At 61.4% G+C, this 56,370-nt stretch carries 57 protein-coding genes (1 of these 57 only partly in view); 21 read left to right on the forward strand and 36 right to left on the reverse strand.

Features of this window, described 5'->3' with window-relative positions; translation table 11 throughout:
* Positions 1-186: 186 nt before the first annotated feature.
* The 6 genes from HQL44_15785 to HQL44_15810 form a co-directional block, all read right to left on the reverse strand.
* Positions 187-375: a DUF2892 domain-containing protein gene (locus HQL44_15785; protein ID MBF0270044.1), complete on the reverse strand. Its 189-nt coding sequence runs from the start codon at positions 373-375 to the stop codon at positions 187-189.
* A 93-nt stretch (positions 376-468) separates the two neighbouring features.
* A complete protein-coding gene (locus HQL44_15790; GenBank protein ID MBF0270045.1) occupies positions 469-1,134 on the reverse strand; it encodes a Crp/Fnr family transcriptional regulator in 666 nt (221 codons plus the stop codon).
* Positions 1,131-2,237 carry an SEL1-like repeat protein gene (locus HQL44_15795; protein ID MBF0270046.1) on the reverse strand — a complete coding sequence of 369 codons (1,107 nt, stop codon included), beginning with the start codon at positions 2,235-2,237 and terminating at the stop codon, positions 1,131-1,133. The genes HQL44_15790 and HQL44_15795 overlap by 4 nt, the downstream gene beginning before the upstream one ends.
* Positions 2,234-2,821: an NUDIX hydrolase gene (locus tag HQL44_15800; protein MBF0270047.1), complete on the reverse strand. Its 588-nt coding sequence runs from the start codon at positions 2,819-2,821 to the stop codon at positions 2,234-2,236. The genes HQL44_15795 and HQL44_15800 overlap by 4 nt, the downstream gene beginning before the upstream one ends.
* Positions 2,822-2,839: 18 nt before the next feature.
* Positions 2,840-3,064, reverse strand: coding sequence for a hypothetical protein (locus HQL44_15805; GenBank protein MBF0270048.1), 225 nt, complete (start codon positions 3,062-3,064; stop codon positions 2,840-2,842).
* A 5-nt stretch (positions 3,065-3,069) separates the two neighbouring features.
* Positions 3,070-3,279, reverse strand: a complete 210-nt coding sequence (locus tag HQL44_15810) for a hypothetical protein (protein MBF0270049.1) — start codon at positions 3,277-3,279, stop codon at positions 3,070-3,072.
* Positions 3,280-3,393: 114 nt separating this feature from the next.
* On the opposite strand from HQL44_15810, the gene HQL44_15815 reads away from it, so the two are divergent.
* Positions 3,394-4,089 carry a pirin family protein gene (locus HQL44_15815; protein ID MBF0270050.1) on the forward strand — a complete coding sequence of 232 codons (696 nt, stop codon included), beginning with the start codon at positions 3,394-3,396 and terminating at the stop codon, positions 4,087-4,089.
* A gap of 6 nt (positions 4,090-4,095) precedes the next feature.
* On the opposite strand, the gene HQL44_15820 is transcribed toward HQL44_15815, so the two are convergent.
* The 3 genes from HQL44_15820 to HQL44_15830 are packed head-to-tail and all read right to left on the reverse strand — an operon-like array spanning position 4,096 to position 5,764.
* Positions 4,096-4,560 carry a hypothetical protein gene (locus HQL44_15820; GenBank protein MBF0270051.1) on the reverse strand — a complete coding sequence of 155 codons (465 nt, stop codon included), beginning with the start codon at positions 4,558-4,560 and terminating at the stop codon, positions 4,096-4,098.
* The gene (cobA, locus tag HQL44_15825) at positions 4,557-5,312 is read right to left on the reverse strand and encodes a uroporphyrinogen-III C-methyltransferase (protein MBF0270052.1); all 756 of its coding nucleotides are present in this window, start codon (positions 5,310-5,312) and stop codon (positions 4,557-4,559) included. Before cobA ends, HQL44_15820 begins: the two co-directional genes overlap by 4 nt.
* Positions 5,309-5,764, reverse strand: coding sequence for a CreA family protein (locus HQL44_15830; protein MBF0270053.1), 456 nt, complete (start codon positions 5,762-5,764; stop codon positions 5,309-5,311). Before HQL44_15830 ends, cobA begins: the two co-directional genes overlap by 4 nt.
* A gap of 60 nt (positions 5,765-5,824) precedes the next feature.
* Between HQL44_15830 and HQL44_15835 the strand changes: the two genes are divergently transcribed.
* Positions 5,825-6,850 (forward strand): cobalt-precorrin-5B (C(1))-methyltransferase, encoded by a 1,026-nt coding sequence (locus HQL44_15835; protein ID MBF0270054.1) that lies wholly within the window; start codon positions 5,825-5,827, stop codon positions 6,848-6,850.
* Entirely contained in the window at positions 6,840-7,601 is a 762-nt protein-coding gene (locus HQL44_15840; GenBank protein ID MBF0270055.1) for a cobalt-precorrin-6A reductase, read from the forward strand. The genes HQL44_15835 and HQL44_15840 overlap by 11 nt, the downstream gene beginning before the upstream one ends.
* Here HQL44_15840 and HQL44_15845 read toward each other — a convergent pair.
* The 7 genes from HQL44_15845 to HQL44_15875 form a co-directional block, all read right to left on the reverse strand.
* Positions 7,589-8,086: a hypothetical protein gene (locus HQL44_15845; protein MBF0270056.1), complete on the reverse strand. Its 498-nt coding sequence runs from the start codon at positions 8,084-8,086 to the stop codon at positions 7,589-7,591. The genes HQL44_15840 and HQL44_15845 overlap by 13 nt on opposite strands.
* Positions 8,087-8,207: 121 nt before the next feature.
* Complete coding sequence (gene cobM / locus HQL44_15850; GenBank protein MBF0270057.1) at positions 8,208-8,975, reverse strand: precorrin-4 C(11)-methyltransferase; 768 nt, start codon at positions 8,973-8,975, stop codon at positions 8,208-8,210.
* Positions 8,972-10,786, reverse strand: coding sequence for a precorrin-3B C(17)-methyltransferase (cobJ, locus tag HQL44_15855; GenBank protein MBF0270058.1), 1,815 nt, complete (start codon positions 10,784-10,786; stop codon positions 8,972-8,974). Before cobJ ends, cobM begins: the two co-directional genes overlap by 4 nt.
* Complete coding sequence (cobI, locus tag HQL44_15860) at positions 10,783-11,466, reverse strand: precorrin-2 C(20)-methyltransferase (GenBank protein MBF0270059.1); 684 nt, start codon at positions 11,464-11,466, stop codon at positions 10,783-10,785. The genes cobJ and cobI overlap by 4 nt, the downstream gene beginning before the upstream one ends.
* Positions 11,459-12,649, reverse strand: a complete 1,191-nt coding sequence (cbiE, locus tag HQL44_15865) for a precorrin-6y C5,15-methyltransferase (decarboxylating) subunit CbiE (protein ID MBF0270060.1) — start codon at positions 12,647-12,649, stop codon at positions 11,459-11,461. The genes cobI and cbiE overlap by 8 nt, the downstream gene beginning before the upstream one ends.
* The gene (locus HQL44_15870) at positions 12,646-13,272 is read right to left on the reverse strand and encodes a precorrin-8X methylmutase (protein ID MBF0270061.1); all 627 of its coding nucleotides are present in this window, start codon (positions 13,270-13,272) and stop codon (positions 12,646-12,648) included. Before HQL44_15870 ends, cbiE begins: the two co-directional genes overlap by 4 nt.
* Entirely contained in the window at positions 13,269-14,297 is a 1,029-nt protein-coding gene (locus HQL44_15875; GenBank protein MBF0270062.1) for a sirohydrochlorin chelatase, read from the reverse strand. Before HQL44_15875 ends, HQL44_15870 begins: the two co-directional genes overlap by 4 nt.
* 29 nt (positions 14,298-14,326) lie before the next feature.
* Here HQL44_15875 and cobD point away from each other — a divergent pair, with 29 nt between their 5' ends.
* Positions 14,327-15,361, forward strand: coding sequence for a cobalamin biosynthesis protein CobD (gene cobD, locus HQL44_15880; protein ID MBF0270063.1), 1,035 nt, complete (start codon positions 14,327-14,329; stop codon positions 15,359-15,361).
* Here cobD and HQL44_15885 read toward each other — a convergent pair.
* Together HQL44_15885 and cobO are read right to left on the reverse strand one after the other, a co-directional pair.
* A complete protein-coding gene (locus HQL44_15885) occupies positions 15,318-16,775 on the reverse strand; it encodes a cobyric acid synthase (GenBank protein ID MBF0270064.1) in 1,458 nt (485 codons plus the stop codon). The genes cobD and HQL44_15885 overlap by 44 nt on opposite strands.
* A gap of 29 nt (positions 16,776-16,804) precedes the next feature.
* Complete coding sequence (gene cobO / locus HQL44_15890) at positions 16,805-17,416, reverse strand: cob(I)yrinic acid a,c-diamide adenosyltransferase (GenBank protein MBF0270065.1); 612 nt, start codon at positions 17,414-17,416, stop codon at positions 16,805-16,807.
* Between the two features lie 89 nt (positions 17,417-17,505).
* On the opposite strand from cobO, the gene HQL44_15895 reads away from it, so the two are divergent.
* Entirely contained in the window at positions 17,506-18,165 is a 660-nt protein-coding gene (locus tag HQL44_15895) for a hypothetical protein (GenBank protein MBF0270066.1), read from the forward strand.
* On the opposite strand, the gene HQL44_15900 is transcribed toward HQL44_15895, so the two are convergent.
* From HQL44_15900 to cobS, 7 genes are read right to left on the reverse strand one after another with little or no spacing between them, the layout of a single operon-like run.
* Positions 18,131-18,418, reverse strand: coding sequence for a HigA family addiction module antidote protein (locus HQL44_15900; GenBank protein ID MBF0270067.1), 288 nt, complete (start codon positions 18,416-18,418; stop codon positions 18,131-18,133). The genes HQL44_15895 and HQL44_15900 overlap by 35 nt on opposite strands.
* Positions 18,419-18,423: 5 nt before the next feature.
* On the reverse strand, positions 18,424-18,711 hold the full coding sequence (locus tag HQL44_15905; protein ID MBF0270068.1) for a type II toxin-antitoxin system RelE/ParE family toxin: 288 nt from the start codon (positions 18,709-18,711) through the stop codon (positions 18,424-18,426).
* A 35-nt stretch (positions 18,712-18,746) separates the two neighbouring features.
* On the reverse strand, positions 18,747-22,457 hold the full coding sequence (gene cobN, locus HQL44_15910; protein ID MBF0270069.1) for a cobaltochelatase subunit CobN: 3,711 nt from the start codon (positions 22,455-22,457) through the stop codon (positions 18,747-18,749).
* 3 nt (positions 22,458-22,460) lie between these two features.
* Positions 22,461-23,465: a cobalamin biosynthesis protein CobW gene (gene cobW, locus HQL44_15915; GenBank protein ID MBF0270070.1), complete on the reverse strand. Its 1,005-nt coding sequence runs from the start codon at positions 23,463-23,465 to the stop codon at positions 22,461-22,463.
* Positions 23,462-23,956 (reverse strand): bifunctional adenosylcobinamide kinase/adenosylcobinamide-phosphate guanylyltransferase, encoded by a 495-nt coding sequence (gene cobU / locus HQL44_15920; GenBank protein ID MBF0270071.1) that lies wholly within the window; start codon positions 23,954-23,956, stop codon positions 23,462-23,464. The genes cobW and cobU overlap by 4 nt, the downstream gene beginning before the upstream one ends.
* Entirely contained in the window at positions 23,953-24,528 is a 576-nt protein-coding gene (locus HQL44_15925; GenBank protein ID MBF0270072.1) for a histidine phosphatase family protein, read from the reverse strand. The genes cobU and HQL44_15925 overlap by 4 nt, the downstream gene beginning before the upstream one ends.
* Complete coding sequence (gene cobS / locus HQL44_15930; protein MBF0270073.1) at positions 24,525-25,277, reverse strand: adenosylcobinamide-GDP ribazoletransferase; 753 nt, start codon at positions 25,275-25,277, stop codon at positions 24,525-24,527. The genes HQL44_15925 and cobS overlap by 4 nt, the downstream gene beginning before the upstream one ends.
* A 75-nt stretch (positions 25,278-25,352) precedes the next feature.
* Between cobS and cobT the strand changes: the two genes are divergently transcribed.
* Together cobT and HQL44_15940 are read left to right on the forward strand one after the other, a co-directional pair.
* On the forward strand, positions 25,353-26,375 hold the full coding sequence (cobT, locus tag HQL44_15935) for a nicotinate-nucleotide--dimethylbenzimidazole phosphoribosyltransferase (GenBank protein ID MBF0270074.1): 1,023 nt from the start codon (positions 25,353-25,355) through the stop codon (positions 26,373-26,375).
* A 159-nt stretch (positions 26,376-26,534) separates the two neighbouring features.
* Complete coding sequence (locus HQL44_15940; GenBank protein MBF0270075.1) at positions 26,535-28,739, forward strand: HAMP domain-containing protein; 2,205 nt, start codon at positions 26,535-26,537, stop codon at positions 28,737-28,739.
* A gap of 11 nt (positions 28,740-28,750) precedes the next feature.
* Here the strand turns inward: HQL44_15940 and HQL44_15945 are convergent, their stop codons facing one another.
* From HQL44_15945 to HQL44_15960, 4 genes are read right to left on the reverse strand one after another with little or no spacing between them, the layout of a single operon-like run.
* Complete coding sequence (locus HQL44_15945) at positions 28,751-29,551, reverse strand: ABC transporter permease (protein ID MBF0270076.1); 801 nt, start codon at positions 29,549-29,551, stop codon at positions 28,751-28,753.
* Positions 29,548-30,294, reverse strand: coding sequence for an ABC transporter ATP-binding protein (locus HQL44_15950; protein ID MBF0270077.1), 747 nt, complete (start codon positions 30,292-30,294; stop codon positions 29,548-29,550). Before HQL44_15950 ends, HQL44_15945 begins: the two co-directional genes overlap by 4 nt.
* Positions 30,295-31,572, reverse strand: a complete 1,278-nt coding sequence (locus HQL44_15955; protein MBF0270078.1) for a hypothetical protein — start codon at positions 31,570-31,572, stop codon at positions 30,295-30,297.
* 3 nt (positions 31,573-31,575) lie between these two features.
* Complete coding sequence (locus HQL44_15960; protein MBF0270079.1) at positions 31,576-32,910, reverse strand: hypothetical protein; 1,335 nt, start codon at positions 32,908-32,910, stop codon at positions 31,576-31,578.
* Positions 32,911-33,031: 121 nt separating this feature from the next.
* On the opposite strand from HQL44_15960, the gene HQL44_15965 reads away from it, so the two are divergent.
* Both HQL44_15965 and HQL44_15970 read left to right on the forward strand, forming a co-directional pair.
* Positions 33,032-33,769 carry a serine/threonine protein phosphatase gene (locus HQL44_15965; protein ID MBF0270080.1) on the forward strand — a complete coding sequence of 246 codons (738 nt, stop codon included), beginning with the start codon at positions 33,032-33,034 and terminating at the stop codon, positions 33,767-33,769.
* 13 nt (positions 33,770-33,782) lie between these two features.
* A complete protein-coding gene (locus tag HQL44_15970) occupies positions 33,783-34,724 on the forward strand; it encodes an SDR family oxidoreductase (GenBank protein MBF0270081.1) in 942 nt (313 codons plus the stop codon).
* Positions 34,725-34,733: 9 nt separating this feature from the next.
* Here HQL44_15970 and asnB read toward each other — a convergent pair whose 3' ends face one another.
* Genes asnB through HQL44_15990 form a run of 4 tightly spaced genes read right to left on the reverse strand, consistent with a single transcriptional unit; the run spans position 34,734 to position 39,307 of the window.
* On the reverse strand, positions 34,734-36,467 hold the full coding sequence (gene asnB / locus HQL44_15975; protein MBF0270082.1) for an asparagine synthase (glutamine-hydrolyzing): 1,734 nt from the start codon (positions 36,465-36,467) through the stop codon (positions 34,734-34,736).
* Between the two features lie 13 nt (positions 36,468-36,480).
* On the reverse strand, positions 36,481-37,338 hold the full coding sequence (locus HQL44_15980) for a DMT family transporter (protein ID MBF0270083.1): 858 nt from the start codon (positions 37,336-37,338) through the stop codon (positions 36,481-36,483).
* A gap of 13 nt (positions 37,339-37,351) precedes the next feature.
* A complete protein-coding gene (phbB, locus tag HQL44_15985) occupies positions 37,352-38,077 on the reverse strand; it encodes an acetoacetyl-CoA reductase (protein ID MBF0270084.1) in 726 nt (241 codons plus the stop codon).
* A gap of 54 nt (positions 38,078-38,131) precedes the next feature.
* Complete coding sequence (locus HQL44_15990; GenBank protein MBF0270085.1) at positions 38,132-39,307, reverse strand: acetyl-CoA C-acetyltransferase; 1,176 nt, start codon at positions 39,305-39,307, stop codon at positions 38,132-38,134.
* Between the two features lie 152 nt (positions 39,308-39,459).
* On the opposite strand from HQL44_15990, the gene HQL44_15995 reads away from it, so the two are divergent.
* Positions 39,460-41,517 (forward strand): bifunctional aldolase/short-chain dehydrogenase, encoded by a 2,058-nt coding sequence (locus tag HQL44_15995; protein MBF0270086.1) that lies wholly within the window; start codon positions 39,460-39,462, stop codon positions 41,515-41,517.
* Positions 41,518-41,738: 221 nt separating this feature from the next.
* A complete protein-coding gene (locus tag HQL44_16000) occupies positions 41,739-43,361 on the forward strand; it encodes a sensor domain-containing phosphodiesterase (protein MBF0270087.1) in 1,623 nt (540 codons plus the stop codon).
* Here the strand turns inward: HQL44_16000 and HQL44_16005 are convergent.
* Positions 43,342-43,710, reverse strand: a complete 369-nt coding sequence (locus tag HQL44_16005; protein MBF0270088.1) for a hypothetical protein — start codon at positions 43,708-43,710, stop codon at positions 43,342-43,344. The two genes, HQL44_16000 and HQL44_16005, sit on opposite strands and share 20 nt — an antisense overlap.
* A gap of 229 nt (positions 43,711-43,939) precedes the next feature.
* Between HQL44_16005 and HQL44_16010 the strand changes: the two genes are divergently transcribed.
* The 9 genes from HQL44_16010 to HQL44_16050 all read left to right on the forward strand — a co-directional run bounded on the left by HQL44_16010 (position 43,940) and on the right by HQL44_16050 (position 53,849).
* On the forward strand, positions 43,940-44,473 hold the full coding sequence (locus HQL44_16010) for a response regulator (GenBank protein MBF0270089.1): 534 nt from the start codon (positions 43,940-43,942) through the stop codon (positions 44,471-44,473).
* Positions 44,470-44,952, forward strand: coding sequence for an Hpt domain-containing protein (locus tag HQL44_16015; GenBank protein ID MBF0270090.1), 483 nt, complete (start codon positions 44,470-44,472; stop codon positions 44,950-44,952). The genes HQL44_16010 and HQL44_16015 overlap by 4 nt, the downstream gene beginning before the upstream one ends.
* 248 nt (positions 44,953-45,200) lie before the next feature.
* Positions 45,201-47,303, forward strand: a complete 2,103-nt coding sequence (locus tag HQL44_16020) for a regulatory protein NosR (GenBank protein MBF0270091.1) — start codon at positions 45,201-45,203, stop codon at positions 47,301-47,303.
* Between the two features lie 95 nt (positions 47,304-47,398).
* Entirely contained in the window at positions 47,399-49,312 is a 1,914-nt protein-coding gene (nosZ, locus tag HQL44_16025; protein ID MBF0270092.1) for a TAT-dependent nitrous-oxide reductase, read from the forward strand.
* A gap of 3 nt (positions 49,313-49,315) precedes the next feature.
* Positions 49,316-50,599, forward strand: a complete 1,284-nt coding sequence (locus tag HQL44_16030; GenBank protein MBF0270093.1) for a nitrous oxide reductase family maturation protein NosD — start codon at positions 49,316-49,318, stop codon at positions 50,597-50,599.
* The gene (locus tag HQL44_16035; protein MBF0270094.1) at positions 50,596-51,504 is read left to right on the forward strand and encodes an ABC transporter ATP-binding protein; all 909 of its coding nucleotides are present in this window, start codon (positions 50,596-50,598) and stop codon (positions 51,502-51,504) included. Before HQL44_16030 ends, HQL44_16035 begins: the two co-directional genes overlap by 4 nt.
* A complete protein-coding gene (locus HQL44_16040; GenBank protein ID MBF0270095.1) occupies positions 51,501-52,325 on the forward strand; it encodes an ABC transporter permease in 825 nt (274 codons plus the stop codon). The genes HQL44_16035 and HQL44_16040 overlap by 4 nt, the downstream gene beginning before the upstream one ends.
* A 20-nt stretch (positions 52,326-52,345) precedes the next feature.
* On the forward strand, positions 52,346-52,876 hold the full coding sequence (locus HQL44_16045; GenBank protein ID MBF0270096.1) for a nitrous oxide reductase accessory protein NosL: 531 nt from the start codon (positions 52,346-52,348) through the stop codon (positions 52,874-52,876).
* Positions 52,869-53,849, forward strand: coding sequence for an FAD:protein FMN transferase (locus HQL44_16050; protein MBF0270097.1), 981 nt, complete (start codon positions 52,869-52,871; stop codon positions 53,847-53,849). Before HQL44_16045 ends, HQL44_16050 begins: the two co-directional genes overlap by 8 nt.
* A gap of 328 nt (positions 53,850-54,177) precedes the next feature.
* Here HQL44_16050 and HQL44_16055 read toward each other — a convergent pair whose 3' ends face one another.
* Positions 54,178-54,882, reverse strand: a complete 705-nt coding sequence (locus HQL44_16055; GenBank protein MBF0270098.1) for a hypothetical protein — start codon at positions 54,880-54,882, stop codon at positions 54,178-54,180.
* A 52-nt stretch (positions 54,883-54,934) separates the two neighbouring features.
* Positions 54,935-55,303 (reverse strand): PRC-barrel domain-containing protein, encoded by a 369-nt coding sequence (locus HQL44_16060; GenBank protein ID MBF0270099.1) that lies wholly within the window; start codon positions 55,301-55,303, stop codon positions 54,935-54,937.
* 398 nt (positions 55,304-55,701) lie between these two features.
* On the opposite strand from HQL44_16060, the gene HQL44_16065 reads away from it, so the two are divergent.
* Positions 55,702-56,370, forward strand: partial view of an autotransporter domain-containing protein gene (locus tag HQL44_16065; GenBank protein ID MBF0270100.1) — the beginning only. It continues 1,650 nt past the right edge of the window; the window shows 669 of its 2,319 coding nt (coding positions 1-669); it begins with the start codon at positions 55,702-55,704; its stop codon lies beyond the right edge, outside the window.

Below are 56,370 nucleotides of genomic sequence, written 5' to 3' on the forward strand. Positions count from 1 at the left end.
ACCATCAACCGGGGAATCAAGCCGCATTTACTTCGTTTCCTGTGGGACAGCAGTGGGTCAGAGTCGATTTTCCCACTGGGGACAAGGCTGAAGAACTAGATCTGGGTGGCATTCCCGAAGAGGAGCTGGGGACTCAGGCAGAACGCGCAGCCACTTTGAAGTGACTGCGCTTTCTTGCCGCCAAGATTAGGCCGACTTGCAGGTCTTGATGCCGAAGGGCAGGTAGGCCGGGCACCAGCCGATGGCGCCGGTGGCCAGCGGAACAACGCCGATCCAACCCCAAACCGGCAGCAGACCGGCCAGGGTGGCGCCGATCAGGGCCAGACCAACCACGATGCGCAGGATGCGGTCGATGCCGCCAACATTCTTTGACATGTCTCGTTCTCCAAGAAAAGCGAAAGGCTTGATGGGACAAACCTAGCCCCTGGGCATGGCCTGGGTCTGTAACAAGGTCACAGAGGGGATGATTTACTTTCCCGCCATGCTTTCCAGCGCGCTGGCCTTGATCAGGGAGATCTGCCCGCGGCCCAGCTTGACCCAACCCCGGCGCTCGAATTCCTTCAACTGGCGGCTGATCACTTCGCGCGCCGTGCCCAGTTCGAAGGCCAGGTCTTGATGCGTCGCCTCCAACTCGCCCTTGCCGTGGGCGCGCCCGATCAGGCAGGCGGCCAAACGCTGCTCGATGCGTCCGAAGGCGACTTCCTCGATCAGCATCAGAAGCGTGGAAATGCGCGTGGCGTAGGCTCTGAACACGAAGTCGCGGAAGGCGGCCGATTGGGCCAGCAATTCCTTAAAGCCGCTCATCGGCAGCGCCCTGGCGGTGATGATCGTTTCGGCGATGCCCTCGGCGTCGTAATCGGTCTGGCTCATCAGGCAGGCGGTGGTGACCACGCAAGTCTCCCCGGCCTCGACCCGATACAGCACAATCTCGCGCCCGTTCTCGCCCACCTTTTGCACGCGCACCTGTCCCGACAACACGATCAGATAGGACTGGCAGGGGCTGCCCTCGCCAAACAGCCTTGTCCCGGCGGGGGCGGTGACCGGTTGGGCCAGCGCCACCAGCCGTTTGCGCGTCGTCTCGTCCAGCCCGTTCAGGGCGGGGATGGAGCGGGTCCAGTCGGCGCTTTCATTCATGGCGGCACCGGCGAGCACTGTTTATGGCCCCTGGCCTTCAGCTTGGCGCAAAGCGCCTCGGCCTCGTCGGGCGTCGCCAAAGGTCCCATCAGGGCGGTGAAGCCCGCTTCGCCATAGACGATCGACACTTCAAGATTGGCCAACAGTTCGGCCATGTCGAAACGCAACCGGCTGGCCTCTTTGGAAATCTCGCCCTGATTGGGGCCGCTGGCGACCTGCACCTTATAGCTGGCGCGGTTCATCTTGCGAGTCGGCGGCAAGGGCGAGACCTGCTTGGACGGCGCTTCTGTTTTCTCGGACTTTGTCGAACGGGCTGGCTTGGGCGGTTCAGGCGTCGGTTCGGTTGACTGCGGCGCGGATGTTTGCGGCGGTTCGGATGTTTGTGGCTCGTTGGGCGGGGCAGGCAAATTTCGCCCTCCCGTTTCCGGCTTGGCCACGAAACGCTGGGCGCTGGCCAGGGCCAGTTTCGACTTCTTGCCCAGTTTCTTGGTAAGCGCGTTGCGTTCGTCCTCGGCATCCTTCAAGCCAGATTTGACGGCGATGGCGTACCACATCAACGCGCCCTCGGGATCGGCTTTCAATTGCGGCCCGCCCGCCGACAGAAGATGTCCCAGATTGTACTGCGCCTCGGCGTTGCCCTGGCGCGCGGCGCGCTCCAGCCACATGACGGCGCTTTTCATGTCGCGATGCGTGCCTTTGCCGCTGGCTAGGGCGATGCCCAGATTGTTCTGCGCCGCCGCCACGCCCAACTCGGCCGCCCGCCGGTACCAGACCAGGGCCTGGGCCGGGTCGGGCTTGCCAGCAAACCCCTTGGCCGCCATGTCGCCCAATGCCATGGTGGCTTCGGCATGGCCGTTATGGGCGGCTCGGGTCAGCCATTTTCTGGCCTCGCCGGGATCTTGGGGAACGCCGCGCCCGATCAGATACAGGCCGCCGACCAGATATTGCGCTGTCGGGTCCTGATCCTCGGCCAGAGGCAGCAGCACATAGAAGGCCTGTTCGTACGATCCTTGCTCGATCAAGGTTCGGCCCGCCCCAACATCCGCCCTGGCCGACAGCGGAAGGACCAGCAGAAGAACAAGCAGGCAAAGGCGCTTCATCATGAAGCCCCCTTGGGCGCAGAGGGCGAACTGGGCGCCGGTTCCCGGCCCAGACGATGGCGCCATTCCTCGGGCACGCCCATCAGCGAGGCCAGGGGTTCGTCTTGCATCTGCCGCCAATGTTCAAGCGACCAGCGGGCATTGGGGAAAGCCAGATCGTCCCAGGGGATGTCGTCCCAAGCGAACAAGCGCACATCCAGGCTTTCCGGCCCCGGTTCGAACCCCGGATGTTTCAGATGCGCCCGATAAATCAGATGCACCTGGCCGATGGCGGGAATGCTGTAAAGGGCGAGCAGGCCGTCCAGTTCCACTTCGGCCCTGGCTTCCTCCCACACTTCCCGGATGGCGCCTTCCTCGGTGCTTTCATTCATTTCCAGAAAGCCGGAGGGCGGCGTCCAAAATCCCTTGCGCGGCTCGATGGCGCGCTGGCACAGCAAAAACCGCCCATCCCAAACGCAGATGGCGCCCACCACGATCCTGGGATTTTCATAGGCGACATAGCCGCAATCGGGGCAGGTCAGCCGGGGGCGGTCATCGCCGTCCGGCACCTGAAACACGCTCGGTCCCTTTCTTCCTTCCCCCGTCATGGGGACAGTTTGGCGGGATTAGACCAGAATGTCGAGATAGTGGCCGCGCGGCACATCCATGTTGTTGGGCTTTTCACCCTCCAACCCCAGATTGCGAAAGCGGAATTCGGTGGGCGGAGCCTGGGTTTTGGCGCCGACTTTGCGCCTGGCCCCCGTGCTTTCGACAGTCAGAGAGGTGCGCGAGCCTAATTGGCTGGCGCCTGAACTGGCTTGGCTAGAGGTGCGTTCGACGGAATTGGCCAAAAGTCTTAAACCGAAAGGTTAACCTGGGTTCCCTTAGGCCCGCTGCTGCTCAGGGCCGGTTGCTGGTTGAGCGCCTTGACCTGAGCCGTGCCCTGGTCGATCAGGCTGACCACCAGCTGCTCGGCCTGCTTTTGCATCTTAAGGCCCATCAGGGTGATGTGGTCTTGGCCGTTGGCCGACGCCATCGACGCCGCTGCTGTAACAAGATCGCTCATGGCTTCTGCCTTTGCAATTTTCGCCGATCAGTCTACCACCCTCCGCCAATTTCCTCAAGAATGCTGATGAAGCCGGGCTTGCAGCGCGTCCTTCCGCCGCCTAAATATCGTCTTATGATCGAACTTCGCCCCTTTTCCGGCCTGGGCCGCTTTCAAAACGACTGGCTGAACGCCCATTATCACTTCAGCTTCGCCGACTATGCCGATCCGGCAAGGGTGAATTGGGGCAAGCTGCGGGTGTGGAATGACGATGAAATCAAGGCCGGGACCGGCTTTCCGCCCCACGGGCACCGCGACATGGAGATCGTGACCTATATCCGCCAAGGCGTGCTGACCCATGAAGATGGGCTGGGCAATCGCGGCAATACACGGGCGGGCGATGTGCAGGTGATGAGTGCGGGCAGCGGCATCACGCATAGCGAGTTCAATCTGGAAGGCGAAGACGCGCTGATCTTCCAGATTTGGATCATGACGGCGCAAAAAAGCGCCCAACCGCGCTGGGAAAACCGCCAATTCCCTGGATTTGAGCGATCCGGTCGCTGGGTGGCGCTGGCTTCGGGACGCAAGGGCGAGGTTGACGCGCTTCGCATCAACCAGGACGCATCGGTGCTGGGCGCTCATCTTGAAGCGGGCCAGCGCTTGGATTACGGGTTCAAGGACCGTTTTGGCTATCTGGTTCCCGCCAAGGGACAGGTGCGGGTCAATGGCGTTTTGGTGAATGGCCGCGACGGCCTGGCCATCGCCGATGAGGAGCGCGTTTCCTTCGAAGCCCTGGAAGCCAGCGAACTGGTGCTGGCGGAGACGGCCTAAACCCTTCTACCCGCAGATTCTGTAATCCATCAGCACTTCCGGTTTGTACTTTCCGGCCATTTTCGTAAAGGCGCCGAAGCCCTTCTTGTCGATGTCTAGAAGCTGCTGCTTGGTCTGGGCGCAATCGATGTTGGACAGATAGTAATCGCGATAGCGAATGATGATGCGTCCGTTCCAGTTCTCGAGATAGGTTTTGTGCTGGGTGGGAAATTCGCGTTCGAACACCTTGGCTCTGGCGTCCGTCATCTTCTTGAACTGGGCGGCGTTCTTCTCGTCGATGCGCTTCCATATCTCCAACGTGCCGGCGCTGTAGGGCGGCTCGTCGCAGCGCCAGGCGAATTCGCGCAGGCGAATGGCGTGACGGATTTGCCATTCCGACGTCTGCTCCGCCCTGGTCATGCAGTTCTTGGGCTTGGCAAAAGCCGGAGAGGCTTGCAGCAACAGCAGGATCAGGATCAGAAGAAACCTCATGCCGTCAGCCTTTCGCGCAAGGCGACGTTGGGGCCGATCACCAGAAGGGCGGGCGTTGGCGGCTTGGTCTGTTTGACGGCTTCTTGCACGTCGCCCAGGCAGGAGGTCAGCACCTGCTGGCCGGGCAGGGTGGCGTGGCTGACGATGGCCGCCGGGGTCTGGGGATCAAGCCCGGCCTTCAACAGCCGCTCGGTCAGTTCGGGCAGGGTTTCGATGGCCATGTAGAAAACCAGCATGTCGGCCGAGCGGCCAAGCCCTTCCACGTCCAGCTTGGGGTCGAGCCTGCCATCCGGTCCGTGGCCGGTCGCCATCGCCACTGAAGAGATCTGTTTGCTGGTCAGCGGAATGCCCGCCATCGCCAGTCCGCCGATGCCTGCCGTCACGCCGGGCACGATGCGAAAAGCGATGCCCGCTTCGGCCAGAGCCAAGGCTTCCTCGGCTCCCCTTGCGAAGACGAAGGGATCACCGCCCTTCAGGCGCACCACACGCTTGCCCGCCTTGGCATGTTCGATCATCAGGGCCGAGATCGTCTCTTGCAGCGGCGAGGTTCGCCCTGCCCGTTTGCCCATGGCGAAACGCTGGGCGCTGGCGGGGATCATGTCCAGCACGCCCGATCCCACCAGCGCGTCGTGAATGACCACATCGGCCTGCGACAGGGCATGGTGGGCCAGCAGGGTCAACAGTCCCGGATCGCCGGGACCGGCGCCGACCAGCCACACCGTGCCGGGGGCGATGTCGGGAAAGCGGGTCATTTGCCCCACGGCATGATGGGAACGCTGGAAATGGCGTTCTTGGGCGAGCCCTCGATCACCCGGTCGGAATAGACCAGATAGACCAGCACGTTGCGCTTCTTGTCCAGAAAGCGCACCACCTGCATGGTCTTGAACAGCAAGGACGTGTCTTGCTTGAAGACGGTTTCGCCGTTCTTGAATTCCTTGACGATGCTGATCGGCCCCACCTGGCGGCAGGCGATCGAGGCGTCCGAAGGATCTTCGGCCAGTCCCAACCCACCCGAAATGCCGCCTTGCTTGGCGCGGCTGAGGTGGCAGGTCACCCCCTCGACCTTGGGATCGTCGAAGGCCTCGATGACGATCTTGGAGTTGGGTCCCAGGAATTTGAAGACGGTGCTGACTTCGCCGATTTCCTCGGCTTGGGCGGGAAGGGATAAAAGCAGCAGACCGGCAAGCAGGGGCAGGGTTTTCATGTTCATCTCAGTGTTTGCGGTTGCGGGCGACAGCATTCAATATAGGCACAAATGAGCCAAATGCGAAAAGGATGGACGACAGGGGCATGCGCGGCGGCGGCGGCCAAGGCGGCGGCGGCCTTTCTTCAAACGGGCCAATGGCCCGATTCGGTTGAAATTCGCCTGCCCAAGGGCGTTCAAACCCAATTTCCCGTGGCGGTGAAAGATGCTGGGGCGGGATGGGCCATGGCGGGCGTGGTCAAGGATGCGGGCGACGATCCCGACGTGACCCACGGCGCCCTGATCCTGGCCCGAGTGGAGCAGGGGCTGCCCGGTTGCGGACTTATCTTCAAGGCGGGCCAAGGGGTGGGGGTGGCGACCTTGCCGGGCCTGCCCATCGCCATCGGAGAGCCTGCCGTCACGCCCGGCCCGCGCGCCCAGATCGCTGCGAATCTGGCCGAATTCGGCCAAGATTTCATCGTCACCCTGTCCATTCCAGGCGGTGAGGCGTTGGCGAAACAGACCATGAATGCGCGCCTGGGCGTTGTGGGCGGTCTGTCGATCCTGGGCACCAGCGGCGTGGTGACGCCCTATTCGAACGCCGCCTGGATCGGCGCCGTTCACCGCGCCATCGATGTGGCCCGGGCGAACGGTCTGGATCATGTCGTCGGGGCGACGGGGGATGCGTCGGAGCGGGCGGCTGGACAACTTCATGGACTGAGCGAACGGGCTTTGATCGATATCGGCGGCTTCGCTGGCGCTTTCTTGAAATATCTAAGACGCAACCCCGTGCGGCGCGTCACGCTGGCGGGCGGATTCGGCAAGATGTCGAAGCTGGCGGCGGGAAGTCTTGACCTGCATTCCAAGAAAAGTTCGGTCGATGTCGCCTTTCTGGCCGGACTGGCGGGCGATTCTTGCGTGGCGGCGCGTCTGGCCAAGGCTCATAGCGCGTCGCAGGCGTTGGACCTGGCGGGCGATTTCCCCTTGGCGCAAAGGGTGGCGGAACGCGGCCTTCTTGCGGCGCGCGTCACGCTTTCAAGAAGCGATGTCCGGCTAGACGTGCTGGTGGTGGATCGCTCGGGAAAGGTGATCGGCCATGCCAGCTAAATTATTGATCCTGGGCGGCACGGCGGAGGCGGCGGCGCTGGCTGGTGCAATCGATCGCAAATTTGGCCAAAGCGTCGATCTGATCACCTCGCTGGCTGGGCGGATGATCACGCTGCCCAATCTGCCCGGTCGTTTGCGCGTGGGCGGTTTTGGCGGCGTTGACGGATTGGCTGCCTATCTGGCGAATGAATCAATAGGTGCCGTCATCGATGCCACACATCCGTTCGCCAAGAACATCTCGGCCCATGCCGTGGCCGCTTGCCGCGAAGCAAAGGTTCCGCTTCTGGCACTCGAGCGCCCCGCTTGGCCCAGAAAGGCGGGCGACAACTGGATCATCGCGCCCGATATGCAGGCTGCGGCAAGCCAGGTTGCGGCCCTTGGCAAGCGGGTCTTTCTGACCATCGGGCGGATGGAACTGGACGCATTCAGGGATATTCGCGGCGTTTGGTTTCTGGTGCGCCTGATCGAGCGGCCCCGCCTGCCTTTGCCCGGACACTGGCATATGGTGCTGGGACGCCCGCCCTTTGACGTCGATGGCGAAACGCGGCTCATGCAGGAACACGGGATCGATCTTGTCGTGTCGAAAGCCAGCGGCGGCGAAGCCACATATGGAAAGATCGCGGCGGCTGGGGCCTTGAACATTCCCGTTCTGATGATCGAACGACCCAGGCAGGAGGAAACCGCCAGCGCCGCCTCGCTTGACGAGGCGCTGGCCAGGATCGCCGATACGCTGTTTTCTCAGACCACCTGAACCTGGGCGCGCATCTTGTCGTGCCCGGCGCCGCAATAGGTCGAGCAGAAAATGAAATAGCGGCCCGGTTTGCGGAAGGTGAAGCTGCGCGTCGTCACTTCGCCCGCCGTCAGGGTGATGGGTCCGTATTCGCTGGGCTTGATCCAGACGCCATGCGGAATGTCGCCCGCCATGATCTGGAAACGGTAGGCGACGCCCCGCTTCAATTCCAGCGATCCCGGCGTGAAGGTAAAGCGCTTGAGCAAAAGCAGAATGTCGGTGGATGCGCCAGCCTTGGGCTGGACGGTGCCGTCCTCCAGGCTGTTCTGTTCGACGAACTTTTTGACCCTGGCCTCGAATTCAATGACCGGCGGCGTGCCTTCGACGCTGACCGGCTCGGGCAGCGGATTGTCGTTGTCGTCGGCGCTCAACAAGCCGCTGGCGCCCAGCATGCCAGCCCCCAGCGAGGCCAAGAAAGTCCGCCGGTTAAAGTTAATAGAGTTCATGTGTGACCCTTCCATCTCCCAATGCCGCTATTTAGCGGCCAGCCCTTGTTATTCAGGGCATTCTTCCCATGACCTATAATAAGTATAACCCACAGTCTGAACGCAAGATGAATGATCCGGCTTAGTGGCTGGGTATGCCTTTGCGAAATTCCGTGCTGAAATCGGCGGCGTATAGGCGGCTTTCGGTAAAGTCGTGGTTGCCCAGCACGCGCCCAACCAGCACCAGCGCGGTTTTGGCGATGCCCGCCTCTTTCATCTTGGCGCGGATGTCGGCTAGCGTGCCACGCACGATGGCTTGATCGGGCCAACTGGCGCGGTAAACCACCGCCACCGGGCAATCGGCGCCATAAAGCGGGGTCAGCGTTTCCACGACATGCGCCAGGTTGGCGGCCGACAGGTGCAAGGCCAGGGTGGCCCCGCTTTTGCCGAGAGTCGCCAAATCCTCGCCTTCGGGCATCGACGATGACTTGACCGCCGTGCGGGTGAGGATCACGGTCTGCGACACGTCGGGCAGCGTCAGTTCCATGTTCAGGGCGGCGGCGGCGGCGGCGAAGCTGGGCACGCCGGGCGTTACGTCATAAGGAATGCCCAGCGTATCCAGGCGGCGCATCTGTTCGGCGATGGCGCCGTAAAGCGACGGATCGCCCGAATGCACGCGCGCCACATCCTGCCCCTTGGCGTGGGCGGCTTGCATCTCGGCGATGGTCTCGTCCAGGTTCAGTTTGGCGCTGTCAATGACGCGGGCGTCCTTGGGGGCCTCGGCGACGACTTCGGCAGGCACCAGCGATCCGGCATACAAAACGACCTGACACTTGCGGATCAGATTCAAGCCGCGCACGGTGATCAGGTCGGGCGCGCCGGGGCCTGCGCCGATGAAATGAATGGTCATGCGCTGGCGTCCTTGCGATGCTTTCCGGCATAGCCCCTGGGCGTATAGACGCGCCTTTGGCCGCCATGCAAGACGATGCGGGTTTCAGAATTGCCGATCAGCACGATCGACAGCATGTCGGCCTTGTCGGGGCCTAACTCAGAAAGCGGGAAAATATCCAGCCGTTCGTCGTCGCGCCCCAGATTGCGCGCTACCATCACCGGCGTCGAGGCCGGTCGCTCCTTGAGCAGAATGTCCCTGGCCTCGACGATCTGTTCGCGCCGCTTCTTGGAAACGGGATTGTAAAGCGCCAGCGCGAAATCGCCCTCGGCTGCGGCCTTCAAGCGCTTGCGGATCGTCTCCATCGGCGTCAGCAGGTCGGACAGCGAGATCACGCAGAAATCATGGTTGAGCGGCGCGCCCGCCCTGGCCGCCGCCATCAGAAGGGCGCTTAAGCCCGGCACCACCTCGACGCCGATGCGTTGCCAGTCTTTGCGGGCTGCACCTTCCCGTTCGAGAAGCTCGAACGCCAAGGTCGCCAGGGCATAGATGCCCGCATCGCCGGAACAAACCAGGGAAACGATGCGACCCTCGGCGGCCAGCTCGATGGCTTGGCGCACGCGGTCTTCCTCGGCGCCCATCGTGCCGTCATGCCTGCGCTGGTGCGGCGCGATCAAGTCTTGGATCAGGTCGAGATACAGGCCATAGCCGACCAGATCGGAAGACAGCGCCAGGGCGCGGCAGGCGTTGGGCGTGCGAAATTCGGCCGCTCCGGGACCGATGCCGACCACGAAGAGATGGCCTTGGGCCTTGCCAACTTGATTCGGCTGGATCGGGTGCGGCGAGCGGGCGACGGCGGCGGTGGCTTGGCTTGTTTTAGACTTGGGCACGATCAACTCCGATAAGGTTCCTGCGGCGGCCAGGGCGGCCCCTTCGGCCACGCCGTGACAGCCGGTTTCACGAAAAACCACGTCTGATGGATTTTCAAGGCGCGACGTTAGGGCGTCCAATTCCTGGGGCGAAAAAAAGCGCGCCGGAACGTTCAGGCTGCGGGCCAGCTCATGAACCGCGCGCTCGTCAGCTTTCAAATCCAGGCTGGCGACGCAGGCCACGGCATGTTCCGACAATCTTGCATCCGCCAACACTTGTTTGGCGTGCGACAGCAATGTCTCGGGGGCCAGATTTCGCTCGCAGCCCACGCCCAGGGCCAGAATGGGCGGGTGCAGAATCAGGTCGCGGCCCGGCTCGGCGACATGACGTTCGGTGACGCGCACGCATAAGTCGCCCTCGGGCGCGAATAGGTCACGATCAAGCCAGTCGGCCAACGATGCTGGGTCGTCAAGACGCACGGCTTGGCCCGCCAGCAGGGCAGCCGCGATGGCTTTGGCGGCTTCGGGGTTGGCCAGCTTCCAGCCGGGCGGCGGATCGTCGAGCGCCATGGCTAGGCGCGTATCGCTTGATGTGGTGATGGCGGCGTGAAGCTCTAGAATATCGGCGATCTTCAGGGCCAGCTTATTGGCGCCCGCATGGCCGCCCAGCAGCGGCACGACGGAGGTCGCCGACACTGCGATCAGCGGCGGCTCGGCCCGCTTGTTCGAAAGAAACGGGGCAACGGCGCGAATCAAGATGCCGGACGCGCAGAATCCGACGATGGCGGCACCCGATTGGAACAACTGCGCCAGATGAGTCATGGCGTCAGAAAAGGCGACGTCGCAAACCGCAACGCGCTTGGCCAAGCCATGCAGCTCAGATTCGGGCAACAGGGCTTTCAGGCGGCCTGCTTGGGCAGCGCCCCGTTCGTCAAGAACGGCAAGAACGATCCGCTGTCTCATGAGCGAACCAGGACCATGGCGAAATAGACGCCGCCCTTGGCGATGGCCTGATCCAGCGTCAGACATTGTTCTTGCGCTTGGCTGGCTCGCTCGACATAGCAGGCCTTGTCCAATCGGTTCAGGCGCAACAGCACGCGGCGAATTTTATCAAGATGGCGTCCTACCTTGAACAGGCAGGCGGTTTGCGTGCCGGAGATCAGGCGTTCCAGCTCTTCCTCGCTGCGGCTGGCGGGAATCAGCAAGACGGCTTCGTCTTGCACGGCCAGCGGCATCAGGGCGGCGGCGGCGGACGCCATGGGTGATGAGATGCCGGGAACCACCTGCACCTCGAAGCGGTCGCCCAGTCGGTCCATCAAGTAAATGAAACTGCCGAACAGCAAAGGATCGCCCTCGCACAGCACGGCGACGTCGCGCCCTTCCTCGAGGTGCTTGGCGATCTCGACGGCGCCCGCGTCATAGGCGGCATTGGCGGAATCGCGATCCAGGCTCATTTCCATGCGAAGTGGTATTTCGACGCGCCCAGTTGGGATCAGGTCGCCCACAATCGAGCGCGCCAATCCTTCGCCTTGCATCGGCGCAGGATAGGCGATGACGAGCGTTTCCTTCAAAAGGCGCGCCGCCTTCAGCGTGATCAGTTCGGGATCGCCCGGACCTACTCCGATTCCGATCAGTCTAGCCACGCTTCACCCCGCAATATTGCGTCACAGGTATGGCGGGTTTCCAAACCTTGAAGGCGCCGACGGATTCCAGATAGTCGATGGACAGGCGAACGAGATCGCCGCCTTGCTGGGCGTGCCAGGCAAAAAGATGGGCTTCGCCTTCCAGCGTCGCCGCATTGGCAACCAGCCGCCCGCCGGGCTTCAGCGCGTCCCAGGCGCTTTGCAGAACGCCGGGAACGGAAACGCCGCCGCCGACGAAGACGGCATCCGGGGCTTCCTTTCGCCCCTTCAGAATGTCGGGCGCAGAACCGGTTGCGATTTCAAGCTGCGCAACACCCAAGGACAGCGCGTTGCGCCCGATGCGCCCGGCGCGCTCGGTGTTCTTCTCGAAGGCGACGGCGGCGCCAGATGGAGCGGCGCGCAGAAATTCGATGGCGATCGATCCGGCCCCGGCGCCGATATCCCACAGCAACTGTCCGGGCAGGGGGGCGAGTTGGGCCAGCGTGGCGGCGCGAATGTGCCGCTTGGTGATCTGGCCGTCATGTTCGAACATGTCGTCGGGCAGGCCGGGCGCTCGCGACGCCAGTCGCGCCCCGGGGCCAGCCACGCACTCGATGGCGATCACGTCAAGGCCAAGGCCCGGCTTGATCCCTTCGACGATTCTTTCCTTGGGGCCGCCCAGATAAGACAGCACGGCGATCCGGCTGTCTTGGAATCCGCAGCGGCGCAAAAGATCGCCGATTTTCAGGGGCGTGAATTCGTCATTGCCCAGGGCCAGAATTTTTTGGCCGGGAGCCAGATGCAGGACCAGATTTTCCAGGGGCCTGCCGTGAACGGTCAGGCAAAGCGTATCTTGCAAGGGCCAGCCCAGGCGGGCGGCGGCCAGGGAAAAGGCGCTGGGCGTCGGCACCACGAACAAACGCTCAGGCCCGAAACGCTTGGCAAGGGTGGCGCCCAATCCGAACCACATAGGATCGCCGCTGGCCAGCACCACCAAATCATGTTCGGCATGCGCTTCAATGGCCGCCACCGTTTCTTCCAGCGTCGTCCATTCGATGCGCTTGGCAGGCCCCTCGGGAATCATGCTCAGATGGCGCCAGCCGCCCACGATGGTCTTGGCGTTTTCGATCAAGGCGCGCGCGGCGGGCTTCAAGCCCACCAATCCGGCCTCGCCGATGCCGACGACGGCGATGCGATCACTCATGCTCCCCCCTCGGGTCCCGATAGCGCATTCAAGGCCGCCGCCGCCATGGGGCTGCCGCCGCGCCGCCCCTTAAGCGTTGCGAAAGGCACGCCCAGATGATGGCGGATCAGCGCGTCTTTCGATTCGGCGGCTCCGATGAAACCCACCGGAAAACCCAGGATCAGGGCGGGGCGAAAACCCAGGCCTACCAGTTCCAGCAGGCGAAACAAGGCGGTGGGCGCATTGCCGATGACGCAGATGGCGCCATTCAGGCGTGGTTTCCAGAAATCGACCGCCGCCGCCGAGCGGGTGGTCTTCATCTGGCCAGCCAGTTCCTTCACGCCATCTTCATACAGGGTGCAGATCACGTCGTTGCCGGAAAGCCTGTTCTTGATGATGCCCGACATCACCATGGCGCAATCGGCGAAAATCGGAGCGCCCTGCGAAAGCGCTGATTTTCCGGCCTGCGCCGCATCGGGCGAAAAGGCGAAATCGGGTGCGATGTCCGGCGAGGCGGTGGCGTGCACGATGCGCAGCAAAATGGGCTGGATGTCTTCGGGAACGCCGCTCAAATCCGTCTCGGCGCGAATCGCCTTGAAGGATTGCCGGTAGATTTCGGCCCCGTCCTTCACATAGTCCATCAGCGCTTGCCGTGATGCGGGTTGAAATGCCCGTGCCCATGGTCGTGCCCATGGTCGTGCCCGTGATGCGGTTCGTGGGCGTGCCCTTTGTGATGGTGGCCATGCTCATGATCGTGGTCGTCATGATCGTGATCGTGGTGACGATGTTCCTCGTCGGTGCCGATGCCGCGCACATGGTGGTGGTGCCCTGCCTGCTGCACGCCCTTGTCCTTTTCGTAGCCGATGATCTGCTCGCGGTATTTGCACAGTTGGCAGTTCATGGCGCCGATGCCCTTGTCGGTTTCGCGGATGCGTTCGATGAAGGCGTCGACGACCAGCGGGTGGTCGTCCAGGTAATGCGCTTTGATGAATTCGATCTGCGGGAACAAGGCCGCCACTTCCGCCGTCTGTTCGTAGATGCGCTTGACCAACACGCCGGTGAACAGGAAATAGGGAAATACCAGATAGCGGCGGAAACCCAGCTTGACGACGCGGTTCAAACAATCATCCACCCTGGGATGGGCGACGCCCGAAAAGGCCACCTCGGTCCAGCCGAATCCCATGCCCTCGCCCAGCATGCGGGCCACCTTGGCGACGTTGGAATTGGCGTCCGAATCGTTGGTGCCGCGCCCGACCACGACCAGACAGGTCTCGTCGCGCGGCACATCGTGATGGGCGTGCTGCTCGGCGGTGTGGATGCGTTCCTGGGCGGCTTTCAGCAAAAGAGGCGTAATCGCCAGTTCGCGACCCATGACGATGGGGGTTTCGGGATGATCCGCCGCGAAGCTGTTAACTTCCCAGGGCAGGTCGTTCTTGACGTGGCCGGCGGCGAACAGCATGCCGGGAATGGCCAGGATGCGCTCGCACCCCTTTTCCAACAGCGATTCAAGGCCTTCGCGGATGATCGGTCGGGCGAACTCTAGATAGCTGCCCGCCACCTCATATTCGGGCAGGCGCGGCGCCAGCTTGGTCACCAGACGCTCGATTTCGTCGATGGCTTCCGGATCGCGGCTGCCATGGCCGCAAATCATGATACCGGTTCTTGCCATATCCGAAGTCCTTTCGCTATTTTACACAAATGTTTTCACTGATCGCTTCCGGTCCCCATGCGGTGGACCCTTTGCTACTCATCCTGGCCGCGCTGGCGTTGGACGCCCTGTTGGGCGACAGCCCGCTTGTCTTTCGCATTCTGCCCCATCCGGTCAAGATTGTCGGCAGTCTTGCCGGGTTTCTCGAGAAAAAACTGAACCGGCCGCGCCGCCATGCCATGGACCGGGCGTTCAGGGGCTTCGTTTTGCTGATGCTGATGGCGGGTCTGGCCCTGGCGGCGGGAATCGGGGTGGAGAAGGTCAAGCAGAGTTTTGCCTATGGCTGGGTGCTGGAACTGGCCCTGGCCTGGATGCTGATCGCCCAGCGGTCCTTGTTCGAGCATGTGCTGGCGGTTGGCCGCGCCTTGAAGGCCAAGGGGTTGGCGGGCGGGCGCGAAGCTGTGTCGCACATCGTGGGCCGCGACGTCAAGCAGCTGGACGAGCATGGGGTGGCGCGCGCCGCCGTGGAATCCTGCGCCGAGAATTTCGGCGACGGGGTGGTGGCGCCGGTTTTCTGGTATGTGCTGCTGGGCGTGCCGGGTCTGTTGCTGTACAAGACTGTCAATACGCTGGACAGCATGATCGGCCACAAGACAGAACGTTACCGCGCCTTCGGCGTCACCTCGGCCAGGCTGGACGATCTGATGAATCTGATCCCAGCCAGGCTTTCCGGGCTGTTGTTCGTGCTGGCCGCCTTTTTCGTGCCCACGGCCAATCCATTCAAATCCTTTTGGGTGATGGTCCGCGACGCCAGGAAACACCGCTCGCCCAACGCCGGCTGGCCGGAAGGGGCGATGGCGGGGGCTTTGGGCTTGTCCTTGTCGGGACCTCGCCACTATCCGGAAGGTCCCAGCAACGAACCTTGGATCGGCAGGGAATTGCGCGCGCGGGCCACCCAGCAAGACATCCGCCGCTCGCTGTACATGTTGGCGGTCGGCTGTTTCCTGAATGCCGTGCTGGTGGGCGGCTTGTGGCTTTTGCTCAAGGGCGGGCAACTGAGCCTGACCTTTCCTTGGCCATTGTAAGCAGCAGGTCCAGATCGAGATGGGCCGCCAGATGGAGGGCCAGCTTGTCGAGCGTGCTTTCGATCAGGACGGAATGATCGAGCGACGAGGACAGATTCAGGAAACGGCGTCTGAAGCCGTTGGCCTGGAACAAGCCATGCAGATAGCAGCCCATGACCAGCCCATCTTTCGAGACCGCGCCGTCGGGACCGTGGGGCAGGTCCAGCATGGGCCTGTCGCCGTCGGGACCATGGCTGCGTCCCATATGGATTTCATAACCGCTGACGATTTCATCATTGATCCGCGCCGTGCCCGTCACTTCGCGGGTGATCTTGTCTGGCGTCATTTCGGTGTCGATCTCAAGCAGGCCAAGGCCTGGCGTTTCGCCCGGCTCGCCCTCAAGCCCCAAGGGGTCGCAAACCTTGCGGCCCAGCATCTGATAGCCGCCGCACAGGCCCAGCACGGGTTTTTGGCGGCGCAAATGCGCCTTGATGTCGATATCCCAGCCCTGGTCGAACAGGAATGCCAGATCGGCCCTGGTGGCCTTCGAGCCGCCCAGCAAAATCCAGTCGGCGCTGGCCGGGATCGGTCCTCCTGGTTCGACGAAAATCAGCGAAACCTCCGGCTCGGCCAGCAGGGGATCGAAATCGTCGAAATTGGATAAGCGGGGCAGTTTGGGCACCGCGATCACGATCTTGCCTTTTTGGTCTTTGCCGCCCAATTGATCCAGCCCCATGGCGTCCTCGGCGGGCAGGAATTTGGCCTGGGCAAACCAGGGGATCAGGCCCAGGGCTGGCCAGCCCGTCCGCTTGGCGATCTCGGCCATGCCGCTTTCGAACAATCTGGCGTCGCCCCTGAACTTGTTGATCATGAAGCCTTTGACCAGAGCGCGCTCGGCATCGGACAGCAAGGCGTGCGTGCCCACGATCTGGGCGATCACGCCGCCCCGGTCGATATCGCCCGCCAGCAGCACCGGCACATTGGCGGCCAGGGCGAATCCCATATTGGCGATGTCGGCTTGGCGCAGATTGATTTCGGCGGCACTGCCCGCCCCTTCCACCAGCACAAGGTCGGCCTGACGGCTCAACAGGTCGAAACTGTCCAGCACGCGGGGCAGCAGCTTGGGTTTCAGATCTTGATAATCCAAGGCCCCCGCATTGCCGATCACTTGCCCTTGCACCACCACCTGAGCGCCCACCTCGGTCTGCGGCTTCAGCAGCACGGGGTTCATGTGTTTCGAAGGCGCTACCCCCGCCGCCCTGGCTTGCAGGGCCTGCGCCCTGCCGATCTCGCCGCCATCGGAGGTGACGGCGGCGTTGTTCGACATGTTCTGCGGCTTGAAGGGCCGCACCCTAAGACCCCGATTGGCGAAAGCCCGGCACAACCCCGCCACCAGCAGCGACTTGCCGGTATCCGATCCGGTGCCTTGAATCATCAGGGCGGGGGTGGCGTTGGCCCGGCTCATCAGAATTCGATGCCCGCCTGGGCCGCAACGCCTTGTTTGAACGGGTGCTTGACCAGCGTCATCTCGGTGACCAGATCGGCCATCTCGATCAGTTCGGGGGGTGCTCCGCGCCCCGTGATCACCACATGTTGCATGGGCGGGCGTTCGGCCAGGGCAGCCAGCACCTCCGCTACCGGCAAGGTGGCGTCGCGCAGCAGGATATTCAATTCGTCTAAAATAATCATACCGTAGTTTGAACTGGTTAGGTGCCGTTTGGCAACCGCCCAGGCGCTGGTCGCGGCTAACATATCCTTCTCGCGGTCCTGGGTTTCCCAGGTGAAACCCTCGCCCAGAGCCTGGATTTCAAGCTGGGGGGCGAAGCCCTTCAGGATGCGCCGCTCGGCCGTCTCGCGCTTGCCCTTGACGAATTGAATGATCGACACCCGCATGCCGTGGCCCAACGCCCGGATCGCCATGCCCAAGGCCGCCGTGGTCTTGCCCTTGCCGGGTCCGGTATGAACGATGATCAGGCCTTTTTGCTCGGTCTTCTTTTCCATCATCTTGTCGCGGGCCGCCTTCTTGCGGGCCATACGCTCGTGATGGGAAAGGGGGGCTGCGTCGGGTTCGGTCATGCGAGGCTCCTGAGGCGGGGGAGCAGTTTACAGCCAAGCTCCTGACCTGTCGCCCCCAAGCGCCCTTTCTTTCGGTCGAAACCGGACTTATGCTGCCCGCATGGGTGGTTGCGCATGCAGGGGAGATGATGGGCAGGGATCAGGTTAGGGAAATTGCAAGGGTCTGTTACAGCGCTTCAGATGAAATTGTTGGAATCATTGAATTTCTTGAAGCCGGAAATACAGTTGAGGTTTCCGAGGCCCTAATGGGGGGATCCGCTCATGTAGCCAAAGTTATTCGAAAAGCAATGATGTCACGTCTCGTCATGTCTCTTATGCGGATGCACGACAAAGATGGCAGAGATCGTGAGGGATTGAGAAAGGCTTTTGATCTATTGGGCAACGAAGGGACATTCCAAGCTTTGGCAGTAATTGGGGATAAAGCGCGCCTACAAAAAGCTATTGAAAGGTGGAACTTACTTTCAACAGACCCGAGGGTCGAGGCAATCCGTAATACAAGGGATTTTGAAATAGCCCACCACATCCCCTTAAAAAAAAGCAGCCCCCGTCCTCGAATGATGGATTTATTTTGTATCGCAGAGCAGACGTTGACGATGGTTGAAGATTTGGCGGCAGGAGTTGGCATCAATAGTGTCTCGTTCGAGACGTGTAGGGGAGTTTGGGCGTCCAAAGTTGAGGATTACTGGAGCAGTTTGATAAGGTCGCAACCCAGCTTCACGCCACCTTCGAAGGATGCACCCGCTTCTTGATGTCCGCCCCCTTGTCGCGCTCGACGACGGCGATGTCGTACTGGGCCTGTAAATCCAGCCAGAAATGCGGGGCTTGGCTGAAATAGCGGCCCAGGCGCACGGCGGTGTCGGCGCTGATTGAGCGCCGAGCGTTCAAGATGTCAGTGATACGCCCCGACGGCACACCCAAGGCCAGCGCCAGCCGATTGGCCGATAGGTCGCGGGCGGTCAGTTCGCGTTTCAAAAGACGTCCGGGATGAGCGATCGGCGGCATGGTCGTTATCCTTTGTGATAGTCGACGATTTCAACTTCATGGGCATCACCGTCCTTGAATTCGAAGCAGATGCGCCACGGTCCATTGACGGTCATCGCCCATTGGCTTTTGCGATCCCCCTTCAACTTATGAAGACCAACGCTTGCCAACGGGCTTAAGTCCTTCAGCGACTTGGCTACATTCAGGGCCAACAACAAATCGATGGCGGCTTCCTGGTCCAGGCCACGGAATTTGGATGAATGGCCTTCATCCCACAATTTGCGGCTGGGCTGGTTGCGCCATGATCGTATCATGGCAATAACATACTACGCCAAACGGTGAAGCGCAACTAGCCCCGATCCAACATCTCCCCTACATCATTGGCGAAGGGGTGCCACAGTTCGCGGTCGATGGCTTCTTGGAAGCGGGCCTGCATTTCCGAAAGCGCCGCCGGATTATGTTCGGCGATGAAATCGCGCACGGCGTCATCTCGGATATAGGCGTCGAACAGCGCGTCGAAATGATGGTCGCTCACACACCGCGCGGTGGCGGCGAAGGCGAACAGGTAGTCGACCGTCGCCGCCATTTCGAAAGCACCCTTATAGCCGTGGCGCATGACGCCCTTGATCCATTTTGGATTGACCGCGCGACCGCGCACCACGCGGGCGAGTTCCTCTTGCAGCGTGCGGATGCGGGGCGTTTCCGGGCGCGAATGGTCGGGATGATAGATGGCGGGCTGGACGCCGCTTAGGTTGCGCACCGTCGCCGCCAAGCCGCCTTCGAATTGGTAGTAATCGTCCGAATCCAACAGATCATGTTCGCGATTGTCTTGGTTCTGGATCACGGCCTCGACCTTGGAAAGCCGGTTTTCGAACAAGTCGCGGGCGGCCTCGCCCTCGGCCCCGCCGCCATAGGCATAGCCGCCCCAGGCCAGATAGGCGTTGGCCAGATCGCCATCGCCCTGCCAGCCTTTCTCGTCGATCAGGGCTTGCAGGCCTGCCCCATAGGCCCCTGGCTTCGATCCGAAGACGCGGCTGGCGGCCCGGCGCATCGAGCTTTCCTGATCCCATCCATTGCCCTGCAATATCGCGGCTTCGGATTTCGTGCTCGCCGCCAGCGGGTTCATCGTTTCGGGTTCGTCAAGAGCCGCCACGGCGCGCACCGCGCTGTCGACCAGATCGATCAGGCCGGGGAAAGCGTCGCGAAAGAAACCCGAGACGCGCAAGGTAACGTCGATGCGTGGCCGGTCCAAAACCGACAGCGGCAGAATCTCGAACCCCGAAACGCGGCCCGATCCGGCATCCCAACAAGGCCGCACCCCCATCAGCGCCAGGGCCTGGGCCACATCGTCGCCGCCGGTGCGCATGCAACTGGTTCCCCAGGCCGACAGCGCCATCGCCTTGGGCCAGTCGCCATGATCTTGCAGATGGCGCTCGATCAGCAGGCTTGCCGATTTCCAGCCCAGATGCCATGCGGCGGGTGTGGGCAAGGAGCGCGTATCGACCGAGTGGAAATTGCGCCCGGTGGGCAAAACGTCGGGCCGCCCGCGCGTAGGAGCGCCCGATGGGCCGGGGGGTACGAAGCCCCCCCGCAGGCCATGCAGCAGGTTCTTGATCTCTTGGCGTCCGCAGACGTCCAGCGCCGGTCCCAGCGCCGTTTCGATTTCGCAAAGAACAGTCTGCGTATGTGTCCAGGCGGCATCGCAAACAAGTTCGCCGCCAATCAACTGGCGGGCCAAAGCCTCCAACCGCTCTACCGCATCGCCCGCCGTGCGCCAAGCCTGGGGCAGAAGATCGGCCAGAATGGCGGGTTTGGGGCCGGTCCAATCATCGGCGAAGGCGCAGTCCAACGGGTCGAAGCCCAGACCCAGATCGTCCGACAGGGTGCGCAGGATCGACGCCTTGCCCAGCCTGGGGGTGCGCGCCAGCGAGACCAGAAGATCGGTGCGCTGATCGCCCTGGGGCGACTGGCCGAAAATGTGCAGCCCATCGCGGATTTGCAGTTCCTTGATGTCGCACAGATGGGCATCCAGTTTTTTCAGCGCCACATCGGTGGGATCGTCTGTTTTGATTCCGCAATCATCGTCCAGCCCCAGCCGTCTGGCGTGCGAAAGGATATCGGTCGCCAGCACGGGCAGGCGACGGGGATCAAGGCCCGCCGCTTCGGCATATTCATCGACCAGTTGCTCAAGCTCTTGCAGCGTGCCGTAGCTTTCGGCGCGGGTCAGCGGCGGGGTCAGGTGATCGATGATCACGGCATGGCTGCGGCGCTTGGCCTGCGTGCCCTCGCCGGGATCGTTGACGATGAAGGGATAGAAATGCGCAACCGGCCCCAAGATGGCCTGCGGAAAACAGGCGGGCGAGAGGGCCAGCGCCTTGCCGGGCAGCCATTCCAGATTGCCGTGCTTGCCCAGATGGATCACCGCATGGGCCTTGAAATTGTCGCGCAGCCAGGCATAGAAGGCCAGATAGCCATGCGGCGGAGCAAGATCGGGCGAATGATAGCTGCTGGCAGGGTCGATATTGTATCCCCTGGCCGGTTGCACGCCGATGGCGACATGGCCCAGCCAATGGATGCTTAGGACGAAACCGCCGCAACTTAGCTCGCTCGGCTTGAAAAACGGATCGGCTTCGGGCGACCCCCATCTGGAAAGAACGGCGTCCTGCACGGCTTGGGGCAGTGTATGGAAGAAGGACAGATAATCGGGCAGGGGCAAGATTTCTCCGCCCTGTCTTGGCTTGTTCAAATCGTTGGTGGGACCGGCCAGCAGAAGCCGCATCAAGGATTGCGGGTCTTGCGGGGCGTCGCCAACGTCATAACCGGCGCCCCGCATCGCCTTTAGCACTTCGCAGGCCGAGGCGGGCGTATCCAGCCCCACGCCATTGCCAAGCCGTCCGTCGCGGTTGGGGTAGTTGGCCAGCACGATGGCGATGCGCTGATCGGCGGGCAAGGTCTTCCTTAAGCGCACCCAGCCTTGGGCCAGATCGGCGGCGTGCGAAATGCCATCTGCATGCGGCACATGGCGCACCATGTCGCATTGGGTGGCGGCATCGCGGGGCGACATGTCCTTGAAGGAAATGGCGCCTGCCAGAATGCGCCCGTCGATTTCGGGCAGGGCGACGCTCATGGCGATGTCGCGGGCGGGCAGACCCCTCGTTCCATTCCGCCAGTCGGCATGGCTGGACGAGGCCAGGACGGTTTGCAAGATGGGAACGTCGCAAGCCGCCAGGGGGTCGCTTCCCGCCTCGCCCAAGGCGAAACCGGTGGCGTTCAAGATGACGGCGGGCGGATATTGGTTCAGGAGCGATTCGATCAAACCGGCGGCCAGCGAGTCTTTCAGGCTGGTGGCGAAGATCGGCAGGGGATCAAAACCTCGTCGTTGCAGGGCGCTGACCAGGGCGGCGATGGGCGCCGTATCGCCGCTTTGCGACAGCGCCCGATAGAACAAGATGGCCGCCTTGGGCGCGTCCGGCGTCCAATGGCTTGCCAACGCATCGGGCGTCGTTTCGCCGAGTCCTGGCCACCAGCAGCCCGCGGGCGACAAGGGCTTCGGTTCCAGCCAGTCGGTTTGGCGGCCCATCAGCGATGCGGCGTAAAGCAGGCATTGGCGCGCATTGGCTTGGCCGCCCTGGGCCAGATAATCGTGCAGCCGGGACAAGACGTCGGGCGGCAAGGTTGAAAAGGCCGCCAGTTCCTCATCGGGCTTGGCGTCGCCCGCCAGCAGGGCCAGTTTGATGTTGTGCCGTTTAGCCAGGGCCGACAATTGTTCGACCCCATAGGGCCAATAGGCATGTCCGCCCAGCAGGCGCGCCACGATCAGCTTGGCGTGTTTAAGAACGTTCTCGGCATATAGATCGACCGACATTGGATGAGCTAGGCGCGAGATGTTGGCCAGCCGCAGGTCGGGCACATCGACGCCCAGGCCTGCCTTGGCCTCGGCCAGCAGGGCCAGTTCGGCATCGGCCATCGACAGCGCCACCAGCGGGGCTGGCGTCTGTTCCAGATCGACGGCCTGACTGCCGTCGTCGATCAGCCCGGCCTCGGCGGCGAGAAGATGCATCGATCAATCCAACAGGGCTGCCGTGATGGCGGCGTTATCCAGCCCCTTCTGACCGATCACCACCAGACGGCTGGCGCGCTGCTCGGTCTCGTTCCAGGGGCGGTCGAAATAGCGTTCGATGCGCATGCCAACGCCCTGCAGGGCCAAGCGCATCGGCTTGCCCGGCACGTCCAGAAAACCCTTCACGCGCAAGATGTCGTGCGTTGCGATGACCGATTTCAGTTTCGCTTCCCAATCGTCCAAATTGGCGATGGCGCCCAGTTCAAGGATGAAACTTTCGAAATCCTCGTGATCATGTTCGCCCATGGCGTCGTGCAGCGAAGGCCGGGCCTCCAGATCGTCTTCGGCCGCCGCCGACAGGCCCAACAAGATTTCAGGGGCGATATTGCCCTGATGGGTGGCGACCAGCTTGACGCCTTGGCGCAGGCGCGCCTTCAAGTCGCTGGTCAGGGCGGCAAGCGTTTGTGCGTCCATCAAGTCGGTCTTGTTCAGCAATACAAGGTCCGAACAGGCCAACTGGTCGGAGAACACTTCGTCGAGCGGGTTTTCGTGATCGGGCCTGGCCATTTCCTCGGGCGAGGAGGCGAAGCGGCCAGCCGCCACGGCGGGGCCATCGACCACCGTCACCACGCCGTCCACCGTGGCTTTCGTTTTGATGCCGGGCCAGCCGAAGGCCTTGACCAGCGGTTTGGGCAACGCCAGTCCTGATGTTTCGACCAGGATATGTTCGGGCGGCTGGGCACACTCGATTAGCTTGGTCATGGCGGGCAGGAAATCGTCGGCCACCGTGCAGCACAGGCACCCATTGGCCAGTTCCACGATATCGTCTTCTTGGCAGGCGGCGTCGTTGCAGGCCAGCAGCAATTCGCGATCCACGCCGACGTCGCCGAATTCGTTGACCACCAGGGCGATGCGCCGTCCTTGGGCGTTGCTCATCAGATGGCGGACCAGGGTGGTCTTGCCAGCCCCCAGAAAGCCGGTGATCACGGTAACGGGAATTTTTCTCATAGGCTTCCTTTCAAGACCATCGGCAGACCGGCGGCGATGAAGACCACGCGGTCGGCGATGGTGGCCACTTTCTGATTGACGATGCCCGCCTGATCGCGAAAAGCGCGGGCCAGGGCGTTGTCGGGCACGATGCCCAACCCCACCTCGTTCGACACCAAAACCGCATCTTGCGAGTGCGCCTGCAGAGCAACGGCGACTTCCTCAACCTCAAGGCTTGCGTCGCGCCCGGCCAGCAACAGATTGCTGGTCCATAAGGTCAGGCAATCGACCAAGGCGGGCTGGTCATGCGAGCCAAGCGCACCCGCCAGATCGAGGGGCGCTTCCAGCGTCGTCCAGCCAGCGCCCCGCCTGTTTTTGTGCAACTCGATGCGGGCCTGCATTTCCGCGTCCAAAATGTCAGCGGTGGCGATATAAAGACCGCCCTTGGGAAACAGCGATTCCGCGAAGGCGCTTTTTCCGGAACGCGCGCCGCCCAGCACCAGGGTGATCATGGGAACAACCGTTCATTGACGCAGCCGATCCGCCAGCCGTGCGCCGTTCTGTCCAGACGGGTGAGGGAAAGATTCTCGATTTCGAAGGCCTGCGCCTTCAATGGATCGAGCGACAGGGCATGGGCCAGGGCGGCGCGGATGGTGCCGCCATGCAGCACCGCCACGATGTCGCCGTTTCCGATTTCGTCGCTCAAACGTTCAAGCGCCAGCGCCGTGCGTTCGATCTGCTGGACGAAGGATTCGCCGCCGGGCGGCGCGTTGCGAGCGAAGTCGGACCAGAAGGCGCGCCCCTCGGGGCCAGCGATCTCGTCCCAGCTTTTGCCCTGCCAGACGCCGAAATTCTGCTCGGCCAGTTCGGCTTCGATATGCGTGGGCGCATAGCCCAGCGCCTTTGCCGTCTGGCTGGTGCGTTTCAGATGCGACGCCACCACGGCCTTGGGCTTGGCGGGAAGGAGCGGTCTGGGCGAAACGGACGTCACGTCGGCATCGACGTCGTTCCAGCCGTTGATATGGCCCTTGGCGCCGGGAACCGGCGCGTGGCGGACAATCCACCAGCAGCAGGCGGCCTTCATGACAGCCCCGCGAACAATACGGCGATCTCGACGACCTGGATCACGGCCCCCAACACGTCGCCGGTATAGCCGCCGATCTGGCGCTTGGCCCACAGCAGCATCAATCCGCCTGCCAGGGCCGCATAGGCCACGGCCGCCAGGGCGGAACCGCCCAGGGCGATGAAGGCCACAAGGAGGCCGGTGCTTAGAACCCAAAGGCCGACCGCGCCATCGGGCGTGCCTGACGTCGCCCCCAACCCTTCGGGCTTGGCCGGGGTCGATGCCGACATGATCAAGGGCGACGAGGCCCTGGAGATCGCCCCGGCGGCGATCAGCATCCAGCAACCCTGAGAGGCGGGCACGGCGGCCAGCAGGCTTGCTCGCAGGCCGACCGAGAATATCAGGGCCAAACCACCGAAGGCGCCCAGGCGGCTGTCCTTCATGATTGCCAGCTTTTTGTCTTTGTCGCCCATGGCGCCAAAACCGTCGGCGCAATCGGCCAGCCCGTCTTCGTGCAAGCCGCCGGTCAGCAGGATCATCGCCAGCACCGCGCACAATCCGGCGGCAATGGGCGGCAATTCCATTTGCTCGGCCAGCAGCAGCGCCAAGCCCCCGATCAAGCCGATGAAGGCCCCCGCCAGGGGAAAGGCGCGCATGGCCTGGGCCAGCGGAACCATTTCCTCATCTTGCGCCGCGCGCAGCGGCAGCCGGGTCAGGAACAAAAGCGCCAGACGAATGTCGCGTAAAAAGTCGTTCAAGATAAACCTGATCTAGGTCATGGACAGGACGGGCAAGGTTATAGGAGAGTCTGCCCCCCGCCAACCGTTCATCAAGAAGGGTCTTTCATGTCCGTCCGCCTCCCCGCCTCTATGGCAGATGTTCTTGAAATGTTGGGCGAATTGCCGGGGCCGGGGCTTGGGGCGTTGGCCAAAGCCAATGAGAGGGAACCACAACTGACCAAGCCGCCCGGCGCCTTGGGCAGGCTTGAGGAAATTTCCGCCTGGATGTGCGCTTGGCAAGACAACCATCCGCCCCGTCTGGAACGGCCCCGTTGCGTCGTTTTTGCGGGCAATCACGGCGTTGCCGCCAGGGGCGTCTCGGCCTTTCCGCCCGAGGTCACGGCCCAGATGGTGGCCAATTTTCAGCATGGCGGGGCTGCGATCAATCAATTGTGCTGGGCTTCTGGCGCCGAATTGACGGTAACAGCGCTCGATCTTGAGCGCCCGACAGCGGATTTCACCAAAGAAGCCGCGATGAGCGAGTGCGACTTCATCGACGCATTCTGTAAGGGCATGGCGTCGGTCAAGCCGGGCACCGATTTGCTGGCCATCGGCGAAATGGGCATCGCCAATACTTCGGCGGCGGCGGCGGTGGCGCATGCCTTGTTCGGGGGAGAAGCCCAGAATTGGACGGGACCGGGCACCGGCGTTCAGGGCCAAGCCCTTGATCGTAAGGCCCAGGTGGTCGGCGAGGCGGTGGCCTTCCACAAACCCGGAATTCTCAACCCCATCGACGCCTTGCGCCGCTTGGGCGGGCGCGAACTGGCGGCCATGGCGGGAGCGGTGCTGGCGGCGCGTTTCATGCGCGTGCCGGTGTTGTTGGACGGCTATGTTTGCACGGCGGCGGCGGCACCCTTGCATCTCGTTCATCCAATGGCGCTTGATCACTGCCTGGTGGCGCACGCTTCGGCGGAACCGGCGCACCGAGCGCTTTGCTCGAAACTGGGCAAGACGCCCTTGCTTGATCTGGGTCTGCGCTTGGGCGAAGCGTCGGGGGCGGCGCTGGCCATCGGCATCGTCAAAGGGGCGGTGGCCTGCCATACCGGCATGGCCACCTTCGCCGAGGCGATGGTCAGCGGGAAGGGCTAATCAGAGTAATATTGATTAGTATTTTGAACTATTAGAGGTCGAGCGCTCAATTGAAAGAGCCTGCTTGCGCATCGAATAGGTGGTTCCAGCCCGCCATATGCTGTAGCATCAAGGCAGCAATTCAGGCATGCATCTGGATTTCATTCCTGGGAGAGCGTATTGGGCAGTTTCGTCTGGTCGAGCGATTTGCTTGTCGGGCATGAGAGAATCGACCTGGATCATCGGCAACTGGTTGATTTGTCCAGCGAGGTCGAGGACCTGATCGCCACAGGCGGCGACATTGAAACGCTTCGCCACAAATTGTCGGAGCTTTATACGCGGCTTGCCGCGCATTGTTCCTTTGAAGAGGAATTGATGCGAACGCTGCCGCATGAACCTTTTGGCGCGCGCGTCAACGACCATATCGCCCGTCATGCGGTCATGCTTGATACAGCCAGGGAATTGCTGGAAAAGGCCAACCGCCATCTGGCGGGCCAGCCGTCTCAGATGGAACCCGACAGTAAGCAGGTCATTGCCTTGATGAAAACGCTGATCCAGGAGGATCGCGAACTGGTCGGCATTCTGGCGGGCAGGAAGCGCCAGGCCAACGCAGGTTTGCTTGCCGCAGGGAAGATGGCGCGTCCGGTGACGGTCGGCATGTATCTTACATTCATTCTGGTCTCTGTTCTGCTGCTGTTGCTGGCCATGCTGGGCCTCACTTACTACGAAACCACCGAGCGGGTGGAAGGCGAGACCAGGAATGCCGCCCGCGCCGTTCTGGGCAGCATCGCCAATGATGTGGCGGGAACCTTGAACGACAATCGCGACGCCATGGAGCGTATCGCCAACCGGCCTCTGATCCGCACGCCAACGCAGGAGAAATGCGACGGCATCTTGTGGGAATTCAGGGAAATCTTTCCGCGTTTCGCCAATGCCACGACCATCGAGTTGGACGGCACGGCGCTTTGCTCCGCCGTGCCGCAGCCGGGCGGCAAGCCGGTCAATGTCGGCAAGGCAGAATGGTTCCAGCGCGCCCAGGCGGAAAAAACCTTTGTGGTCGGCAAGCCCTTTCTTGGCCCCATTACCGGGCGCTGGGTTTCGGTGTTGATTCTTCCGGTTTACGACGATCAAGGCGTTCATTTGCGCTATTTGGGTTTCCCGCTCGATCTTGCCGCCCTGGTTCCAAGACTTGGCGACATGCCCTTGCATGAAGACAGCGTGGCGGGCATTGCGACCCAGGATGGAACGATCGTCTGGCGAAGCAAGGACGCAGACAATTGGGTGGGCAAAAGCCTGAAGGACAGAACGGCGTTCTCGAACTTTGTCGAGATGGGGATCGGCGAGACGACGACAAGCGGGGTCGACGATGTCGAGCGCACCTATTTCTTCGAACGGATCGAGGCGAGCGGTTGGGTGGCCTGGATTGGCGTTCCTACCGACACGCCGCGCACGATTTTGTTGAAGGTGCTTCCACCGGTTGCCCTGCTTGGCCTTTTTGGCTTGAGCTTGGTGTCGGTCATTTCGTTTTTGCTGACAAGGCGGATCGTCGGGCCGATGCGTGAACTGGCCGAAACAGCCCGCGCCATTCAGAATGGCAAGTTGGATGCCCGCGCCCGCCTTGACGGCCCGCGCGAGGTGGTCGAAGTGGCGCGTGAAATCAACGCCATGATCGACCTGCGCGAACGCCAAACCGACGAGTTGATGCGGTCCAACGTGGAATTGGAGCGCTTCGCCTATGTCGCTTCGCACGATCTTCAAGAGCCGGTGCGAACCGTCGTGGCCTATTCACAGCTTCTTGAGCGCAAGAACGCAGACCGTCTTGACGACGATGGAAAGGAATATCTTGGCTTCATCGTCGGCGGTGCCAAGCGGATGGGGGAGTTGGTCAGGGACCTGTTGAGCTATTCCAGAATCTCAGGCGCTGGCCGCAAGTTCGCCGCAGTCGATCTTGCCGCCTTGGCCACGGACGCCGTGGAAAGCCTGCGGGAAATGACGGAGCAAAGCGGAGCTTCTGTCGAGGTGGATAGCGCTTGCCTGCCAACGGTGCTGGGCGACGCGATGCAGTTGACGGAATTGCTGCAAAATCTTGTGATCAACGCCATCCGTTTTTGCAAGCCGGGCATTCCTCCCCGGATTCGCATAACCGCCACGGCGAACGAAAGCCACGCCACCATTTGCGTCTCGGACAACGGCATCGGAATCGAAAGACAGTATTGGGACCACATCTTCCTTGTCTTCAAGCGGTTGCATGGCGCTTCTTATCCGGGAACCGGGATCGGTCTGGCCATCTGCAAACGGATCGTCGAAGGGCATGGCGGGCGGATTTGGGTGGCGTCGAAGCCGGGAGAGGGCAGTTCGTTCTTCTTTACCTTGCCCTTGGCCTGAGAAGGTCGGGCTTACTCCCCCACATTCAGCAACAGTCCTTTTTTGCGCGCCACCTGAAAGACAAACAAGAACAGGCTGGCGGCCGCGACGGCGTAAAGCGCGTTCAGGCCCAGGGCGGACAAAAAGTGGCCTTGGTCGAAACGCCCCTCCAGCATCGCGATGCGCAAACCTTCGAAGACATGGGTCGATGGAAGCGCCCAGGACACGGGCTGGAGCCAGACGGGCAGGACGGAGACCGGATAATAGATGCAGGAAATGGGGGCCAGGGCGAAGATCAGCACCCAGGCTAGGCTTTCCGCCCCCAGCCCGAAGCGCAGCACAAGCGAAGAGACGGCCAGCCCCATCACGGCGCCGAAGAAGAGAAGGTTGGCGTAAAAGGCCAGAAGCGGCCAGCCCAGCTTGAAGATGGAGAAGTCGAACATTGGAATAGCCAGCAAGGCGGCGGGCAGAATTCCGACCGTGGTGCGCAGCAGACTCATGATCAGCATGGCGGCCACCAATTCGATGGGGCGCAGCGGGCTTACGAACAACTGCCCCAGATTGCGCGACCACATTTCTTCCAGAAAGGCGAGCGCCACTCCCAGATTGCCGCGAAACAGCACGTCCCACAACAGCACGGCGCCGATGAAAACGCCGCTTGCCTGCGCCACCCAATTTGAATTTCCGGCCAGGAATTGGCTGGTCAGTCCCCAGACCAGCATATTGATGGTGGGCCAATAGGCCATTTCCAAGATGCGCGGCCAAGACCCCCGGAACAGATAGTAATGGCGCAACACCAATGCGCCGATGCGCATGCGGGGGGTCGATCTCATGCACTTGTCTCCGGGCTGCGCATGACGTGCAGGAACACTTCCTCCAGATTGGACCGCCCAAAACGCTCGACCAGATCCTGCGGCGTTCCATGCTCCACCACGCGTCCCTGCTTCATGATCAGGGCCGAATCGGCCAGCCGTTCAACCTCGGCCATGTTGTGCGAAGCGATCAACAGGGCGGCGCCGCTTTTCGCCCGCCAGTCTTCCAGCCTTGTGCGCACCCAATCGGCGGTGTCGGGATCGAGCGAGGCCGTCGGTTCGTCCAAAAGCAGCAGTTCGGGATCGTTGAGCAGCGCCTTGGCCAGCGCCACGCGCGTCCGCTGTCCCGACGACAAGCGGCCCGTCGGCTTGTCCAGATGTTCGGCGACGCCGAAATCTTCGGCCAACTGCTCGACCCGCTGGCGGGGATGATGAAGACCGAACAGCATGGCGTAGACGGACAGATTCTCGCGCACGGTCAGTCGATGGGGAAGGTCCACATAGGGCGAGGAGAAATTGATGCGGTCCAGCACCCGGAAACGATGGGCCACCATATCCTCGCCCAGCACGCTGATTGTGCCCTCGTCGGGCACCAGCAGGCCCAGAAGCATGGACAGGGTGGTCGTTTTGCCAGCGCCGTTGCCGCCCAACAGGGCCACGCAGCCACCCCTGGGCACCGTGAAGGAAATATGGTCAACGGCATGGGTGGGGCCGAAACTTTTTGCCAAATTCTCGACGTGAACCGCAGAAGAGGAAGCCGACACTTAGCGCCGCCCCAGCCGTTTGGCTCGCAACCCCTGCTGGGTGATGTCGTACAGGCGCTGATCGACATAGCGGCCCTGGAAAAGGGTCAGGCCAAGCGACTGGCCGATCTGGATGGCCTCGACGGTGTCGCAGCGGCACATGATGATGCGCCCCGGACTGCGCTCGATAACCAACTGGGACAGCTTCTCGCGCTCGGCCTCGTTGGCGACGATCTCGGGCAGGTCGGGCGACCAGACCAGCTTGATCAGGTCGGCCCCCAGCTTGGCGCGGTCGATGAAGCGCATGGCCTGATGCGTCAGTCCGTCGATGCAGATGCGATAGCCGCGTTCATGCACGAAGTCACGGGCGAACATGAAGGCGGAAAGATCGTAGAAAATGTCGGTCTTTTGCAACTCGATGACGATGGTGCCGCGCGACGCCGAGCGCACATTGTCGTCGAATTTCAAGAACTCCTGCGACATGAGCGTGGAAACGTTCAGATTGACCGAGAAATCCTGGGTCAAGGAGCGGTCGTCGTTCTTGGACAGAAGCGACAGAACGCGCCGATCCAGCGTTTCGGTCAGATGCTGAAACAGCCATGGGCTTGAGGTGAAGTTGGCGTTGGGTATCAAGGTTTGGCGCAAGTCGGCGATCGAAACGAACAATTCGGTCGAGACGTGCTGGGGAGCCGCCTTGCCCACGATGGCGCAGACCGACTGGCGGCGCACCAGATTGGACAGGTCGGCCTGGCTGAGCGCGTCCTCGATCTTGCCCAGAAGTTCGGGCGTCAGCGGAGTGCCGCCTTGACGCGCCTGGGGGGCGGCGAATTGCTGATTGGCGGATTCGGCGACCTTGCGCTTCTTTTCCTCCTCCTCGGCCATGATTTGGGCTTCGGTCAGGAGTTGTTCATAGTCGCGCGCGATCTCGTACTTGGCGCAGAATTGTTCGCGGACGCCGGGAATGTCGTCGAGCAGCAGCGAATCGTCGGCGAACATGAAGCGCAGGCGGGCGATTACCGCCTGAACGTCGTCGTCGGCCTCCGTCTTGAAAACGAAGATCAGGTCACCATTGGCCAGCGAGAACAACTGGCCGTCGCCGCGTTTCACCATGACTTCGAAACTGGAAGCGGCGGCGCGGATATGCTGCGTGCGCCGGTTCTGGGCTTCCAGCTTGGACAGATAGATGCGGACGGCGCGCCGACCCTTCTTGAAGTTCTCAAGCCGGAACAGATAATCGACCAGCAGGCTTTCCTGGCTGGCCTGGGCGCGCTTGGCGGAATCGAGAATGGGCAGCGCCATCGCCTATTTCCTCATCGTGCGAATGTCGGGCTGATGATCGACCATCAGCGGGTTCGGACATTCCGACCGGATGCGTCCCGAAACGACGCCCCGGCGCTGCGTGCACTGGGCCAGCGTGCAGCCGCCGCTTTTCTCGCATTTTTCCATCGTGACGGCGGCCATCATGGAATCGAGGAAACGTCCCTGGAACATGGTGATGTTTTGCCCCAAGCCCCAGAGAATGGATTTTTCATTGTCGCAACGCGCCAGCACGACGCGCCCCAGCCCCATCGCTTCCAGCCAATTTCGGCTGCTTTTCGCTGAAAGGTTCTCGATCAGGGCCGGCAGTTCCGGGGTCCAAACCATTTTGATCAGGTCGGCGCCGAACAGGGCGGGATCGATCACGCCCAGGCTCAAATGCGACAGGCTGTCGATCAGAATGCGGTGGTTTTTGGCATGCAGCATGTCGCGCGCCCTGAAATAGGCCGCGAAATCATTGAAAACATCGACAGGCATCACTTCGACGACGATGCCGATGCGCCCCTGGCACCAATCCAGGAAAGCGGCGAAGGCGGGTGTCGACAGGCTGGTCAGGTTGAGGTTGAGGCTGAGCGTCTTGGGCACGCAGGCCTGGGGCAGGCGCTTGACGGAATCCATGACGCGAAGATCGAGCATCTGGCATAGATGGTCGAACAGCCAGCGGCTGCCTGCAAAGCGAGTGTCGGTGGTCACGGCACGCTCAAGATCGTTCATGGAAACGAAGAATTCCTGAAACGCCAGGGTGCCGCGTCCCTTTTCGGTGAAGCCGATCACCGATTGGCGGCGCAGGAAAGGGCTGATGTCGATCGTCGAGACCGCCTTCAAGGCGGCGGAGAGCGTACGGGGCGTCAGGAAGTCGCCGCTGGGCGGCTTGACGCGCGTCTTGTTCTCTTCGGCCCAAACCACCATCTGGCGGCAAAGCTCGAAGAAATCTGGATAGCCATAGGTCAGCTCATACCATTGGTAGAATTTGCTTTCACCGCCATATTCGTAAAAGGTCAGGGGATCGTTCTTGAACAACGATTTCAGCTTGTCGATGACCTCTTCGATGTCGGCTTGGCGCATATCCTTGCCCAGGACGACGATGTCTTGATTTGAAAGCACGAAAATCTGCGAGCGAAAGCTGCTGACCAAGTTGTCGAACATGCGCAGCGCGATGCGCATCTTGGGTTCGCTGCGGTTGGCGGGCAGCAGGCGCGACAGATAGACCTGTACGGCCAACCAGTCAGCCGGGTCGCGTCCCAGCCGCTCCACGGTATCGTAGAGCAGTTTTTCCTGGGTGACGTATTCCCTGCCTGCTTTTGCGGCTTCCAGCGCCATCGCGATCTAAGGTCTCCCTAACCTATCAATCCTGTCCAACAAGCGATAAGATATGGTTAAATATGGTGACGTTCTCCATTCGTTAACACATAACACCCGCATCTTCCAGGAACCAGAGGCGATGCCTCACAGCAAGCGATACGCACCCAGCCCCGGGACCCGTCTTTACGCGGTCGGGGACATCCATGGGCGGCCCGATCTGTTGGAAAAGGTGCTGGCCCGCATCGCCAAGGACGCCAAAAAGAGCCGGGCGGCCAGGACCAAGGTCGTCACCTTGGGCGATTATGTCGATCGCGGGCCGGATTCCCGGGGGGTCGTGCAGCGCCTGATGAAGCCTCCACCCGAGGGAATTGACGAGTTGATCAGCCTGAAGGGCAATCACGAAGACATGCTGCTGCGCTTTCTGGACCACCCCCTGCATGGCGGTTTTGAATGGATTTTGCTCAATGGCGGCGCTCCGACCCTGGCAAGCTGGGGGGTTGACCTGCCCGCCATTTTGGATTCCAGGGAAATCAAAGGGTTGCACAAGGACTTTCTTGAGCGCCTGACGCCAGAAGAGCGCATGTTCATCGCCAATATGCCGCTCAAGCATGTGGATGGCACGATTTTGTGCGTTCATGCGGGCATCAGGCCGGGAATCGCCCTGTCGCATCAGGTTCCCGACGATCTGTTATGGATCAGGGACGCCTTCCTGGACAGCACGGCGGCGCATGGCAAGCTGGTGGTTCACGGGCATACGGTCACCTTCGAGCCGGAGCTTTGCCAGAACCGGGCGGGGATCGATACCGGGGCTTGGCGCACCGGCACCTTGACGGCCCTGGGGCTGGAAGGCGATAAACGCTGGATTCTTCACACCTGACATGGATGGATGCATGTATCCCGGCAAGCGAATTCTGGTTACCGGCGGCGCCGGATTCTTGGGGTCGCATCTGTGCGAGCGTTTGGCCAATGACGGGGCCGAAGTTCTGTGCGTCGACAACTACTTCACCGGTCGGCGCCAGAACGTGGCCCATCTGTTCGCTAACCCGCGTTTCGAGCTGATGCGCCACGACGTGACCTTTCCGCTCTATGTCGAGGTGGACGAGATTTACAATCTGGCCTGTCCGGCCTCGCCCATCCATTACCAGTACGATCCGGTGCAGACCACCAAGACCAGCGTGCATGGCGCCATCAACATGCTGGGGTTGGCCAAGCGCACCAGGGCCAAGATTTTCCAGGCCTCGACCAGCGAGGTTTACGGCGATCCCGACATCCACCCGCAGCCGGAAAGCTATCGCGGCAACGTCAATCCCATCGGTCCCCGCGCTTGCTACGACGAGGGCAAGCGCTGCGCCGAAACGCTGTTCTTCGATTACAAGCGCCAGCACAATTTGCGCATCCGGGTGGCGCGCATCTTCAACACCTATGGACCGCGCATGCATCCCAATGACGGGCGCGTGGTTTCGAATTTCATCGTCCAGGCGCTGTCCAACCAGCCGATCACCATCTATGGCAACGGCCAACAGACGCGCAGCTTTTGCTATGTCGACGATCTGATCGAAGGCTTCGTGCGCCTGATGGCCGCCCCCGACGAGGTGACGGGTCCGGTCAATCTGGGCAATCCCGGCGAATTCACCATGCTGGAATTGGCCGAGAAGGTCATCGCGCTGACCAAGTCGTCCTCGAAGCTGGAATTCAAGGACCTGCCGGTCGATGACCCCTTGCAGCGCTGCCCCGACATCACCTTGGCCAAAGGCAAGCTGGGCTGGGAACCCAAGGTGGCGCTGGAAGAAGGATTGGGCCGCACCATCGCCTATTTCAAGGGGATATTGTAGGGGGGCTTGTTAACCAAACGCCCCATGCACCGCCCTGGCCCAGCCGCGCAAATTTGGCTCGCCCATCCAGCGGGCGACGGGCACGGAAAAGCCGGTTTTTCCCCGGTGCAGAATTTCGGGCGGCAGCGCACGTTTGGGCGTGGCCGCCATATCGGCTTTGCTGGTCCTGAAGGGCAACAGATTCTCAAATAGCGCGGCGTCGACCAAGGGTGTGCGGATTTCCAGCCCATGCGCCATGCCTGCCCAGTCGGTGTCGCGCAGCAACTGGTTCTTCATGTAATTGCCGATTTCCAGGGCCGCCATGCGGTCACGGTCGCGGGTCAGTCCTGAAATTCTCCGCTCCAGTTGCGCCAGCGCCGCTAGGCTTTCCAGCCCCTGGCGTGCCATGTCTTCGCCCAACAAGCCGGGCAATTCCCAGGGCATGAACAGGCCGCGTTTCAGCAGATAGGCTCCGGCCAAGGTGCCGCCATATTCCAGCAACCCCGCCGCCTTTGGCGAGGTGACGGCGCCAATCCAGGGAGCCAGGGCCTTCCTGAAGCTGCGGCCAAAGCCGGGCCAGTTGGCGGCCCAGGACAGGCGGCTGGCGATGGCCGGAACCTGCGCAAACGTGTTATAGCCCGCGAACATTTCGTCGCCGCCCACGCCCGACAGCGCCACCTTCAATCCCAGATCATGCGCCGCCTTGGCGACCAGCCAGCTATTGACGCCGTCGATGCTGGGCTGGTCCATGTCTTCAAGAATTTGGCACCGCCAGTCATGGAATTCGTCCGGCGTAACATGGCGGATGCTGTGGCGCACGCCCAAATGGCGGGCCAGCACTTGCGCCAGCGGCGCTTCATCGGCGGGCGTGCCCGCCAACTCAGCGAATCCCAGCGTGATGGCGTCGATCTGCGAGGCCTCGCCCCTCTCGCAGGCGAGCGCGGCCACGGTCGCGGAATCGCGGCCAGCGGATAAGAACAATCCCACCGGCACGTCGGCCACCAGATGGCGCGCAACCGATTCCGACAGCGCTTCTTGCAGGCCGACGCCCGTGGATTTTCCATCCGCCATCAAGGTGGCGGGATCGAACCAGCGCGATTCTTGGGCGCGGCCGCCTGCCTCGATCCACAGACTTGAGCCAGCGGGCAGGGCGCGGACGTCGCGATACAGCGTATAGGGTTCGGGTACATGGCCCCACAGGAAGAAACCGGCATGGCCCGCCGGTTCGGGTGTTGTATCGATCCAGGGCAAGGTCAGCAGCGCCTTGACCGACGAGGCGAAGGCGATGCGCGTTTGGGCGCGGGCGATATAAAGGGGCTTGATGCCAAAAGCGTCGCGGGCCAGGAACAGGCCTTGCCTGGCTTCGTCCCACAGCGCAAAGGCGAACATGCCCTTTAAGCGCGTAAGCATGCCCATCCCTTCCTGGGCGTACAGATGCAGCAAAACTTCGGTATCGCTGTTCGATTTGAAGGCGCAGCCCTTGGCCTCCAGTTCCGCCCTCAAGTCGCGGTAGTTGTAGATTTCACCGTTGAAGCTGACGGCCAGCCTGCCATCCGCCGAATGCATCGGCTGGGCGCCGGTGGGATTCAAATCGATGATGGCTAGGCGGCGATGCGCCAGCCCGATCTTTCCCGTCGGATGAATCCATTGCCCGTGGCCGTCGGGGCCGCGCTTCTCCATGGCGTCGCGCAAACGGGTCAACTCGCCCGCATCCACCGGGGGAGCGTTTGAATCGATGCCGAAAATGCCAGCGATGCCACACATGGAGGGGCTTATATCATGCGAGGCGCGCTCTCGTCCCGATCCAAGCGCCGCCCACGATCAGAACCAGCGCCCCCAGAATCGACAGCGAAGGCTCGGCCAAGCCGAAGGCGATCAGCATGCCCACGGTGATGGGCGGCGTGAAATAGCCCAACGTGCCCAGGGTTTGGATATTGCCGTGCTTGCAGCCCCAGTCCCACAGAAAGAAGGCGATGCCGACCGGACCCAGCCCCAAGGCGATCACGGCCAGCCATTGAAGGCCTTGCGGCCAGATGGTGGCTTCAAAGGCCAGATGGCAGGCCAGGGCCAAGAGCGCGGTGGCGGCGCAAAAGGCCCCCACTGCGTCGGTGGGCACGGCTTTCAGACGGCGCGACAGCACCGAATAGGCGGCCCAGACAACGGCGCAGCCCAGCGCCGCCAGATGGCCGGGCAGGTGAGCGGGATCGAAGCCCGACAGGCTGCCTTTGGTCACGGCCAGCGCCGCCCCCAGGAAACCCAGTCCCGCCCCCAGAACATGGCGGGGACGCAGGCGCTCATTGGGCAGGAAAGCGGAAAAAAGAACGATCAGCAGCGGCCAGAGATAATTGACCAAGCTGGCCTCGACCGGCGGGGCCAGTTTCAGGGCCAGGAAATACAGGGCGTGATAGCCGAACAAGCCGCCGATGCCGACCAGCCAGGCCAGCCAGGGCTGGCGGAAATGGGCAAGCGGATTGTCGCCCCGGATAAGCCAGACCGCTACCGACGTCAGGCCAGCGATGCCGAAGGTCAGCGCCGTCAGTTGAAAGGGCGGCACCGGTCCGCTGGCCGCCGTCAAAACGGCCAGCGTGCCCCAAAGCAAAATGGCGATGGCGCCGGTAAGGGTGGGGGACAACAAACGCCTTGCGGCCCTAGTACATATGCTGGCCGCCGTTGATGGACAGGGTCGAACCGGTGATGAAATCGGCGTCGTCGGCGACCAGGAACACGACGCCCCTGGCGATGTCGTCGGCGCGTCCCAGGCGTCCGGTGGGAATCTTGGCGATGATCTTTTCCAGAACGTGGTGCGGCACCGAGCGCACCATGTCGGTATCGACATAGCCGGGCGCGATGGCGTTGACGGTGATGCCCTTGGCCGCCCCTTCCTGGGCCAGCGCCTTGGTGAAGCCGTGGATGCCCGACTTGGCGGCGGCGTAGTTGACTTGGCCGTACTGTCCGGCCTGGCCGTTGATCGAGCCGATATTGACGATGCGCCCGAAGCCGCGGTCGCGCATCGAATCGATGACCAAGCGGCACAGGTTGAAACAGCTGGTCAGGTTGGTGTGAATCACGTCTTCCCAGCTGTCATAATCCATCTTGTGCAGCGTGCCGTCCTTGGTGATGCCGGCATTGTTGACCAGAATCTCGATCGGGCCGATTTCATGCACGATCTTGTCGATGCCCGCCTTGCATTCGCCATAGTCGGCTACGTTGAAGCGGTAATGCGGAATGCCGGTTTCCTCGGTGAACTTTTGCGCGGCTTCGGAATTGCCGTGGAAATTGGCCACTACGCGATAGCCCTTTTCCTTCAGCATTTCGGCGATGGCGCGGCCGATGCCGCGCGTGCCCCCGGTAACCAATGCGATGCGTCCAGTCATGATGCGTCTCTCCTTTACTTACATTTTAATTATCGTTGAATGCGTTTTGGTATGTCAGCCACGTTCGATGCAAAGTGCTATGCCCATGCCGCCGCCGATGCACAAGGTGGCCAAGCCCTTCTTGGCGTCGCGCTTGGCCAGTTCGTGGATCAAAGTCACCAGCACGCGGCAGCCCGAAGCGCCGATGGGATGGCCGATGGCGATGGCGCCGCCATTGACATTGACCTTGGCCGTATCCCAGCCCATGCCCTGATTGACGGCGATGGCTTGCGCGGCAAAGGCTTCGTTGGCCTCGATAAGGTCGAGATCCTGGTGATTCCAGCCTGCCTTCTTCAGCGCCTTTTGCGAAGCGGGGATGGGGCCGGTGCCCATGACCTTGGGGTCGACGCCCGCCGTGGCCCAACTGGCGATGCGGGCCAAGGGCTTGATGCCGCGTTTGGCGGCTTCGGCGGCGGTCATCAGCACGCAGACGGCTGCGCCGTCATTGATGCCCGAAGCGTTGCCGGCCGTTACCGTGCCGTCCTTCGCAAAAGCGGGCTTCAGCTTCTGGAGGCCCTCAAGCGTAGCGCCCATGCGCACGAACTCGTCGGTGTCGAACAGCTTTTCTTCCTTCTTGACCATGATCTTCACCGGCACGATTTCATCCTTGAAACGTCCCGACTTGATGGCTGCCTCGGCCTTGTTCTGGCTGGCCAGCGCGAATTCGTCTTGCATCAGGCGGCTGATCTGGAATTCCTTGGCCACGTTCTCGGCGGTGATGCCCATGTGGTAGTTGTTGAAGACGTCGGTCAGGCCGTCGACGATCATGGTGTCGACGAAGTTCATCGGCCCCATCTTAATGCCGCCGCGCAAATAACCGGCATGCTGCGAATTGCTCATGCTTTCCTGGCCGCCCGCCACCACGATGGCGGAATCGCCCGCCAGCAGCGACTGCATGCCCAGCGCCACGGCCCGAAGGCCCGAGCCGCAGACTTGATTGATCGTCATGGCCGACGATTCTTGCGGCAGTCCGGCATTCAAGGCCGCTTGGCGCGCCGGGTTCATGCCGTTGCCCGCAGTCAGGATCTGGCCCATCAGCACCTCATCGACATCGGCCGCAGCGACGTTGGCCCTGGCCAGCGCTTCGCGGATCGCGATTTCCCCAAGGCCAGCCGCCTGATAACCGGACAAAGAACCCGAGAAAGCGCCGACGGGGGTCCGGCAGGCGCTGGCAATCACGATATCGGTCATGGAACTGTCTCCAAATGGAAATGGGCGGATGAGTCTTAGTTTGGCGGTTGAGCGGGCCGCGTCAACCGCAATTTGCTAGAAACCGCTTGCCCGGCAAGCCGGTGGATGCTTCATTCAACCTTCGACATATAGCACATCTTGACGAGGTCGGTATGAAAAGCCAGTGGTCGGACAAATCTGCCAAAGAAGCGATCAAGCGTTACGGCGCCCAGGGTTTGGGCGAGGATTTGGCGCTGCGCGTCTACACGACAAGGCTTTTAGGCCAGGAACCCAGGCTGGTCTTGCATGGCGGCGGCAACACATCGGTCAAGACCCGCATGGCTCCCAGGGGCGGCGAATCCGTCGATGTGCTGTGCGTCAAGGGATCGGGTTGGGACATGGGCGACATCGAACCGGCGGGCCTGCCCGCCGTCCGCCTGCAGCCGCTTCAGAAATTGTCGGCCCTGAAAGAACTGTCCGACGAGGACATGGTCAATTTCCAACGCATCAATCTATTGGACGCATCCTCGCCCAATCCGTCGGTGGAAACGCTGCTGCACGCCTTTCTGCCCCACAAGTTCATCGACCACAGCCACGCCAACGCCATTTTGTCGCTGACCGATCAGCCCAATGGCGAGGACCATGCGAAAGCCGTGTTCGGCCAACGTCTGGCGCTGGTGCCCTACATCATGCCGGGCTTCGCGCTGGCCAAAAAGGCGAGGCAGGCGTTTCTGGCCAATCCCAAGGTGCAAGGCTTGCTCTTGTTGAAACATGGGCTGTTCACCTTCGGCGACACGGCTAGGCAAGCCTATGAGCGTCATATCCGTTTCGTCTCGATGGCCGAGCGCTATCTGGCGAGCGCCCGCAAGAAGAAAGCGCGGGTTTTCATGCCAGCCCGCCAACCCAAGAAGATCGCCGCCTTGGCCGAAGTCGCCCCCATCTTGCGCGGCCGCATGGCGCTTGATCTGGGCAACGGCGCCTACAAGCGCCAAGTGATGGATTTCCGCGCCAGCCCCGAGATTCTGGCCTATGTGAACGGGCGCGACGTGGCGCGCATTTCGTCGGTCGGAACGGTGACGCCCGATCACGTCATTCGCATCAAGGGTTGGCCTTTGGTGGTTCCCGCCCCGGAAACGGGCAAGCTGAACGACTTCGCCGCAGGGGTCGATCAGGCGTTGGCGCGCTATGTCGCCAGCTACCGGGCCTATTTCGAGAAACACAACGCCAAGGCCCAGCCAAAGAAGAAAATGCTGGACCCGATGCCGCGCGTGATTCTTGTGCCGGGCTTAGGCCTGTTCGGCCTGGGAGCCAGCAGGAAAGACGCCAAGATTGCCGCCGATCTGGCCGAGACCACCGTGTCGGTGGTAACCGACGCCACCGCCCTGGGCCGATTCGAAAGCATCCCCAAGGCCAAGCTGTTCGACATGGAATATTGGTCGCTGGAACAGGCCAAGCTGGGCAAAGGGGCCGAGAAATCTCTGGCCCGCCAAGTGGTGGCGGTGACGGGCGGCGGCTCGGGCATCGGGGCGGCGGTGGCCAGGGCTTTCGCCCGCGAGGGAGCCGAAGTGGTGGTGCTGGATCTGAACTTGCAGGCCGCTCAGGACATCGCGCGTGAGGTCAAGGGATTGGCCCTGGCCTGCGACGTTACCAACCCCGATTCGGTCAAGCTGGCCTTCGACCGCATCGCCGAAATCCATGGCGGCCTGGATATTCTGGTTTCGAATGCGGGTGCCGCTTGGCAGGGGCGGATCGGAACGGTGGACGAAGCGGTGCTGCGTCGCAGTTTCGATTTGAATTTCTGGGGGCATCAGCGCGTTTCGCAAGCCGCCGTCGCCCTGTTTCGCGCCCAGGGCACGGGCGGGTGCTTGCTATTTAACACTTCGAAACAAGCTGTGAATCCCGGCAAGGATTTCGGCCCCTATGGTCTGCCCAAGGCCGCCACCCTGTTCTTGATGAAGCAATATGCGCTGGATCATGGTCGCGAGGGGATTCGCGCCAATGCCGTCAATGCCGACCGCATCCGCTCGGGCCTGCTGACCGACGCCATGATCGCGTCGCGCGCCAAGGCCAGGGGCGTTTCGGTGGCTGACTACATGGCAGGAAATCTGTTGGGCCGCGAGGTTGACGGCCAGGATGTGGCGCAAGCCTTTGTCGATCTGGCCAAGGCGGGCAAAACCACGGCCTGCGTGGTCACGGTGGATGGCGGCAATATCGAGGCTTCCATGCGATGACTTTCGACAAGTTATAGTACGAAATAATACGAATTCATGGCTTGATTCCGGAAAGAAACTAGGGCTTTTATGGTGCCGATATGAACGCATCGGCAACGCCTCCTTCCCCGGCAAAATCGGCGCCTGCGCCAAAGCCGCCAGCCGCCGCCAAACCGGTGGCGAAGCAGGCTTCCCAGCCGGTTGCGAACGGCACAAGGCCCGAGCGCGACCGTTATTTGGCGATGTCTTTTTGCTGGGCCGATCTTCTGTTCGAGATGGACGAGTCGGGCAAGCTGGCTTTCGCCACCGGCGCGACCGAGCCTTTCGTCGGCAAGAAGGCCGCTGACTTGGTGGGAAGCAATTTCGCCGAGCTGTTCATCCCCGAGGAATTGCCCGATGTGCAGCAGTTCCTACGCGGCGTCTCGCAGCGCGGGCGCTTCGACACCAGCATCTTGAAGCTGAAGCGCAAGCAGGGCCTGCCTTTGCCAGTGATGGCGGCGGGCTATTGCCTGGACGGCGTCTTCTATGTGGCGTTGAGAATGCGTTCGGGAAGCATGAGTTCTGCCACCGACCGGGTGGAGCGCAACGAGAAGACCGGGCTGGTCAATCACGAGGCCTTCTCGGAAACCGCCAGCCAGCGCATCAAACAATTGGCCGAGATGGGCCAAAAGGCCGAAGTGTCGATTCTGTCCTTGGAAGGTTTCGGCGACTTGAAGGGCCGCCTGCCTGGGGCGGTGGCCGACAATCTGCTGGCCAGGGTCGGCGAGACCTTGCGCGCCAATGCGGTGGACGGCGACGCGGCCACCCAGATCGGCGACAACCAATTCTCGCTGGTCCATCAGAACTCGCTGGACATGGCCCAATTGACGGCCCAGATCCAGGAATTGGCCAAGTCGGCCGATCCCAAGGGCGAGGGCGTCAAGATCGATACCGCCAGCCTGAATATGGAAGGCGCCGAGACCCTGACGCAGGAGGACATGGCCAAGGGACTGCTCTACGCCATGAACAGCTTCCAGCGCGAGGCGGGCAAGGGCTTCAATCTGGCCGATCTGTCGACCAACATCAAAACGCTGGTCGCCAAGGGCGTTTCGGAAGTGAACGGCTTTAAGCGGGTGGTGGCGGAGGGCAAGTTCTTCGTGGCCCTTCAGCCGATCATCGACATCAAGAACGGCGACGTGCATCACTATGAAGCCTTGTGCCGATTCAATACCGCGGTTCCCGGCGAATCGCCCTATCGCTACATCACTTTCGCCGAGGAAACCGGCCTGATCCACGATTTCGATTTGGCGATGGCCAAGAAGGTGGTGGACTGGCTGTCCAAGATGCCGCGCAACAACGACAAATACCGGGTTGCCGTGAATATTTCGGGCTTCTCGATCGGCGTGCCGCAATATGTCGAGGCGCTGCACAAGCTGATCAAGGAAAATCCCTGGACCCAGGGCAAGCTGATGTTCGAGATCACCGAAAGCTCGCGCATGAGCGATCTTGAAGCCGCCAATTCCTTCATTCAGGCCCTGCGCAAGAAAGGCCATCATGTCTGCCTGGACGATTTCGGCGCGGGTGCGGCCAGCTTCCAATATCTGTCGGCGCTGGAAGTCGATGTGGTGAAGATCGACGGCTCGGCGGTCAAGAACGCGCAGAAGGCCCCCAAGGGACGCGCCTTCCTGTCGGCCTTGACCGAACTGTGCACGCGCCTGGGCGTTGAAACCATCGCCGAGATGATCGACACGCCGGAAACTCTGTCCTTCGTGCGCGATTGCCGCTGCGATTACGTGCAGGGCTTTCTGTTCGGCAAGCCTTCGGCCAACCTGACCGATTTCAATCCGCTGCCCAACATCAACTTGTTCAAGCGCCGCCCGGGTTAGTGCCTGTCCGGCTTTCTCCCGTCTTGAAATAGTATGGCTTGACGCCCATCGCTTGGCCGATCTGGCCGATCACGAAATGCATGAGCGGCATGGTGGGTTTGGCGAATTCGGTGTGAACGCAGTCGGCGCGCACTTCGATCACCTTGCATTCGGCCTTGATGAATTCCGCTTCGTTCTTGGTCGAGCGAATGATCAGGCTGACCGGGTTGCCGGGAAAAAAGCCGGTTGCCTTGAATAGAATGCCGTCGGTCGAAATATTGACGACCGGATAGCTGTTGTTGCCGATCTCCACTATCAAATTCTCCGCCAGATAGCGGATGTGTTTGCGCCGTTCTGCCTGGTTGCCCATGGTGCCGCCTTTGCTCTTTGCGGCCTGTTTGACCGCGATTTCCCTCAGCCACATATGTAGGAAGCGTGCTGGGGGGAAAAAGGGGGCTGGACAAAGATGGCAAAGGTTATCGATGCTGTACTTGCCGTCTCCCGGAACCGTCTGGCGCGAAACAAGATTTTATATACCGTCTGGATAAATTGACCTCGGGCGGTTATTCTTGAAAACGAATTTGTCCCTGCTCGGCGGTATGATGAAGACAAAAGAGCGCATGCTTGATCTGTCCGGTCTCACCTTTCTAGTGGTGGACGACAATCGGGATGTGCGTTCCATGTTGCGCGAATTCTTGCGCTGCTTTGGCGCCAAGAAATTCCTGGAAGCCGATGAAGGCGCAGACGCCCTGGCCATTATCGACCACAAGGCGGTGGATATCGTGATCACCAATTGGGAAATGCGCCCCATCGACGGGCTGGAACTGGTGCGGCTGATCCGCAGGCAGCCGACGGTCGAAAAACGCACCCTTCCAGTCATCATGGTTTCCGGCCATTCGACGGCGGCGAATGTCCGTCTGGCCCGCGACCAGGGGGTGACGGAATTTCTGACCAAACCCATTTCGGCCAGCGAGTTGTACAAGCGCGTCGAAGAGGTGATCTTGCGCCCGCGCCCCTTTGTGCGCGCGCCGAAATATATCGGCCCTTGCAGGCACCGCCACGACAAAACCAGCTATGAAGGGCCGAAGCGGCGCAATCAGGACGACGACCTTTTCGCGGCGACGGCGTCATGACGCCTGAGAACGACAACGCGCTAGCCCCCGACGTCTTCATCGATCCGCCCTCGGACAGTTTGAAGAAGAAGGCGCCGCCCATTGCCCGCAGCCTGGAAGAAGCGCTCAAGAAAACCCAGGACGTCGTGGCGCTTGCAGGCAAGGACTATCCGCAACGCCTTGCCCGCGACCTTGACCGTCTCAGGGAGCTTTCAGTACAGTTTACGGCCGTGCCTTCAGCGGAAACCATGGAGGAGCTTCGTTTCCTGGCGCATGACATGAAGGGGCAGGGCGGGCAATTCGGCTATGGGCTGGTGACGGAAATTTGCGATTACCTGCAAAAATTCCTGAAGGACACGCCAGCGCCGTCGATGCGCACGGCGGAAATCGTCACCGTGCATGTGAACGCCCTGATTCTGGTCGAAGGCAAAAAGATGATGGGCGATGGCGGAAAGGCTGGAGACGTGCTGATCGACAGCTTGGCCAAGCTGGTGAAGTGAGAAAATCACAGATAATTTCTCAGATGCCTTTTCTTCGCTTGATGACGGTCACGACAATTGCAAAGTCAGACCGAGCGGAAACTTGACAATGGTCAAGCCGAAATGGCCGCCGGGGCGCGCATGATTGACGATTGTCAACTGCGCGCAGAAATATGTGCGATCGCAGATTGACAACAGTCAAATCATAAAGCCGACCAACTGGGATAATCCTTTCGCCAGCCCACTTTGTTGGGTTGCAAGAGGAGACCATGATGCGTGGAGGTCAATCCGGCGCTCTGCAAAAGATCGCATCTCGCTTTATCGTGCTGATGGCGATGTTGCTGGCGGCGGGTCAAGCGCAGGCGAATTTCGGAGCGTTCGAGAAAGATGTGCCGCTGGCCGAGGTGTTTCCCGGCGCGGATTCCTTTGGACCCGAAGAAGGAACGCCGCCCGCGATCCCCGCCTTCAAGAACGGAAAGATAGCCGGATACGTCTTCGTCACCAGCGACATCGGCTATTCCGGCAAGCCCATTCGCCTTCGGGCCGCCATGGACGTCAACGGGATCATCGTCGGCGCCAAGGTGATCGAACATCACGAACCCATTCTGCTGGCGGGCATTCCCGAACAGAAACTGTTCGATTTCGCCGCCGCCTATGTCGGCAAAAGCGTGATCGAGGTTACGGCGCCGGGCGCCAAGCGACCGGCGGTTGAGATCGTCAGCGGCGCGACCGTTTCCGTGATCGTGATCGACGACGGCGTGCTGCGCACGGCGCTGAAAATCGCCCGTAGCCGCGGTCTGGCTGGGTTCACGTCAGGCGCTTCGGGTCCTCGTGACGTCATTCGCGACGTTCCATTCTCAGCCAAGAGTTGGCAGACGCTGATCGGCGACGGTTCCGTGCGCAGGCTTGCGCTGACGCATGGCGAGGTGGACAAAGCCTTCAAGGCGATCGGTATCGGCCCCGAAGCCCACGGAGCGGCGCACAAGCCGGACGACACATTTATCAATCTGCACATCGCCCTTGTCTCGCCCGAGATCATCGGCCGCAATGTGCTGGGATCGGCCGAGTACGAAGCGATGCAGGCTTGGCTGGAGCCGAAGCAACCCGCCATCCTGGTTGCCGCCGAAGGGACCTATTCCTTTCGCGGCTCGGGCTATGTGCGGGGCGGCATCTTCGACCGCATCCAGGTTATCCAGGAAGGCATATCGATCCGGCTGAACGACAAGGTCTATCGCCGCATGGGCGCCGTCGAGGCCGAGGGCGCTCCCAACTTTCCCGAAATCGGCTTGTTCAAGTTGCCGCCAAGCGCCGAGTTCGATCCGGCCAAGCCCTGGCGCCTGGAACTGTTGGTCCAGCGCGACACGGGCGGCAAGGATCGCGCCTATACGGCATTCGCGCTCGATTACATTCCGCCGCCCGACCTGATCGAGCAGGCGCCAGCCGAAATCGAGCCGGAAGCCGATGCGCTGTGGCAGGGCATTTGGCGCAACCGTCTTGTCGATGTCGCCATTCTCAGCCTATCGCTGATCATTCTGACCCTGATCTTCTTTTTCCAGGACCTGCTAGTGAAGCGCCCGCGACTGTTCGTCCGGCTGCGCATGGCTTTCCTGGCCTTCACCACCTTGTGGATCGGCGTCTATGCAGGCGCTCAGTTGTCGGTGGTCAATGTCTTCACCTTCAGCCACGCTCTGGTCACCGGCTTTCGCTGGGATTTCTTCTTGCTGGAACCATTGATCTTCATCTTATGGTGCGCCACCGCCATCTCGCTATTGTTCTGGGGGCGCGGCGCTTATTGCGGTTGGCTTTGTCCCTTCGGAGCCGTGCAGGAATTAATTAGTGCGGGAGCCAAACGCTTGGGCGTGCCGCAGGTGACGCTGAAGTTCGCCTGGCACGAGCGGTTGTGGGCGTTCAAATACGTGGTTTTCGTGGCGCTGATGGGCGTGTCGCTTTACTCGCTGGCCAGCGCCGAGCGACTGGCCGAAATCGAGCCGTTCAAGACCGTGTGGCTGCTGCATTTCGCGCGCGAATGGTACTGGGTTGCCTTCGCCCTAGTCGCGCTGGCGGCAGGCATCTTCATTGAGCGCTTCTATTGCCGTTATCTGTGCCCGCTGGGCGCTGCGTTGGCCATTCCCGGGCGCATGCGCCTGTTCGAATGGCTCAAGCGCAGGCGTCAGTGCGGCTTCGAGTGTCAGAAATGCGCCAAGGAATGCATGGTTCAGTCCATTCATCCCGACGGACAGATCAACCCCAACGAATGCCTCTACTGCCTGCATTGTCAGGTCGTCTATCACGATCACGATTCTTGCACGCCGCTTTTGTTGAAGAAGCTGGGACGCAAGAAGGCGGCCGAGGCCACGCAATCAGGCGCCTGAAGAGCGCCGGAAAACCTGCCGGAAGGATGACGGGCCACCGGCAGGTCCAACAAAAATCCGTCGAAACATGAACCACATACATGAGAGGTGCTCACATGACATCGAATTCGGACAATTCAACACTTTCTCGCCGGGCCTTGTTTGGCGGCACGGCTAAGGCGGTGACCCTGGCGGGCGCCGCGGCACTTGGCGGCGGCTCGCTTATCGCAGCCGGACGCTCGGAAGCCGCAACCGGCAAGAACAGCGCCGAAGTGGCCCCGGGACAGATCGACGAATATTACGGCTTCTGGTCGGGCGGCCATTCGGGTGAGGTTCGCATCCTTGGCCTGCCGTCCATGCGCGAATTGATGCGCATTCCCGTTTTCAACATGTGCAGCGCCTCGGGCTGGGGCCGCACCAATGAATCGCTAAAGATCCTGACCGAAGGGCTGTTGCCTGAAACCAAGGAGTTCCTTAAGAAGCAGGGCTTGAAGACCTATCAGCATGGCGATACCCACCATCCGCGCCCGTCCTATACCGGCGGCAAGTATGATGGCCGCTATGTCTTCATCAACGACAAGGCCAACACCCGGATCGCTCGCATCCGTTTGGATGTGATGAAGACCGACAAGATTCTTGAAATTCCCAACGCGCATTCGATTCACGGCCTGCGTCTGCAGCGCTTCCCGAAAACTGGTTATGTCTTTTGCAATGGCGAAAACCGCATTCCGATGCCCAACGACGGGTCGGTGCTGGACGATCCCGCCAAGTATGTGTCGGTCTTCACGGCGGTCGACGCCGAAAGCATGAAAGTGCAGTGGCAGGTCATGGTGTCGGGCAATCTCGACAACAATGACGCCGATTATGCGGGCAAGTACGTCGCATCCACCTGCTACAATTCGGAAGAGGCCACCACGACGGAAGGCATGATGTCTGCCGAGCGCGACCACTTGGTGGTGTTCAACATCAAGGCCATCGAAGATGCGGTGAAGGCAGGCAAGGCCAAGACGGTCAATGGCGTTCCGGTTCTGGATGGGCGCAAGGCGGCCAAGTCGCAATTCACCCGCTACATTCCGGTCGCCAACAGCCCGCACGGCACCAACGCCACGCCGGACGGCAAATATGTGATCGCCAACGGCAAGCTGTCGCCGACCGTCACCATCTTCGAATGGAAGCGTTTCGACGATCTGTTCGCGGGCAAGATCAAGGAAGAGGAGTCCATCGTCGGAATTTTGGAAGTGGGTTTGGGGCCGCTGCACACCAACTTCGACGGTCGCGGCAACGCCTACACATCGGTCTTCCTGGACAGCCAGATCGTGAAGTGGAACATCGACGAGGCGATCCGCGCCTATAAGGGCGACAAGTCGGTCAAGCCGATCAAGCAGAAGTTGGATGTCCATTATCAGGTGGGCCATACCAACGCATCGATGGGCGAGACCAGCGAGGCGGACGGCAAGTGGCTGGTGGCCTTGTGCAAGTTCTCGAAAGACCGATTCTTGAACGTGGGTCCCTTGAAGCCGGAAAACGATCAGTTGATCGACATTTCAGGCGACGAGATGAAGCTGGTTCATGATGGCCCCACCTTTGCCGAGCCGCATGACGCCACCATCGTTCATCGCTCGAAGATCAAGCCGCGCGACAATTGGGACCGCAAGGACCCCATGTTCGCCGATGCGGTGGCCCAGGCCAAGAAGGATGGCGTCAATCTGGAACTTGACAACAAGATTATCCGCGACGGCAAGAAAGTGCGCGTCTATATGGTCAGCACGGCTCCCAAGTTCGGCCTGGACTCGTTCAAGGTCAAACGGGGCGACGAAGTAACCGTCTATGTAACCAACGGCGACGATGTATCCGACCTGACCCACGGCTTTACCCTGGTCGGTCACAACATCGCCATGGAAGTCGCTCCGCAGGCAACGGCGTCGGTCACCTTCACGGCTGACCGGGCCGGCGTTTGGTATTATTACTGCCAGTGGTTCTGTCACGCGCTCCATATGGAGATGCAGGGCCGGATGTTGGTGGAACCCTGATCGATGAACCGGCGCGGACGCGTTGGCGCGGCAGTTGCGGCTCTGGTTGCCGTCCTGCTGGCGTTTGCGTCGTCCGCGCTGGCCGTCACCGTCAAGGTGGATGCAAAACCGGGCGCCTTGGCCGCAGCTTTGGCCAAGGCGCGTTCCGGCGATGTGCTGACATTGGAGGCTGGCATCCATCAAGGCGGGTTGGTCCTGGCCAAGCCGGTCGCCTTGCAAGGATTGCCAGGCGCTGTAATTGAGGGCGGCGGCGAGGGCAGCGTGATCAGAGTCACCGTGCCCGGCGTCAGCATCCGCGACTTGACCATCCGCAAGTCGGGAATTCGTCCGGTGGACTATGATTCCGCCATCTTCGTCGAGAAGCAGGCGGGGAACTTTACGGCGGAACGAAACTGGCTGGACGGCAATTTGTTCGGAATCGTGCTTCACGGAGCGGACAAATCCGTGGTCAAGGACAACCGCATCGACAATCGCAGCGACGTCTACGACACGGAGCGTGGCAACGCCATCCATCTGTGGGCGGTCGATGACAGCCTGATCGAAGGCAATCGGGCCAGCGGAGGACGCGACGGTGTCTATGTCGAGGCCAGCCATGGCAATCAAATCAAGGACAACCATTTCCAGAAGGTGCGCTTTGCGATCCATTACATGTTCGCCAATCGGGGAAAAATCATCGGCAACCGGTCGAGGGGCAACCGGATCGGTTTCGCCTTGATGTATTCCAACGATCTGGAGGTCAGGGACAATGTTTCGATCGACGACGAAGAACATGGGCTGATGCTTCACACCTCGCATCGTTCGCTGGTCGAGGGCAATCGCATCCGGGCGACGCGCGAGAAGTGCGTCTTCATCTACACGGCCACCAGCAACGTCATCCGCGCCAATCGCATCGAGAATTGCGAGCTTGGCCTGCATTTCACCGGCGGGTCTGAAAACAGCGTCATCGCCAACAATGCCTTCGTGGACAACCGCACCCAGGTCAAATATACGGGGACCGTCTTTTATGAATGGTCCGAGGCGGGACGCGGCAATTATTGGAGCGACAATCCGGCCTTCGACCTGGATGGCGACGGTACCGCCGACGCCGCCTACCGTCCGAATACCGTAATGGACCGGCTGGTCTGGCGCTATCCCCTGGCCAAGCTGTTGATGTCCAGCCCGGTGATGGAGGCGTTGAAGATCGCGCAAAGCCATTTTCCCGCCTTGATGCCGGGCGGCGTGATCGACAGCCATCCCCTGATGGCGCCGCCGCCCAACCTTGCCTTGGGCACGGAGTCTGGATCATGAACGCCATCGTCATCGACCATGTCGGCAAGACCTATGGCGCGCAAGCCGCGCTGGCCGATGTTTCCTTCGGCCTGCAAGAGGGTGCGCTGCTGGCCCTGCTTGGCCATAATGGTGCTGGAAAGACCACGCTGATGAAGCTGATGCTGGGGCTGATTCGTCCCACGTCGGGGCGCGTCGAGGTTCTGGGCTGCGATCCGGCGGGAGCTGCGCTGGAATTCAGACGCCATCTTGGCTTCCTGCCCGAGAATGTCGCTTTCCACGACGAAATGACGGGCCGCGACACTTTGAAATTTCTGGCGCGCTTGAAAGGCGTGCCTTCCAATTCATGCGCCGCCCTGCTCGAGCGCGTGGGCTTGGCCCCTGCTGCGGATCGGCGGGTGAAAACCTATTCCAAGGGCATGCGCCAGCGGCTTGGCTTGGCGCAGGCTTTGTTAGGGCATCCGCGCATCTTGCTGTTGGATGAGCCGACGACTGGTTTGGATCCGGTTCTGCGGGCGGAATTCTTCGACATTCTGGCCGAGTTGAGAAAAGGCGGCACGACGGTGATGTTGTCTTCGCACATTCTGACCGAATTGGAGGCCAGAACCGAGATGGTGGCGATCATGCGCGCTGGAAGGTTGGCGGCCTGGGGCACGCTGCCCCAGCTTCGGACCCAGGCGGCCATGCCGGTTCGCATCCGCCTGTCGACGCCAGGAGCCGCATCCCAGATCGCGGATCGCCTGGGCGGCATCAAGATCGCCCATGTCAACGACCACTCCGTTGATCTGACTTGTTTGCAAAGCGAGAAGATGGCCGTGCTGCGCCATATCGCCGGCTTAGACGCCCAGGTTCAGGATGTCGACATTCATCTGCCGACGCTTGACGACATTTATCTTCATTTCGGCCATGGCGAGGTGAGCCAATGAACGCCATTCTCGTCATTGCCGGAAAGGAATTGCGAGACGGCCTGCGCAACCGCTGGATCATCGGCGCCACTTTGGTTCTGGCCTCGCTGGCTTTCGCCCTTGCCTTGCTAGGCGCAGCGCCCACCGGCACGTTGGCCGTCAAGCCCCTGGCGGTCACGGTCGTCAGCCTGGCCAGCTTGTCGATTTTTCTGCTGCCGCTGATCGCCTTGCTGTTGTCCTATGATTCGGTGGTGGGCGAGATCGAGCGCGGCACCATGCTGCTGCTGCTGACCTATCCTTTGACCCATACTCAGTTTCTGCTGGGAAAAGTTCTGGGCCATAGCGCCATTCTGACCTTGGCGACCCTGGTGGGCTATGGCGGGGCCGGATTGGCGGTTGGGTTGGGGCAGGGGGGCGATGCGCAAAGCTGGGGCGCTTTCGCCCTGTTGCTGGCGACGTCCGTGATGTTGGGCATGGCTTTCGTTTCCCTGGCGACGTTGGCCAGCCTTCTGGTGCGTGAGCGCAGCACGGCGGCGGGAATTTCGGTGGCGCTGTGGCTGCTGTTCGTCGTGGTGTTCGATCTGGCCATTCTGGGGCTGCTGGTTACGGGCAAGGATTGGCTGGCGCCTTGGGCCTTCGGCTGGTTGCTGCTGGCAAATCCCGCCGATGTCTACCGGCTGGTCAATCTGACCGGATTCGAGAATGTCCGCATGTTTTCCGGCATGGCCGGGGCGGCGGCTGACTTGTCCTTTCCGCCGGGCGTCCTGCTGGCCGTTCTGGCCGCCTGGGTGCTGGCGCCCCTGGCGGCGGCGTTGACGATCTTTCGGAGACGTGAGTTATGAAACCTGGAAAATTGATAGTCATGGCCCTGCTGGCTTTGGCTTTGTCGGCCTGCAAAGACGACAAATCGGCAGCACTGCCCTCCCCGCAAGAACCCGGCCCCGATGCTGTGGGAACCATCTGCCGCATGGACTTGGCCGAACATACCGGACCGAAAGGTCAGGTTTTTATCAAAAGCCAGGACAAGCCTTTGTGGTTTTCGTCGGTACGCGACACGTTCACTTGGTTGTTGATCGACGAGGGAACGGGGCGGCAATTCGCCGCCATCTATGTCAATGACATGGGCAGGTCGTCCAGTTGGGAAAAGCCCGATGCGGGCGCTTGGGTCGAAGCCAGGAAGGCGGTGTTCGTGGCGGGCAGCGACCGGGGTTCCGACATGGGCGGCGGCGAACTTGTTCCTTTCTCCACGCGCGCCAAGGCGCAGGAATTCGCGGGCAAGCATGGCGGCGCGGTGGTAGAATTCTTGGACATCACCAGCGAATTGCTGGCCCAGACGAGCGTTGCGCCGCCCGGACCTGCCGCCACGCATGCAAGCAGAGGACACCATGAATAAGCCAGCTCTGTCACGCAGGCGTTTCATCGCCATAACCGCCTGCGCCGCCGCCCTTCCCGGAGCGGCCAAGGCGTCGTCCGAGACCGGGCGCGTGCGCTGGCTGGGCAAGGCGCTGGGGGCCAGCGCCGAGATCGTGCTTGAACATCCCGATCAGGCCATGGCGCAGCAGGCGCTGGCCGACTCCCTTCTCGAGGTCGAGCGGCTGGAATCGATCCTAAGTTTGTATCGCCCAGAATCGGCGATTTCCAAACTGAATCGCGACGGCCATCTTGCGTCCCCTCCGGCAGATCTGCTGCGGGTGATGGGCGAAGCCGCGAGAATTTCAAAAATCTCACAGGGCGCGTTCGACATTACCGTTCAGCCTTTGTGGAAGCTGCATGCCGACAGCCTGCGCCGCATCGGGCGTCCGCCCTCCTTGGCGGAGATCGAAGTCGCCAGGGGGTTGGTGGATTGGCGCGCCGTGACGATTTCTCCCGAACGGATCGAATTCGCAAAGCCGGGCATGGCGGCAACCCTGAACGGCATCGGACAAGGCTACGCCACCGACCGCGTGTCCGAATTGCTGAAGCGCAAAGGGTTCGACCATGTGATGGTCGATTTGGGAGAACCGCGCGTGCTGGGGCCGCGCGCCGACGGATCGTCCTGGCCGGTCGCCATCCGCGATCCCATGCTGCGCGGCATCGCCCTGCATCGCCTGACCATTGCCGATGGCGCCATGGCCACCACCGAGGCGTTGGGATCGTCTTTTCCGGGATTTGGCCGCTATGGCCATCTGATCGAGCCAACCAGCGGCCAGCCCGCCCTGACCGTGCCCAGCGTGACGGTACTTGCCCCATCGGCCAGCTTGGCCGACGGATTGTCCACCGCCATCGCCGTGGCGGGCGCCGACAAGGCCGCCGCCATTCTCAAAGAGGCAGGCGTCGGCAAGGCCATCCTGGTCTCGCCCGACAGCAAGCTGACCTTTGTCGGCTAGGCGTTTGATTCGACCCTGATGCAGATCGGCACACAACTCTCAAGCCCGGCGGCAACTGCTACCGTTTCCGTTTCCGCAAAAACGTCAAAGTTCCTGCTTCGATCAAGATAGCTAAAGACGGACGCGTGCAGACTTTCCATCTTATTTTTTCTGTATGTCATCCTTGACGGACTTCACGCCAGAAACGCCTCTGGCAATACTGACCGCCTTTGCCGGAAATCGGCTCCGGTTTCAGACGAGCCACTCGTTTGCAGCGCGAATGTTCGTGTACCCAAGAAATGCCCGGCATGGAGAGGCTCCATGCCGGGCATGATAAATCTACGATGGATCAGCGATTGGCGCCCGGAGGACCAGACGGACCGGGGGCACCCGGCGCTCCGGGAGATCCTGGCGTGCCCGGCGATCCTGGCGAACCCGTCTTGCCGACAGCGCCTGCCGCGCCAGCGGCCCCGCCGACTCCGGTCTCACCCGTAGCGCCAGTCTTGCCGCCCGCTCCCACTGCGCCAGTCGCCCCTGATGCGCCGGTCGCACCCGTCGCGCCGACATTTCCGGGTTTGCCGCCTGCTCCCGTTGCGCCGACCGCACCTGATGAGCCGGTCGCACCCGTTGCGCCGACATTTCCGGGTTTGCCGCCCACTCCCGTTGCGCCGACCGCACCTGATGTGCCGGTCGCACCTGTTGCTCCAGTCGCTCCGCTAGCGCCCGCAGCGCCTGCCGCACCCGCAGCGCCATCGGAGCCAGCGGCACCGGTCGCGCCTGTGGCGCCGGTAGTGCCCGCGCTGCCAGTTGAACCTGAGCCTCCTGCACCACCCGCTCCCCCAGCCCCACCGGCACCCTTGCCGGACATGCCGGAAGAACCGGCGCCGCCCGTGCCTCCGGTGCCGCCCGTGGCCTGTGCTATAGCGTGACTAGATTCAATAAGGAGGGGCGTAATGTACATTGCCGCCATCATCAGGCCGATGCGAAACATCCGCCGTCTGCGTCCGGCTTCGGCGCTTGCAAGGCGTACGTCGTTTGTTTGAAGGGCGTTCATTGGTTGCTCCTGTAGCGTTGTTAAAATTTATCGGATGGGCTAAGGGATCGACTTATTTCCAATAGCTTGGCACCTCAAAATAGCCGTCAATTTTGCGGCCTGTTTCCGGCGTCCACTCGAACTTCATATTGATGTCGTAGTTTGGGGCGCCCTCAAGTTTCTTCTTGTCCAAATTGACGACATAGCCTTCCTTGTCGGCGTCGTATCTCAAGATGGCCCAAGGCAGAGGGTGGTGCCGTTCGCCGAATCCAAAAAAGCCGCCGCATGACAGTAAGACATAGATCGCCTTGCCGCTGACCTTGTCGATCATGATGCCGTCGATTTCGCCGATGCGCTCGCCCAGAAAATTATAGACATCAGTTCCACTGACCTTGTCTGCTGCGATAAGGGTTCCTGTGGTAACGGAAGTCTCATCGCTCACGCTATACGCCTCATGCGCTGGACAACAGGCCGAATGGCAGACCTTGATGCTAGGCAGTAAAAACTGAGCGGAGTAAGGCACGGATATTACCTAGTAGCCTGCTCGCACCAAGATGTGGCCGAGCGCCTAGACCTCCCTCACAAATCCTGGGTCAGCCAGTATGGAGCTAAGTACTTTCCGATCCCCCATAGCTTAGCCTCCTGACTGAATGCGCCGTCGCAACTCATGATCACTCTCTGGCTTGAGTACATTCCGAACCTATCGCCAAAAGCGGAAGCAATTAACAATTATGAAGATAGCCAGTACAGGGGCTTCGGACTGTAGACCCATTCCGATTCCAAAAATGGCGCGAGGCAGAGAGAAGGTTGGGGCTTATGTTGCTGAATCGAACTATACGCTTGGGAAGAAGCGTCGATTTCCCCAGGGGGTATATCGAAGCGATATCAAAGCTGTGCAAGACAGTGCCCAGCGAGACACGTAAAGCAAATTTGCTTTCACGCTGGTCACCGCCGATTCTTGCGCTTGCAGCCATTCTGGCTTGGACCGCGCCTGCGTTCGCACAGCAGGCAGCGATCGGCGCCGGCGTTACAGCGCTGAACGCGCTAGGCATCACCGACGGCGTTTCAATGACGGCTGGCGCAGGCACCGGCACCTTGACGGTCGGCAACGAGAATGTCTTTACAAACAATAACGGCGGCGACTACACCAATCCGGCAATTGTCAGCGACGCCAATGCCACGCATATCGTTACATTCAACGGCACGTCGAACGTCTATGGCCGTGTTGGCGCTGCTGCTGGCCCCATTTTTCTGAACATCAATGCCGGCGCGAACGGTTCGACGGTCAACTTCCTGGGTGGCGTCTATACGACAAATTTCTTCGTCACCGGCACGGGCACCGTAAATTTCCAAAGTGCTGGCACCAACACCTCGCCAGGCGGAATAACGTTCCAGGCTGATGGCACGATCGGGTTGGATCCCAATACCTCGCTTACCGGGGCAATCACGACGAATACCAACAACACCGGCACGCTGATTCTGGGAAGCGGCTCGACTTTGACTGGCGCG

Source organism: Alphaproteobacteria bacterium (assembly GCA_015231795.1).
Taxonomy (GTDB): Bacteria; Pseudomonadota; Alphaproteobacteria; order Rhodospirillales; family WMHbin7; genus WMHbin7.

Bases quoted from the DNA above. Each gene is read 5' to 3' on its own strand.
- HQL44_16000 (MBF0270087.1), top strand. From the start codon at position 41,739: ATGTCTTTTTGCTGGGCCGATCTTCTGTTCGAGATGGACGAGTCGGGC.
- cobU (MBF0270071.1), bottom strand. From the start codon at position 23,956: ATGATCACCCTGGTGCTGGGCGGCGCGCGTTCCGGAAAAAGCGCCTTC.
- HQL44_15815 (MBF0270050.1), top strand. From the start codon at position 3,394: ATGATCGAACTTCGCCCCTTTTCCGGCCTGGGCCGCTTTCAAAACGAC.
- HQL44_15925 (MBF0270072.1), bottom strand. From the start codon at position 24,528: ATGAAGGCCGCCTGCTGCTGGTGGATTGTCCGCCACGCGCCGGTTCCC.
- HQL44_16005 (MBF0270088.1), bottom strand. From the start codon at position 43,710: ATGGGCAACCAGGCAGAACGGCGCAAACACATCCGCTATCTGGCGGAG.
- asnB (MBF0270082.1), bottom strand. From the start codon at position 36,467: ATGTGTGGCATCGCTGGCATTTTCGGCATCGATTCAAACGCTCCCCCG.
- HQL44_15945 (MBF0270076.1), bottom strand. From the start codon at position 29,551: ATGAGATCGACCCCCCGCATGCGCATCGGCGCATTGGTGTTGCGCCAT.
- HQL44_15965 (MBF0270080.1), top strand. From the start codon at position 33,032: ATGCCTCACAGCAAGCGATACGCACCCAGCCCCGGGACCCGTCTTTAC.
- HQL44_16030 (MBF0270093.1), top strand. From the start codon at position 49,316: ATGAACCGGCGCGGACGCGTTGGCGCGGCAGTTGCGGCTCTGGTTGCC.
- cobO (MBF0270065.1), bottom strand. From the start codon at position 17,416: ATGACCGAACCCGACGCAGCCCCCCTTTCCCATCACGAGCGTATGGCC.
- HQL44_16010 (MBF0270089.1), top strand. From the start codon at position 43,940: ATGATGAAGACAAAAGAGCGCATGCTTGATCTGTCCGGTCTCACCTTT.
- cobM (MBF0270057.1), bottom strand. From the start codon at position 8,975: ATGACCATTCATTTCATCGGCGCAGGCCCCGGCGCGCCCGACCTGATC.
- HQL44_15840 (MBF0270055.1), top strand. From the start codon at position 6,840: ATGCCAGCTAAATTATTGATCCTGGGCGGCACGGCGGAGGCGGCGGCG.
- HQL44_15895 (MBF0270066.1), top strand. From the start codon at position 17,506: ATGCTGCCCGCATGGGTGGTTGCGCATGCAGGGGAGATGATGGGCAGG.
- HQL44_15990 (MBF0270085.1), bottom strand. From the start codon at position 39,307: ATGACCGATATCGTGATTGCCAGCGCCTGCCGGACCCCCGTCGGCGCT.
- HQL44_16040 (MBF0270095.1), top strand. From the start codon at position 51,501: ATGAACGCCATTCTCGTCATTGCCGGAAAGGAATTGCGAGACGGCCTG.
- HQL44_15960 (MBF0270079.1), bottom strand. From the start codon at position 32,910: ATGGCGCTGGAAGCCGCAAAAGCAGGCAGGGAATACGTCACCCAGGAA.
- HQL44_15795 (MBF0270046.1), bottom strand. From the start codon at position 2,237: ATGATGAAGCGCCTTTGCCTGCTTGTTCTTCTGCTGGTCCTTCCGCTG.
- nosZ (MBF0270092.1), top strand. From the start codon at position 47,399: ATGACATCGAATTCGGACAATTCAACACTTTCTCGCCGGGCCTTGTTT.
- cobN (MBF0270069.1), bottom strand. From the start codon at position 22,457: ATGCATCTTCTCGCCGCCGAGGCCGGGCTGATCGACGACGGCAGTCAG.
- cobJ (MBF0270058.1), bottom strand. From the start codon at position 10,786: ATGAGACAGCGGATCGTTCTTGCCGTTCTTGACGAACGGGGCGCTGCC.
- HQL44_15885 (MBF0270064.1), bottom strand. From the start codon at position 16,775: ATGATTCAAGGCACCGGATCGGATACCGGCAAGTCGCTGCTGGTGGCG.
- HQL44_15810 (MBF0270049.1), bottom strand. From the start codon at position 3,279: ATGAGCGATCTTGTTACAGCAGCGGCGTCGATGGCGTCGGCCAACGGC.
- phbB (MBF0270084.1), bottom strand. From the start codon at position 38,077: ATGACTGGACGCATCGCATTGGTTACCGGGGGCACGCGCGGCATCGGC.
- HQL44_16020 (MBF0270091.1), top strand. From the start codon at position 45,201: ATGATGCGTGGAGGTCAATCCGGCGCTCTGCAAAAGATCGCATCTCGC.
- HQL44_15830 (MBF0270053.1), bottom strand. From the start codon at position 5,764: ATGAAAACCCTGCCCCTGCTTGCCGGTCTGCTGCTTTTATCCCTTCCC.
- HQL44_15905 (MBF0270068.1), bottom strand. From the start codon at position 18,711: ATGATACGATCATGGCGCAACCAGCCCAGCCGCAAATTGTGGGATGAA.
- HQL44_15845 (MBF0270056.1), bottom strand. From the start codon at position 8,086: ATGAACTCTATTAACTTTAACCGGCGGACTTTCTTGGCCTCGCTGGGG.
- cobW (MBF0270070.1), bottom strand. From the start codon at position 23,465: ATGAGAAAAATTCCCGTTACCGTGATCACCGGCTTTCTGGGGGCTGGC.
- HQL44_15820 (MBF0270051.1), bottom strand. From the start codon at position 4,560: ATGAGGTTTCTTCTGATCCTGATCCTGCTGTTGCTGCAAGCCTCTCCG.
- HQL44_15995 (MBF0270086.1), top strand. From the start codon at position 39,460: ATGAAAAGCCAGTGGTCGGACAAATCTGCCAAAGAAGCGATCAAGCGT.
- HQL44_16045 (MBF0270096.1), top strand. From the start codon at position 52,346: ATGGCCCTGCTGGCTTTGGCTTTGTCGGCCTGCAAAGACGACAAATCG.
- cbiE (MBF0270060.1), bottom strand. From the start codon at position 12,649: ATGAGTGATCGCATCGCCGTCGTCGGCATCGGCGAGGCCGGATTGGTG.
- cobA (MBF0270052.1), bottom strand. From the start codon at position 5,312: ATGACCCGCTTTCCCGACATCGCCCCCGGCACGGTGTGGCTGGTCGGC.
- cobT (MBF0270074.1), top strand. From the start codon at position 25,353: ATGTCCGTCCGCCTCCCCGCCTCTATGGCAGATGTTCTTGAAATGTTG.
- HQL44_15785 (MBF0270044.1), bottom strand. From the start codon at position 375: ATGTCAAAGAATGTTGGCGGCATCGACCGCATCCTGCGCATCGTGGTT.
- HQL44_16035 (MBF0270094.1), top strand. From the start codon at position 50,596: ATGAACGCCATCGTCATCGACCATGTCGGCAAGACCTATGGCGCGCAA.
- HQL44_15900 (MBF0270067.1), bottom strand. From the start codon at position 18,418: ATGCCGCCGATCGCTCATCCCGGACGTCTTTTGAAACGCGAACTGACC.
- HQL44_15955 (MBF0270078.1), bottom strand. From the start codon at position 31,572: ATGGCGCTGCCCATTCTCGATTCCGCCAAGCGCGCCCAGGCCAGCCAG.
- HQL44_15970 (MBF0270081.1), top strand. From the start codon at position 33,783: ATGTATCCCGGCAAGCGAATTCTGGTTACCGGCGGCGCCGGATTCTTG.
- HQL44_16050 (MBF0270097.1), top strand. From the start codon at position 52,869: ATGAATAAGCCAGCTCTGTCACGCAGGCGTTTCATCGCCATAACCGCC.
- HQL44_15790 (MBF0270045.1), bottom strand. From the start codon at position 1,134: ATGAATGAAAGCGCCGACTGGACCCGCTCCATCCCCGCCCTGAACGGG.
- HQL44_16015 (MBF0270090.1), top strand. From the start codon at position 44,470: ATGACGCCTGAGAACGACAACGCGCTAGCCCCCGACGTCTTCATCGAT.
- HQL44_15800 (MBF0270047.1), bottom strand. From the start codon at position 2,821: ATGACGGGGGAAGGAAGAAAGGGACCGAGCGTGTTTCAGGTGCCGGAC.
- cobD (MBF0270063.1), top strand. From the start codon at position 14,327: ATGTTTTCACTGATCGCTTCCGGTCCCCATGCGGTGGACCCTTTGCTA.
- HQL44_15835 (MBF0270054.1), top strand. From the start codon at position 5,825: ATGCGAAAAGGATGGACGACAGGGGCATGCGCGGCGGCGGCGGCCAAG.
- HQL44_15875 (MBF0270062.1), bottom strand. From the start codon at position 14,297: ATGGCAAGAACCGGTATCATGATTTGCGGCCATGGCAGCCGCGATCCG.
- HQL44_16055 (MBF0270098.1), bottom strand. From the start codon at position 54,882: ATGAACGCCCTTCAAACAAACGACGTACGCCTTGCAAGCGCCGAAGCC.